The following is a 57,671-nucleotide window of genomic DNA, read 5'->3' as shown; positions in this document are numbered from 1 at the left end:
ATCACCTTTGCGGTCTCATGGATGGACGTTTCCGGCGATACCACTGCCATCTGACGATTGACCATAACTGAAACCGGCTGAAGAGAAAAAAGCACCTCATCAGAGGGGCGATCACGCTGTTGTCCAGAGGCCAAACGCCGGTGTTCAGCCTCGGCAAAATGCTCTTTGAGTGAGTAATTCTGCTCCATTACCTCATAGAGCATCGACTTCGGAATACCGTAGATCAGAGCAGGCTCAATCGCTATGACCTGATAGTCGCAATCACCCTCCCGTTCGAGCTGGCTGAATCCGAACAGATCACCACTCCCCAAACGGGCACGCAAACTCTGATCTGGATAGCGTTGTTCAAGTGCGCCAGTGCGCACAACAAACAGCCCCTTCCCTACGATGCGTTCGCCCGGCAATACCTCCCCCGCAGACCAATAAGAGATCTCAATCTGTCCGGCCAACAATTTCAACTCGGACTCTCGCAAAAGATCGAACGGATCTGTGGAGGAAAGAAAATGGCAAATATTTGGCAACAGGGATTGGTCCAACGACATGGGAATACTATCTCCAGATATCACAAACAGGGACGCCCCCTAATGAAGGGGGCGTCTGTAAAACGAACAACTCAATCCTCAGCTTCCACCACCAAAGTACGAGAAGCACCAAAAAGTTCACGACCTATGGCCCAGAAGATATAGCCCAAGGAGACAAATGCCACTAGATAGTAAAGGCCCATCAGCCATGCAGGTACGCTTTGCGCAAGGAATACATACATTGAAATGGAACCAAGCACGATGAGCACCGCAACCGGCTTGACCAAACTCCAAGGCTGAATATCCACTTGTTCGGTATACACCTCCTCATAAGCCCGTTGCGGATAAAAATGGCCGACCAACAACATGAACACCACGTTGAGCACAAACAGGATCCCCAGCAGGTGGAAGAAGTGGATATCTACCTTGATAACAAAATTGAACAAGATATAAGCTGACATCCCGAACAATAACCCCAGCTTGGCTGCAATAGCAGGAACCCTCTTGGTCAGCAGGCCCACCAATACCACACTCAGGATTGGCGCATTGAAGATCCCCTGCAGTTGTTGAATAAGATAGAAGAGTCCATCTGGCGCATTAGCAACCAATGGGGCAACGATCATTGCCACCAATGCCAAGCCAAGACCAAGATATTTACCGACGGCAACTGTTTGTGCTTCGGTAGCATCAGGCTTCAGGCTCTTTTTATAAATATTGATAGTGAATAGAGTCACAGAAGAATTGAGCCCACCACTGAAAGTGGAGAACACCGCACCTACCACCACTGCGGCAAAGAAACCAACCAACATTTCTGGCAATACCAATTGTACCAACCGAGGATATGCATGATCCGGATTATCAATCTGCCCCTGGAATATATGGAAAGCAACAATACCGGGAAGAATGATGATTGATGGGATCATCAGTTTGAAAAACGCACACAACAATACGCCCTTTTGCCCCTCAGCCAGATTTTTTGCCCCCAACGCTTTTTGCACAATCGATTGGTTGGTACACCAAAAAAACATATTAGATATAATTAGACCGGTAAATAATGTTGAAAATGGGACTAGAGAATCCTCCGCTCCGATAGAGTTAAATTTCCCCGGGTTGAACTCATATACTTCAACCAACCCGCTCCAGATATTGCCATCCCCTACATAGGCCAAGGCAAATAATGTCACCATCAATCCACCGGTAATAAGACCGACACCATTGACCGTATCAGCTACGGCTATGGCCTTGATCCCACCAAACACCGCATATATCGCGCCGAGGCCACCGACCCCCCACACCATGATCCAAAGTGCTGTCGTCTTATCAAGTTGGAAAACTTCAGATACACGAAATAAACTTTCCAAGGCTATCGCACCTGTATATAGCACAATAGGGAGCAGCGAAATAACATACATACCGAGAAATAGAATAGAGGTAATAGTTAGGGTCTGCTTGTCAAAACGCCGCTCCAAAAACTCTGGAATTGTTGAAATACCAAGCTTTAGATACTTTGGCAAAAAAAACAATGCAAACAACACTATTGTCATGGCTGCCATTACTTCCCAAGCCATCACGATAAACCCGGTCCGAAATGATAATCCATTCAAACCAACCAGATGTTCTGTCGAGAGGTTCATCAGTAGCATAGAACCACCGATATACATACCAGTCATGGACCGACCACCGAGGAAATATCCTTCCGCAGATTCGGTCAAATGTGCATTATGAGTTTTGTAGTAGGCAATAGCGGCCACCAGCAGGGTGAAGCCGATAAAAGAGGTAAAGGCTAACATGTGTGCGTTCTCCGTGTCTTCAATATCCAATTCGCTGCCTCATGTGAGAGGCAGCGTAATGTGGGGCGAAGAAATGTGAGGATTGGCGCAAGGCCTTGTTATGATTTTCTCACGGGGTCACAGCTTGACTTCACGACCGCTGCGGAGGGATTCCAGAGCCATATCGGCTAGATAGAGAGCTTGAGCGCCATCATTACCACTGCATTCTGGAGTAGCTCGCCCTGCCAGAACGTCAACAAAGTGCTGCCATTCAGCAATATAGGCGGCTGCATAGCGTTGCAGGAAGAAATGTTCCGGCTTGGCAGCAACACACCCTTCTTCACTCCATAACTCGACTGCGTTTTCATGGATATTTTTGGCCGTCAGCAATCCCTTGGATCCGTGTAACTCCAAGCGCTGATCGTAGCCATAACCTGAGCGGCGACTGTTGACAATGGTAGCCATAGCCCCGGATGGGAACTTCATCACCACAAAGGCGGTATCTATATCGCCAGCGTCACCAATAGCAGGATCAACCAGGTTACTTCCCTGGGCATAGATAGATACAGGGTCCTCTCCAATGATGAAGCGAGCCATATCGAAATCATGGATGGTCATATCACGGAACATACCACCAGACACTTTGACGTAATTGGCAGGAGGTGGTGAGGGGTCTCGTGAGGTGATCACCAAGGATTCGGCCTTGCCTATCATACCGGCCGCCAGCAGCTCTCTCACTCGGCGGAACTGGGGATCATAGCGGCGGTTAAAACCAACAAATAACGGTACCTTGCAAGCCGCTACAGTCGCGAGGCAATCACGGACGCGAGCCAAATCCAGATGAACCGGTTTCTCACAAAAAATGGTTTTCCCAGCGCGAGCCGCCTGTTCAATAAGATCGGCATGGGTATCAGTGGCTGACGCAATCAACACCCCATGGATCTGGGGATCAGCCATTGCCTCTTCACAACTTTGTACCTTGGCACCGTACTTGGCGGCCAAAGTCAAAGCCCCCTCCTGATGAGGGTCGATCACAGAATAAAGACGAGTTTCCTTATGCTCAGCGATGTTGACCGCATGAACCTGACCAATCCGACCGGCACCAAATAACGCGATATTAAACATACCAACTCCTTGATACTGTTTATCTGCACAGTGTTGTAGGTTGTAGGCGTCCTGCCGAGATGCCGGCTGCGCCTGCGAGTCCAGGCTGACCTAGTGTCGAACCACTTTTTCTTGGCACTACGGTCTGGATTAGATGAACATACCATGTGAAATTTTTATTTCAACTTAATGGCAATTGGACTTTTCGTTTTTGAGCGCGGGTTAACACTTTACAATCACACAACAACCAGACGCTCGTGGCGAAAATTAATTTTTCACTTTAAAAACAAATAATTGTGTTTTATTACATGTTAAATCCGGCCATATTTACATATTCCATTTCTAGCTTTGATGAAACACATAAAAAAGGGAGGCAATTGCCTCCCATATACAGGACCTTTGGATTAAGCCAAAACAACATCAGTATTGACGGGCGCGAGTCACCAACATGTCACGAATCGCAGCTGCTGCAGCCTCGATTTCGGGCTTGTCTGCAATCTGGGCTGTGCCGGTATGCCACCAGGCTTCATAACCATGAGTCATGGTTTTTGGCAGCACCTTGATATCGATCAGTACCGGTCCCTTGTCACGGGCAGCAGCCCCCAATGCAGCCTCCAACTCCACCTCGTCGTGCACCCGATAGCTGGTACAACCGTAACTCTCTGCATTCTTGGCAAAATCAACTCGTACCAAAGGACCATTTAAAACCCCGCTATCCGGATTTCGATATCGGTTTTCGGTACCAAAACTGCCCATCCCTTGCCCCATTTGCAGGTTATTAATGCAACCAAATCCGGCATTGTCGAACAACAAGACAACAATCTTCAGCCCCTCTTGTACGGCCGTTTGCAGTTCTGTGTGCAGCATCAGGTAGGAACCGTCACCGACAAACGCATAGACTGGCTGGGCTGGTGACGCGATACGGGCCCCGATGGCGGCCGCAATCTCATAACCCATGCAGGAGTAACCATACTCGAGGTGATAGGTATCTGGATGCCGTGGCCGCCACATACGCTGCAGATCACCAGGCAGAGAACCCGCAGCTCCCACGACAATGGCATCAGGCTCAAGCCACTTGTCCAGCAATCCCAACACCCGGGTTTGAGTCAATCGGGTCGCCAGACTATCCATATACTCCGGCAGTAAATTATCAAGTTGCCCAGCAACTTCTGGCACAAAATGCTGGTCAACCTGCACATTGGCTAACCGCTGCCACTCGCTTTCCCACTCGGTACGAGCGGAAATAATCTCATCTTTATAATTACTGCGATAATCGCGTGCCGCGAGCAGCTCGCCCAGCCCCTCCAAAGCCACCCGAGCATCGGCAACCACAGGCACGGCATCCAGCTTGTGGGCATCAAAGCTGGTGACATTGATGGTCAAGAATTGTACCTCAGGATGGCTAAATAATGACTTGGATGCGGTTGTGAAGTCGGTGAAACGGGTACCCACCCCAATGATCAAATCAGCCTCGGCAGCCAGGCGATTAGCCGCCAGACAGCCGGTAGTGCCAAGTCCCCCAACATTGAGAGGGTGCTCCGCCTCAATCGCCCCCTTACCCGCCTGGGTCTCGGCAAATGGAATATTGAAGCGCTCGACAAAGTCACGTAACGCGCCATGAGCCTCGCTATAACGTACCCCGCCTCCACATACCAATAACGGTTTACGCTTGGCCAATACAAGAGATAAGGCGTCGGCCAGCATAGCGTCACTGGGAGGCCGACGTTCAATGCGGTGTACACGTCTGGCAAAGAAAGCAGCTGGATAATCATAGGCTTCGCCTTGCACATCTTGCGGTAGACAGAGAGTGACCGCCCCGGTATCAGCAGGATCTGTGAGTACCCGCATGGCATTTATCAGGGCACTCATCAACTGTTCCGGTCGAGATATCCTGTCCCAATAACGAGATACCGGGCGAAAACAATCATTAGTGCTCAGGCTGGCATCATGGTACTGCTCCACCTGTTGCAACACGGGATCAGGCTGGCGGCTGGCAAACAGATCTCCAGGCAATAACAGTAAAGGCAGGCGATTAGCCGTGGCAGTAGCAGCCGCAGTCACCATATTGGCAGCCCCCGGCCCCACAGAAGAGGTAACAGCACAGATCCGCTTGCGTTTGTGCTGCTTGGTAAACCCGAGAGCGATATGAGCCATCCCCTGCTCATTACACCCCTGATAAACTTTCAATCCCCCCGCACCTTGCTCCAGCGCCTGACCCAATCCCAGCACATTCCCATGACCAAAGATGGTAAAGATGCCATGTATAAACTTGTGTTGGGCCCCATCAATTTCCACAAACTGCTGATCAAGAAACTTCACCAGCGCCTGGGCCATCGTCATTCTGATCCGCTGCATAGAGACTCCCTGCTATCGGTCTCCGTGTCCCCACCATGGGCCAAGTATCCTCTCTGCGAAGAATCGACACGGGCAATAGCGTTACTCTATAGAACAAATCTTCCACTTAAAGACAAAAATGAAACAAATACAATTTTTGTGATCCACTTTACGAAACGATGGTACCTTGCCCGGCGACCTCTTCACTCTTCTTGAAAGCAAGCCCCACAGCCAGCGACTGCAGCAAACATAACGTCGCAGCCTGGGAACGGAATGCCCCCACCTGGGCCTCTTTTACCACAAAGCAGACATCGCTCAGGGAAGCGAGGGGGCTTATTTGGCTATCTGTAATCACGATTTGACTGGCACCAACCTGAGCGGCTTTCTCACTCACCATCAGTGTTTCATCCGCATATGGCGTAAAACTGATAGAGATCACCACATCCCGGCTATTCATCAAAGCAGACTCCTCAGCCAGCATGCCCCCCAGACCATCGAGCAACACGGTGCGACGCTCCAAATGACCAAGTGCATAACGAAGGTAAACTGCAGCACTAAAAGAGCGACGTGAACCAATCACATAAATAGTGTCAGCCTCTTGCAACAGGGAAATGGCCTGACTCAGTTCAACGTCCGGCGTATGAAGTACCAACTGCTGCATGGACTGAGTATTTGCTCGCACAAACTCTTGCAAAATATGGTGAGGTTGCTCCACCTCAGCCCCCCCGTCCATCTCACGAAACAGACGGGCACGCTCCGTATAGCTCGCTGTCTCTTTGACCAGATCAAGACGAAAGATTTGTTTCATTTCATTGAAACCGTTGAATCCAAAGTTACTGGCAAACCGGATCAAGGTTGAAGGGGGAACACCAGCCTCCTTGGCGATCACCGCTACGGTTTGCATGGCCACTATATTTTTATTATCTATCAGATACTTGGCTACCTGCTGTAAGCGTTTGCTCAGCTCACCATAACGGGACCGGATCTGATCTTGTAATTCAGCTAGATTCTTCGCCACTGTCATTATGCTCTCCAACCTGTTGCAACCATATGTACCGAGCCGCCAACCGGCCTGTCAAAATTTCCACATCGATATCAAATAAATTGAAATGGATTAATCAGAAAACACACTCAAAAAGCCCGGCTTTATTATCTGCCACAGCATCGCACTCCCTGTCAGCAGTAATGGAACAACCATTCTTTCATATCGTGAAAAACTGTAAACCATTTCGTAACTGTTGAGGGGAGACAGGGGGTAAAGTGGAACCAACCTCTCATCTGCAGAGATGGGTCTCAACAATGTTGGATGGATCACAAAAAGGACCATTAATTTCAAATAGTATAAACGTGAAATTTATATTTCATTTAATTCCCGTGACCATCAGCCAAGAGAGAGATCGAATGGACATCGTACAGAATTACATCGGTGGCGCCATCACCGCCAGCCTCAGCAAGCGTATTGCCCCCATTTTCAATCCAGCGCTGGGCGAACCGATACGCCAGGTATTTCTGAGCTCGGCCGATGAAGTTCGCCAGGCCATTGCCGTTGCCCACACTGCCTTCCCTGCCTGGTCGCAAACACCTCCACTACGTCGAGCCAGAATCCTGTTTCAGTTCAAAGCATTGCTGGAAACCAAACGAGATGAGTTAGCCCGCCTTATCAGCGAAGAGCATGGCAAGGTATTCTCTGATGCTCAGGGTGAACTGACCCGTGGTCTAGAAGTGGTGGAGTTTGCCTGTGGCATTCCTCATCTGCAAAAAGGTGAACACTCCGCCAACGTCGGCACCGGTGTCGACAGCCACTCTCTGATGCAACCCCTCGGTGTATGCACCGGGATTACCCCATTCAACTTTCCGGCCATGGTACCCATGTGGATGTTCCCAATCGCCTTGGCTACCGGTAACACCTTCGTACTCAAGCCTTCGGAGAAGAATCCCTCATTGGCGTTACGATTAGCACAGTTGCTTCAGGAGGCAGGGCTGCCGGATGGAGTATTTAACGTTGTCAATGGTGACAAAGAGGCCGTGGATGTACTGCTGACCGACGAACGAGTCCAGGCGGTGAGCTTTGTGGGCTCTACTCCCATTGCCGAATACATATATTCAGTTGCATCCGCACATGGGAAACGCTGCCAGGCGCTGGGAGGAGCCAAAAATCACTGCATAGTGATGCCGGATGCAGATATGGAACAGACACTTTCAGCCATCATGGGCGCGGCCTACGGTGCAGCCGGTGAACGCTGCATGGCGCTGTCTGTTGCCGTCGCAGTGGGCGATGAAGTGGCTGATAACCTGGTTTCCGGACTCAAAAATCGCATCGCTCAGATGCGAGTCGGGCCAGGGATCACCGAAGGCCGGGAGAATGATATGGGTCCGGTGATTTCTGCCCAGCATAGAGCCAAGATCATTGAGTATATTGACCAGGGGGTCGAACAGGGGGCCACGCTTTGCATTGATGGCCGCCGCTTTACCGTCCCCACTCACAAACAGGGCTTCTTCGTTGGCCCAACCCTGTTTGACAGGGTCACCCCTGAGATGAGCATCTATCAGGAAGAGATTTTCGGCCCTGTTTTGTGCATAGTCCGCGCGCCTGACTACCGCACAGCTGTCACATTAATCAATCGCCACCAATATGGTAATGGTACGGCCATCTTTACCCGTGATGGCGATACTGCTCGCCAGTTTAGCGAAGAAGTCCAGGCAGGCATGGTCGGAATCAATGTGCCCATCCCTGTGCCAATGGCATTCCATAGCTTCGGTGGCTGGAAACGATCCATCTTTGGACCCTTGAATGTACATGGTAACGATGGGGTGCGGTTTTACACCCGAATGAAGACCATCACGAGCCGCTGGCCCACAAGCGTACGACTCGAACAGCACACAGGCAGCTTTACCATGCCGACGATGGGATAACGAACAATCCCACAAAAAGAGAGGGGCAGTTCGCCCCTCTCTTGAATGAGCATCGCCCAGATGATCTCACTTTTCTCTGGCTGCTTTCAGGCAACCCAGCAACCAAACCGCGGCGTTGTTGCCCAAATCGATGTGGTTTGCTGAGGTGACGGTTCTCTGCTCCCCCCTTCACGTCATCATTCATGGGCAAGGCGCGTCACCTCATCACTCACTGTCCACAATACCTGTATGTGAGCGAGATAAACAAACTGAACACCCTTGGTCTACCTGTAAGAAAATCCCAAGTACGACTGCAACCCAAGGCTGGGGCAGTGTTGTCTTGATGACTAATTCTGGAAACCACGTCTGTCAGATATAACAAAAATCACTATTAAAATATAAAATCAATATAAAAACCGCTGCCTCACCTGATAATCAGAAATGCCGAGCCGGGTATCTTCCTCAAAAATTAATTGATTATTTTGTTATTGTAATGGCTCGCCACTTAATTTTTTTTGCTTTTTATTTGCAGCCATCGCTTATCGTTCAATACAACACGGACGATAAAAAACCTCATTATAAAAACAAAAAGATCAATAACAAAAGTCACGCGACCTTTTCAATTAATCACATTTCCCGCTTCATTGAAATACCTACCACAAATGAGATTTTATTTCTTTGAAGTGTCTCAAAACATCAAAAAAAGCCCATTTTGAATCCCACTTTTTCTCTGTATAGATTTCATCCGCACCCAGGAAGGTGCGATTCATATGGAGTTGAAAAATAATGAAGCAAACATCGTTAGCACTGGCAATCACAGCACTGCTGTCGACGCTGCCCAGCGCATTCGTTCAGGCAGATCCAAATTGCCAGCCACTCACGGGTAGAGAAAGTGATATCGATATCGGCCGCAACAGCAGCGAACGCTGCCTGCCGGGCGATAATCCCCTGCAGGATCAGCAGTGGCACCTCCTCAACACCGGTCAGGATGCCTTCAGCAAACGCGGTGGTAAGTCAGGCAACGACCTCAACCTCTGGTGGGCCCATCGTACCGGCATACTGGGCCAGGGTATCAATGTGGCGGTAGTGGATGATGGGCTGGCTATCCACCACCCAAATCTTAAGGAAAATATTCGCGAGGGCTCATATAACTTTGTGGACGGCTCCAACGATCCCACCCCAACCTATTGGAAGGATGCGCACGGCACTTCTGTCGGTGGTATCATTGCTTCCGCCGATAATGGGATAGGCACCTTGGGCATTGCGCCAAAGGCAAGACTACAAGGTTACAACTACCTTGCGGTACAGACGCAAGATACTTTTCTTAAATCCCATGGTGTTGATAAATATCCCAGCCATGATAACCGTATCTTCAACCAAAGCTATGGTCTTAGCCTTTTATATCCAACATCCATCAACTTGGCCCCTTCGCCCAACGACTCAAATGCGATGCATATGCTACAACGCGAAGAGTTGTTAGAGCGAAACACCCTCCAGGGGAAGGCAGCCTATATCAAGGCAGCCGGAAACGGCTTCAGACAAATAAAAGTGAGGGGATATACTTACTACCGTAATGACCCTAAGCCCACACTGCCATTTGAAAATAGTAACTTAGACTCATCCAATACCAACTTCTGGAATCTGGTGGTCAGTGCCATCAATGCAGACGGCAAGCGCTCCTCCTACTCCAGTGTCGGCAGCAATGTGTTTATCAGCGCCCCGGGTGGTGAATACGGTACCGACTCCCCCGCTATAGTCACGACGGATCTGCCTGGTTGCGATATGGGCTACAACAGTGTTTTGTGGCCAAGCCCTAATCGGTTACATCAAAATGACAAGCTGGATAAAGAGTGCAACTACAACGGTAGGATGAACGGCACCTCCGCCGCCACCCCCAACACCTCGGGGGCCATGGCCCTGCTGATGTCCGCCTACCCGGACCTGTCAGTACGGGATCTGCGCGATCTGCTGGCTCGCAGCGCTACCCGGATCGATGCCGATCAGCAGCCAGTGATGGTCAGCTATACCACCAACAGCGGCAGAGAGCGGCAAGTCAAAGGGCTGGAGGGATGGGAGCGCAACGCTGCTGGCATGTGGTTTAGCCCTACCTACGGTTTTGGTCTGATCGATGTCAATAAAGCACTCAAGATGGCAGCAAACCATATTCCACTGCCCCCGCTGGTACAATTGCCATGGCAGAAGACCTACGTCCACGAAGAGGAAGCAGAGATACCCGATGTGGGCGCCCAACCAACCAGCTCGACCACGAATATTGCAGCCCCTTTGCAGGTGGAAGCGGTGCAAGTCATGGTTAATCTGGAGCACCAGCGACTATCCGATCTGCTGATTGAACTGGTCTCCCCCTCTGGTACCCGCAGCATACTGCTCAACCCCTTCAACAGTCTGATCGGGCAATCACTTGATATGAAAACGCTGGGCTTTACAAACACCAAAGGGTTGAACGACATGCGTTTGCTCAGCAACAAGTTTTACGGAGAGCAGGCTCAGGGAGAGTGGAGATTGGAAGTCACTGATGTATCTAACTCGGCACATCAGGTAGGGCGGTTTGTTAAAACCTCCGCTCTACCTCTCCTCAATCTGGTTGAGTTTAACAACCGTAAACCGGGAAAATTGCTCAATTGGTCTTTACGGGTCCTGGGTCACGACGAAAACGGCAACTAACAAGCTAGGAGTATTACCATGAAAAAACCTGTTACCTTGCTGCTGGCAACCCTGTTGCTCCCTCTCTCCGGAGCACTGTGCGCCGCAGAGTCCGTGACCATGGATGGCGAGCAGTACAAGACGATCGAGGTGAACGGCAAGACTTACCTCACACCCGACAATGGCCGCCAGAATCGGGTCGCTCGAAGCGGGGACAGTGTGGATGGCAACATCCCGGCGCAGCCCCTGCACCGCGGCGATGTGCTGCTAGAGGGGGCCGCCAGCCCCGAACTGACTGTTAGCGGCACCCTGCTGGTAAAGGCTGACGATGCCAAGGCCCACGCTCTGGCAACTAGCCATGGCTTGCGCTTCAACCAGAGCAGTGGCGGTATTGCCTTGCTGGAGGCCAAGCCGGGCACCGATCTCAACGCCATCGCTCAGCAGCTCAAGCAGCAAGGGATAATTGTAGAGATCGAGCTGACTGGCGACCTGATGCAGCCCAAGTGAGATATTATCGATATCACTGTCGTCATGGGTGAGGCCAAACAAGCCAACCTCAGATGGCCAGCCTGGTGATACGCAGATACGAAAAAGCCCAAGCGATTGAATCGCTTGGGCTTTCTCTTAATATGGCGGAGGAGGTGGGATTTGAACCCACGGATGGTCGCCCATCGCCGGTTTTCAAGACCGGTGCATTCAGCCGCTCTGCCACCCCTCCGAACGGCGTGCATACTACGTCAATGGCCCGTTCATATGCAATACATATTTCCTGTGGGATAGTGTGCGGGAGCAAAATGGCAGGTGGCTTGAAATTGTTCCTCGTCATCCCTATTTGTTCTACATACAATGCCTATTACATGCAGTAACAAACAGCGATCACGAGGCGGCCGCTCGCCGTCTCACCCGGACCTCAAGAGGACACCAAAGATGGATACCCGTTCTATCTACACTGGCACCCAAAGTGCCGTACGCGACACCAACAAGGTGCTGCGTAACACCTATATGCTGCTCTCCCTCACTCTGGGCTTCTCTGCCGTGGTGGCAGGGGTCGCTACCGTGATGAACATGCCGCCGCTGCACTGGGCCGTGTTCCTGATCGGCGTCTACGGTCTGATGTTCCTGACTCAGAAAAATCAGAATAACGGCATGGGGCTGGTCTTCACCTTCGCCCTGACCGGTCTGCTGGGCTATAGCCTGGGCCCCATCATCAACATGTATATGAACAATGGTGGTGGCGAGATCGTGATGACCGCCCTTGGCGGCACCGCGCTCACCTTCTTCGGTCTGTCGGCTTATGCCCTGACCACCAAGCGTGACCTCTCCTTCATCGGCGGCATGCTGTTCGTCGGTTTCTGGGTACTGCTGGTGGCCATGGTGGCCAACATCTTCCTGCAGATGAGCGCCCTGAGCCTGGCTCTGTCCGCCATGTTCATGCTGTTCTCCTCCGGTGCCATCCTGCTGACTACCCAGCAGATCGTGCGCGGCGGCGAGACCAACTACATCTCTGCCACCGTCACCCTGTATGTCTCCATCTACAACATCTTCCTGAGCTTGCTGAGCCTGCTTGGCGGCAACCGCAACTAATCAGAAACCCCGCTTCGGCGGGGTTTTTATTGGCGCTGTTTTTTGTCACGATAAGTTGTAAATCAAGGATATGAAGCGAAGTGGCCCTGATTTGGATCAGGGCCACTTCGCGCTTGGCGGGTTACTATCTCGCTCTCGTTTCGATCAAGGGTTTCACCTGTCTCATGCCGATGGATCTCTCTGGCCTGCTGCGCCGACTGCTGACCGATAGTCACATCTACTTCGCACTCAAGGTGCTGCTGGCCATTCTCGGTCTGCTCGCCTTCACCCTGGTCACCGGCAATATCCAGCTCACCGTACTGCTCTCCCTCGGGGTGGTGGCGGGCGCCATCGCCGAGACCGACGACAGCCTGTGGGGGCGGCTCAAAAACCTCGCCATGACGCTCATCTGCTTCATGTTTGCGTCCCTGTGCGTGCAGTATCTCTACCCCACCCCCTGGTTATTTGCCATCGGGCTGGCCAGCTCCACCTTTATCTTCGTGATGGTAGGGGCACTCGGTGCCCGCTACGCCACCATCAGCTTCGGCTCGCTGCTGATCGCCATCTACACCATGCTGGGAGCCGCCAAGGCGCCGGATCTCTTCTACCAACCGCTGGCGCTCGGGGCTGGCGCCCTCTGGTACGGGCTGGTCTCTTTCATCTGGCTCTGGCTGCTGCCCTACAAAACCCTGCACGAGCAGCTGGCCCAGAGCTACTTCGCCCTTGGTCGCTACCTGCTGGAAAAGTCCCGCTTCTTCCCGGCGGACGAGCACGGCGCCCAGGCCATTCGCCACAATCTGGCCCAGCTCAATATCAATCTGGTGAGCGCGCTGACCCTCACCAAGTCGGCCCTCAACGCCCGTCTGAGCCGCCGCCATCCGGCCAGCCCCGAGCTTGCCAGTCTGCTGCGTCTCTACCTGCTGGCGCTGGAAATTCACGAGCGCGCCACCTCCAGCCACTACCCCTACAGCCGACTGGAAGCGGAGCTCAAGCAGGGCATCGTGCTGGAAGGATTTCAGGAGGTGTTCCTGCAGCTCTCCGAGGCGTGCCAGCGGCTCGGTTACGCCATTCTGGTGCACAAGCCCTACGCCCATAACAAGCGCATCCACTGGACGCTGGAGGCCCTCGGCGATCAGCTGGAGTTCACCCACCTCAAGCAGCACTACCCGAAAACCCTGCTGACGCCGATGAAGTTCCTGCGCCGCAATCTGGCCAGCATCAACCAGCTGCTGGGTAGCGCCGAGGGGCTGCAAAACCCCGAGCAGGCGCCGCAAAACCTGCCCGCGCTGGCCCGCCCACCCCGCTTGCCGCTGCTGACCCAGCTCAAGCAGCACCTCACCTTGCACTCCATGGTGTTTCGCCATGCGCTGCGCTTATCACTCGGACTGGTGATTGGCTACGGCATACTGCAAGCCTTTGATCTGGAAAAGGGTTACTGGATTTTGCTGACCGTGCTGTTTGTCTGCCAACCCAGCTACAGCGCCACCCGCCGCCGACTGGTACAGCGGATGCTCGGCACCTTTGTCGGGATACTGGTCGGCATTCCGGTGCTCTGGCTCTTCCCCGAGCTGCACGTCCAGCTGGTGGTGATGGGGCTGGCTGGCTTCCTCTTCTTCACCCAGGTGCGCAACAACTACAGCGCCGCGGTCTGCTTTATCACCCTCTATGTGCTGATGGCGTTCAACCTGCTCGATGGCATCGGCTTTGCCATTCTGGGGCCGCGGCTGCTCGATACCCTGCTCGGCTGCCTCATCTCCTACGGACTGGTGGCCTGGCTCTGGCCGGACTGGCAGTACAAGCGGCTGCCGACCCTGATCGCCAACTCCCTGTCAGCCAACGCCCGCTACCTCTCGGCGGTACTGGGCAGCCTCACCCAGCAGCGGGATGAGTCCATCGACTATCGGGTGGCGCGCAAGAGCGCCCATCTGGCCGACAGCGAGCTGGCCACCGCCTGGCAGAGCATGCTGGTGGAGCCGCAAAAGCGTCGCCGCTTCCTCGATCTCTGCTTTACCCTCACCTGGCGCAACCACGCCCTGCTCTCCTACATCTCGGCGCTGGGAGCCCATCGCGACAAGCTGGAGGCGGTGAACGGGCTGGATGAGCTGCGCCACCATATCTGCCACACCCTGGAGCAGGCCGCCGGTCATCTGGCGGGCAACCCCTCCAGCTCCCTCGGCAGCAAGAACCTGCTGATCACCCCCGATGATGACCAGGAGAGCAGCGAGGAGCAGCTGATGCTGACCCAGCAGCTCAACCTCATCAGCGAGCTGGCGGATCAGTTGCTGCATCTGGCCAACGAGAGCCGGTTGCTCACCGGGGATCAAGGCGCTACCATGCCCGCCCAATCCTGATAGCCCCATTAGCGAGGAGCCCCATGTCTGCGTCCGAAAAACATCAGCTGGAATTCAACGGCCAACTCATCGAGACCGATGCCAAGGGCTACCTGCTCAACAGCAACGACTGGAGCGAGGAGCTGGCGCTGGTGCTGGCTGCGCAGGAGGGGATCGAGCTGGAGGAGCCGCACTGGGAAGTGGTGCGCTTTGTGCGCGCCTTCTATCTGGAGTTCAACACCTCCCCCGCCATCCGCGCGCTGGTCAAGGCGATGGAGAAACAGTACGGCCCCGAGAAGGGCAACAGCCGCTACCTCTACAAGCTGTTCCCGGAAGGGCCCGCCAAGCAGGCGACCAAGATTGGCGGCCTGCCCAAGCCGGTGAAATGTATCTGATCCCGTAAAACGGGGGCCGCAACTGCGGCCCCCGTTGTGTTTGGTGCGCTACCTTCGCGCACCTCCCATTCATATATCTCAGGCTTCCAGCCAGCCTTATTCCCGCTTGTCAGCCAGCGCCACCAACTGCTCCGCCAGCCGGTGACCGTGCAGGTAGGAGGCGATCAGCTCGCTATCAGCCTTGCCGATCTCAATCTGCTGATACCAGTGCTCCAGCATGGCAGCAAAGCCGCGCTGGGCCAGCACCGGCTGCCAGTCGTTGGGGGCGAGCGTCTGCACCTGCTTGTCGCGGGCGATGATGCCGCGGGTGCAGTTCTCAAGGTGCAGGGAGAGATTGTCGCCGTAGGCATCGATGCGCTCCTCGGTGATCCCGGCGCTGCGGTTCATGCTGCCGCTGATGGCGCGATCCCCGCTCTGCCAGCTGACGCTCACCCCGGCCAGCAAGCGCTTGCCCTGGGCACTTGGCCGCAGCACCGCCTGAAAATCCCCCTGTGGCGCGCCGCCATAGAAGCAGAGGCTATCGAGCACGTGAATAAAGTCGTCGAACAGAAAATCCCGCGCCTGCCCCGGCAGGGCGAAGCGATGCTTCTGCCAGTTGAGTTCGGTGAGCGGCTGGGCACGGGCGGCATCCATGGCGGGCAGATAGCGGCGGTTGAAGCCGACAAACAGCGCACAATCCTGCGCCATGGCGAGGTTGGCAAGCTCCTCGGCCTCGGCCAGTGTGTCGCACAGCGGCTTGTCGACAAAAGTGGGGATCCCTGCGCGCAGGCACTGCTCGGCCAGCTCGCGATGCACCGCGGTGGCAGCGTGGATCATCACGGCATCGGGGCGACTTGCCAGCAGGGCTGCCACATCGGTAAAGCTCTCGGCGACCCGATACTGGCGGGCCAGCTTCTCCAACACCGATGGACTCCGGGTGCAGAGCAGCGGCGTTACCCGCTCATTGCTCGTCAGCAGCGGCAGATAGGCTTTCTGGGCGATATCCCCCAGACCAATCATGGCAATGCGCATCTCAACTCCTTTTCACTCGATAACGGGATAAGCGGATAACTGCCCGCACCATCGCAGGATTTCCCCCGCAGATCCAGCCTGCCGTTACCGCGCAGGCTGGCGGCAGCCTTTCTCTGCAAGCGGCGACTTTATCTGGGCGTAAGGGCGCTGACCGACTTAATCACCTCGGCCAGCCACTCGATGGCCAGATTTCCCTGGCTTTTCCGGTGTCTGCCGACCACCACCTCGAACTGCTGCGGCGCCCCGGCCATCGCTACGGTGCGAAAATCCCCGAGGGCGGCGATGGCCGACGGAATGCAGGCCGCCACGTCATTGACCGACATAAAGGCTTGCAGCGAGGTGTAACAGGGGAGCGTCGCCACCGCCGAGCGGGCAACCTGCTGCGGGCTCATCTGCCCTTCAAAATTGCCGACGCTGTTGGCGAACTGCACAAAGGGGATGGCCGCCATATCCTGCGGCTGGGCGCTGTCCGGAAGATATCGGGAGTCCTGGCGCAGCACGCAGCAGTAGTGGTCCCGGCGCAGGGTGGCGCGCAGCAACCCCGGGTCGATATAGGCATCAAAGCCAATCACCAGATCCGTCTCGCCGCTGGCCAGCGCATCAAGATGCAGCTCGGCCTGAAAATCCACCGCATCGAGCCGGATGGAGGGCGCCTGACGTCGCAGGGCACTCGCCAGCCTTGGAATAATGGCAAGCTGGGCATACTCGTTGGCCATCACCTTGAAGGTGCGCTCGCTGCTGGCAGGATTGAAGGGGGCAGCCACAAAGACCCCGTCGATATCGGCCAGGATCTGCTCGAACTTGTCAGCCAGCTCGCAGGCGTAATCGGTCGGCTGCAACCCGGCGCTCTGGCGGATAAACAGCTCGGCGGGAAAGAGATCGCGCAGCTTTTTCAGATGGCTGCTCACCCCCTGCTGGGAGATCTCCAGCAGCTCGGCCACCCGCGACACACTCTTGTATCTGACCAGCAGCACCAGCACCCGCATCTGCCTGATATCGATCTTCTCCACCCTCACCTCACCAATTTCAGTTGTATCACATACAAATCACCCATGATTTACATTGTATCAGTGGCTCTCTAACCTTGCAGCTCTTCCAGCAAAGCGAGGTTAACGATGAAAACTGTCATTCTGATTGGTGCTCAGGGAAAAATGGGGCAAGCCGCCCTCAGCGGTCTGGGCAAGCACAAAGTGATTACCGCCAGCCGCTCCGGCAAGGGGTGTGATTTTCAGGTGGATATCACCAGCAGAGAGTCTATCGAGCGGCTCTACCAAAACGTCGGTTCCTTCGATGCGGTGGTCAATACCGCTGGCTATTGCGAATACGCCCCCTTTGGCGAGATGAGCGACGAACAGTGGCAAACCACCATCCAGAGCAAGTTGATGGGACAGATCAATCTGGTCAATGTCGGCCTCAACTACATCAATCAGGGGGGCTCCTTCACCCTGATCTCCGGCATCCTCAATATCAAGCCGATCCCGCTGGCGATTGCCGATGCCACCACCAGCGGCGCCATCGATACCTTTGTCCAGTGCGTGGCCCACGAGCTGCCCCGCGGCATCCGCATCAATGTGGTCAACCCGACCGTACTGGAAGAGGCGTGGGACGTATATGGCGAGATGATGCCGGGCTTCCAGCCGGTGCCGGGCGCCCTGGTCGGCAAAGCGTTTGAGCGCTCCGTCGATGGCTTTATTAGCGGCCAGGTGCTCTATGTCGATGCCTGATCTTTTTCAGGTCTGACCCACTGCCTTTGTAATACCTTGTCGATGATTTTCCTCTTCCCCGAAAGCGCCTGCTCTCGGGGCTTTTTATATGGCGGGCGCCGGAGCGGCGACAGATTGTGATTTCATTTCAAACGCGGGTCACAGTCACAGCGGCCTCGTTTGGCTTACTATGGCGCTCTTATCTCTATGGCAAAGCATGGGGATCGTCTATTTCAGGCGATTCGCCGGGATTGATTGCTGCTGTCTGAAGCCATCACTGCAACCATGCAACCATATTTGGCAACAGCCATTTATGGGCGGCGGCAATGATTGCCAGTGCGCTTGCCACGCTTATAAATCGCGTTATTTATGGATATATAACGATGAAATCATCAATTACAGTGTCAGCCCTGTCTCCCTATATATTCGCAATATTGTCAATTGGGCTGCTATCCCTCGGATACACTGCCATTCCTATTTATCTCGGTCTGGCCATGATTATCTACCCCGTGCTGGTCGCTATGCTGGCGACCGTGTGGGAAAAAGAGGGACTGGTCTATCGCGAATCGACCCTGGTCGAAGTGGATGTCAATGTGCGCGGGAACATCGTAACGGAGCAGAGACGACATCTGGAGAACCTCTATTTTGTCTCGCCACAACTGATGCAGACAAAACTCACCACCCTCGCCCGCCTCAAACTGCTGCTCTGCGGCACCACGTTTGCCGGGTCGCTTTATGAACTCGCCCTGCAAGCCGAGGCACAATTTGCCCTGCCCGCCGTCAATCTGATGGATATCAATCTGCTGGATACCAATCTGCTGGATATATCCGGCCTGATGATCGGCCTTGGTGGCGCGCTGTTTCTCGGCCACTGTACGAGAAAAAGCCTCTCCCTCTATGGAGCCTGTCGCCATAAAAGCTATCTGGTGCAGTGTCATGACGAACGCGGCGTCCAGCTCTATAGCGCTGCCATGTCTGCCAAGGCGGCAAACCTGCAAGTGACCCATACCCGTATGTTCGATGCCATATTAGCGTGGTATTGAAGAAGGCACTCAGGCGGCCAAGGGGATAACCGAGCGCGGCAAGGTAGCCGCACACAACAGGCACAGCCGCGCAGACACAGCACAAGCAGGAGCAGGAGCAGGAGCATTCAGGAGTATTGCCATGATGATATTCAGCGTCTTTGGCCGACTGGTCGGCGTAAAACGGGAGGGTGAGCAGTGGCTGCTGTTTAACGTCAGCCTGCCCGAGCGCAAATACTCGCGCATCCGCGATGTGATTATTCCCGACTTTCTGACCGAGGATGAGATCCCGCGCTGGCTTGACGATATCTATCACGAAGCCGCCAGCGCCGCCCATCCCGATGTGGTGCGTATCGAATAACTCGCCCGCTTGCTGCCTTGTAGGCCATGCCATGGTTCAGATCGGCGGGGCGGCTTTCCCCTCCCCGCCCCTGTTGCCCTGCCCTCACCGCCCCTTGATTGTTCCAGCTGCGCAACAGACATTCAGTTATGCGTTGCACCAGTAAAACACTCTGAGGGGTTCCAGCACCCGGCCATGGCCGCAAGATGGCCAGCAACCAACGCCCGATCACCGTCCGGTTGGCAGCAAGGTCGCAGAGCAAGAAGAGTTTGATAGGGGTAAAAAAACGAGACGTTTCTGATAGTTACATCACTTTAAGTCTCGCGTAGACAGTTTCATTTGGCTTATCATGGCCATTCAGAACCCGTTGCTCTGCGATGGACTACTGCCAGCGCGGGTCAAGGGAGCATATTGGAAGCTGTAATCCACGGGCGGTAGCATTACCCATTGCTCAAAATGGTGGGTGTCCCTGATTTCTCCTTCCAATCAAGAAATATTACCGTGCTGGTCGCTTGGCACCATTTCCTTTGGCCGCAGGCTTGCTGCTCTGAGCCGCGGGTTTGGCAGAACCGGCGCGGGTCGGCACCTTGCCCTTATGGGCGGGCTTGCCAGTCGGTTTGACCTTACCTGCACTTGCGCGGCGGGCTTGCCGTTCCCTTTACCCAGCTTGAGCTCGGAGCCCAGCGGCTTGTCATCAAAACGGTGGGAATCCCTGATCTATTTTCTTTTGAGACCGCTCATCCCTGCCAGCACAGAGTCGTCTCGTCATCAGATGGAACAACCATTCGTAATCGATCGACAGAGTGATTTGGTGCAGAAAAATGATAAATTTCTGATGATAACCTCCATTCACGCTCACTGAAGCAGCTCCGTTTGAATTACAATGGCCATCCAGAACCTATGGAGCTGCGTTGGATTACTGCCAGCGCGGGGCAAGGTGCATATTGGAAGCTGTAATCCACGGGTGGTAGCGTGAGATTTGATGACATTACGCTTCAAACAGAAAGGTGGGTGTACCAGATTCCTCATTAATAAACCAAAGAGGATAGTTAATATGAATTATGTAGCTAAATTAGTTACGAGAAAACACTTGTTTTTACTACCGGCAATATTTACCTTTGGCTGTGCTCAAATGTTTCCAGCTCGCTCTGTAGAACTTAGTCCAGGTCATTATCAAGTAGAAACTTCAGGAAATATATTTGCCTCCACAAAATCGATGATAGATAAAGTCGATGAAAAAGCAGCATCATTATGCGGGCACTCTGGATTTAAATACATTGATGATAACAAGATGGATACATACACCTCTCCTGCATACTACAAAGGCGTAGACATAAGCATGCCCTACAATGTATTAACCCGAGAAATCGTCTGTAAATAAACTATCGTCAACAGAAATAAAGAGGCGACCATCCGGTCGCCTTTTTATTTTCTATCGCTTTCCAATCAGCAAACTCACCGAGCCGGTCGCTTGGCACCATTCCCTTTGGCCGCAGGCTTGCTGCCCTGAGCAGCGGGTTTGGCACCCGGCTTGGAGGAGCCAGCACGGGTCGGGGTTTTACCCTTGTGGGCGGGTTTACCGGTCGGTTTACTCTTACCTGCACTCTGACCTGCGCCCTGACCTGTACCTTGCGAAACGGGCTTGCCATTACCCGCCCCTTTCTGCAGCTGGGAACCCACCGGCTTGCCGCCCGTTGCCTTGTTACCTGTGCCATTACCACCATTGCCACGCTGGTGACTGATGTTGCTATGGCGAGTCAGGGCCGGTTTCATGCCCTTGCCGCTGGCGGCACGCTCGTTTCTACCCTCTGGCGGTACCAGACAGCCGGGGCCGTTGCCAATCAGGTGGCCCTTGCCCATGGCAAGCAGGGCTTCGCGGATCATCGGCCAACCGGCTGGGTCATGGTAGCGCAGCAGCGCCTTGTGCAGGCGGCGACGGCGCTCACCCTTGACCACGAACACATCGCCACCGGTGCGGCTCACCTTGTTGAGCGGGTTTTTCTCCGTGTAATACATGGTGGTGGCGTTGGCGAGCGGCGACGGGTAGAAGTTCTGCACCTGATCGAGCTTGAAGCGGTTCTCTTTCACCCACAGCGCCATATTCACCATGTCTTCATCGGTGGTGCCCGGGTGGGCGGAGATGAAGTAGGGGATCAGGTACTGCTGCTTGCCCGCCTCTTTCGAGTATTTGTCGAACAGCTCCTTGAACTGGTAGTAGCTGCCCATGCCCGGCTTCATCATCTTGGAGAGCGGGCCCTCCTCGGTGTGTTCCGGCGCAATCTTGAGGTAGCCGCCGACGTGATACTTGGCCAGCTCCTTGATATAGCGCGGATCTTCTACCGCGATGTCGTAACGCACGCCGGAGGCGATGAGGATCTTCTTGATCCCCTTGAGGTCGCGCGCCTTGCGATAGAGGTTGATGGTCGGGCTGTGGTCGGTGTCCATGTGCGGGCAGATGGTGGGCCAGACACAGGAGGCGCGACGGCAGGTCTGCTCGGCCTTGGGGCTCTTGCAGCGTAAGCGGTACATGTTGGCGGTGGGGCCGCCGAGATCCGAGATGACGCCGGTAAAGCCCGGCACCTTGTCGCGGATATCTTCGATTTCTTTGAGGATCGACTCTTCCGAGCGGCTCTGGATGATGCGCCCTTCGTGCTCGGTGATGGAGCAGAAGGAGCAGCCGCCAAAGCAGCCGCGCATGATGTTGACCGAGGTCTTGATCATCTCGAACGCCGGGATCTTCTCGTTGCCATAGGCCGGGTGCGGCACCCGCTGGTAGGGCAGGCCGAATACGCCATCCATCTCGTCGGTTTCCAGCGGGAAGGCAGGCGGGTTGACCCAGATGATGCGATCGCCGTGGGCCTGCGACAGGGCGCGGGCGCAGCCGGGGTTGGTTTCGTGGTGCAGAATGCGCGAGGCGTGGGCGTAGAGCACCTTGTCCTCTTTCACCCGCTCGAACGCTGGCAGCTTCACATAGGTTTTTTCCCACGGCTTGGGCTTTGGCGGCTGCACCAGCACCGGCTGGGCGGCTTGGGCGGCCGGAGCCGCTTCGGTGGCGTCGTCCGAGCATGGGGCCCCTTCCATATAGGGGTTCATGATGGGATCGATGCGGCCAATCTGGTCGAGCTTGCTTGAATCCACCCCTTTCCAGCCCGGCAGCGGCTCCTTGCGGATCACGGCGGTGCCGCGAATGTCCTGCATGGTGTCGATGCTCTCCCCCGCCGCGATGCGGTGGGCCACCTCGATAAGCGGCCGCTCGGCGTTGCCGTAAATCAGGATATCGGCCTTGGCATCGAGCAGGATGGAGCGGCGGATGGTCTCGGACCAGTAGTCATAGTGGGCGATGCGGCGAAGCGACGCCTCGATGCCACCGATCAGCACCGGCACCTCTTTGAACGCCTCTTTGCAGCGCTGGGTATAGACCAGGGTGGCGCGATCCGGCCGCTTGCCGCCCACATCCCCCGGGGTGTAGGCGTCGTCGTGGCGCAGCTTTTTATCGGAGGTGTAGCGGTTGATCATGGAGTCCATGTTGCCCGCGGTGACCCCGAAGAAGAGGTTCGGTTTGCCCAGGCGCATAAAGTCATCCTTCGATGACCAGTCCGGCTGGGCGATGATGCCGACCCGAAAGCCCTGGGATTCCAGCATGCGGCCAATCACCGCCATGCCGAAGCTCGGGTGATCCACATAGGCATCACCCGTCACCAGAATGACATCGCAGCTGTCCCAACCCAGCTTGTCCATCTCTTTGCGGGACATGGGCAGGAAGGGCGCCGTGCCGTAGCACTCGGCCCAATAGCGGGGATAGGAGAAAAGGTTGGGTACCGGCTGCATTTTGAACACCTGGAAAAATTCGGGTCGCGCATTATACCGGTTGCGGCCAAGGGGAGCGATGGCTTTTTGTCCCTATAGATCCCGCGGAATAAGCCAGCGCCAGTAATAGCAAGGGCGCCCGCAGGCGCCCTTGTGATGATGAAGGCTGACAACTGGCCCCGCTTGGGCTCAGGTCAGGATTGAGGCCAAGGCGCTGATCAGAGCGCCGGAGGGTGCGACTCCCCTGCCCCCTTGGCGGCCAGTGCCTCGTCTACCTGTTGATCCCGCGCGCCGGTCATGCCGGCGTGGCGCGCCAGCAGATGGTAGATGGCGGGCACCACCAGCAGAGTGACAAGGGTCGCCAGCGACAACCCGAAGAACACCACAGTCCCCACCGCCATCCGGCTCTCGTAACCCGCCCCCATGGAGAGCATCAGCGGCACCGCGCCGATAATGGCGGTCAGCGAGGTCATCAGGATCGGGCGCAGGCGGCGCACCGAACCTGCGATGATCGCCTCTTCGAACCCTTCCCCGCGCTGGCGCAGCTGGTTGATGAACTCGACGATGAGGATGCCGTTCTTGGTCACCATGCCGATCAGCATGATCATGCCGATCTGGCTGTAGATGCTCATCTCCTGCCCCGTCAGCCAGAGGCCGAGCAGGCCGCCGAAGATGCCGAGCGGCACCGTCATCATCACCACGGTCGGGGTGAGGGTGCTCTCGAACTGGGCCACCAGCACCAGATAGACCACCAGCAGGGCGAGGCCAAAGACCATCGCCATCTCCCCCTGATTGTCGCGGTAATCCTTGGAGTCACCGGCGTAATCCACCGTCATGCCGGTGGGCAGGTTGGCGTTGGCCCAGCCATCGAGAAAATCGAGGGCCTCACCCAGTGTGTGATCCGGGTGCACGTCGGCGGTCAGGGTAATCGCCTTCTGCCGCTGGTAGTGGTTGAGGCGGTTGGCGGTCGCTACCTGCTTGACGGTCGCCAGGGTCGAGAGACTGACCATCTCGCCGTTGGCGGCCTTCAGGTAGATGCGGCCGAGATCCGAGATACCGTTGAACTCGGTCTGGTTGCCGCGCAGGTAGACGTCATACTCCTCGCCTCTGTCCACATAGGTGGTCTTGCTCGTCCCGCCCAGCAGGGTCTGCAACGTGCTGGCGACGGTGGAGACCGGAATGCCGAGCTGGCTGGCGCTGTCGCGATTGATGGTCACCTGCAGCTCGGGGGTCTTCTCGGCATAGTCGAGATCCGGGCTCAGCATCAGGCCGCTGCCCTGCGCCGCCTGTTGCAGCGCCAACCCTTGCTGGTAGAGCTCGGCATAGTCGTTGCCCTGCAGCACGAACTGCACCGGCGCGGTGGAGCCGCCCCGGAAACCGGGCTGGAAGGTGCGGATCATCACATCGGGAATGCCGGAGAGCTTGGCACCCAGCGAGCGGGAGAAGTCGGTGGCAGTGACGTCGCGCTCGGCCCAGTCAGTGAGCTGGATGATCACCATACCGGTCTGATCGCCGCCACGGCCAAAGGCGGGAGTACTGAAGCTCAGCGCCTGCACCACCCCTTTGCCGAGCATCGGCATGATGGCGGACTCCACCTGCTGCATATTGCGCTTCATCCGCTCGATGCTGGTCCCCTCTGCCCCCTTGACGAAGACATAGATGACACCGCGATCCTCGGTCGGGGTGAGGCTGGTCGGCAGTTGGGTAAACAGGGCACCGATGCCGCCCAGACAGAGCAGCAGCACCAGCGGCACCCAGCGGGAGCGACGCAGCACCCACGCCAGCAGGTGGCGATAGTGCCCCTCCAGCCAGCCGAGCCCACGATCGAGCCCGGCGGTCAGCCGATTCGGCTTATCGAGCGGGCGCATCAGCCAGGAGCCCATGGCCGGGGTGAGGGTCAACGCCACCAGCGAAGAGCAGAGCACCGCCAGCGATAGCAGGATCGCAAACTCGGTAAAGAGCCGCCCCACCATGCCATCCATAAAGGCGATGGGGACGAACACCATCACCAGCACGGCGGTGGTGGCGATGACCGCAAAGCCCACCTCGCGGGTGCCGTGCCAGGCGGCCAGCAGCGGCGGTTCGCCCCGCTGCAGATGGTGGTGGATGTTCTCCACCACCACGATGGCGTCATCCACCACCAAGCCGATGGCGAGAATAAGGGCAAGCAGGGTGATGAGGTTGATGGAAAAGCCGAAATACCAGGCGCCGATAAAGGCGGAGATAAGCGATACCGGCACCGTGATGGCCGGAATGAGCGTGGTGCGCCCCTGCCCGAGGAACAGATAGAGCACCGCCACCACCAGCACGGCGCAGATGGCCAGGGTCTCGTACACCTCGTCGATGGCCTGCTTGATAAAGATGGTGGAGTCGTAATCCACCTCGAGCTTGGCCCCCTCCGGCAGGAAGCGCTGCATCTCGCCGAGCTTCTTCTCGATCCCCTGCGCCACCGCCAGCGGGTTGGCGGTGGACTGGGCGACGATACCGATACCCAGACTCTCTTTGCCGTTGCGCTGGTAGGCACTGTCTTCATTCTTGGCCCCTACCTCCACGTCAGCAATATCGGCCAGATAGACGCTCTGGCCGTTGGCGGCCGTGCGGATCTGCAACTGCTGGAAATCCTCCGCGGTGTGGTAGAGACGGGCGATCTGCACCGCCATGGTCATGCTGTTGTTGCGGATCTCGCCACCCGGCAGCTCGATGTTCTCCCGCTTGAGGGCATCCTGCACGTCGCTCACCGTGATGCCACGGGCTGCCATGTCGGCGGGCCGCAGCCGCACATACATCACCTGGGTCAGGTCACCGGAGAGCTCCACTTCGCTCACCCCGTCCACCAGACTCAGGGGGTCGACCAATACGCGGTTGGCATAGTCGGTCATGGCGGTACGGTCCATCTGGCTGCTGCTGAAATTGAGCCAGATCGCCACGTCGCCGCTGCCGCTGTCCTTGGTGACCAGCGGGTCGTCGGCATCCTCCGGCAGCTTGCGCTTGGCGCGGGTCAGGGCATCGCGCACATCGGAGACCCCCTCCACCATGTTCCAGCCAAGCTTGAACTCGACGGTGATCATCGAGCGCCCCTTGCGGGTCATGGAGTTGATGTTCTTGATGCCGCTGATGCCGGAGAGCTGATCCTCGATGGGCTTGGTGACCTGACTCTCCATCACCGAGGGGGCTGCCCCCTCATACGTGGTGGTAATGGAGACCGACGGGGTCTGCACATCGGGCATCTCCCGCACCGTCAGTTTGCTGAAGGCGACCAGACCAAACACGGTGAGCAGGGCGCTGAGCACCACCGCCACCAGCGGGCGGCGTACTGAAATATCGGAGAGCCACATCAGCCGTTCACCTCGGCCAGATCGCGCACCTGCACGCCATCACGCAGATTGACCAGCCCCTCGACCACGATGCGATCGCCGACTTTTAGCCCCTCGGTGACCCAGACGGTCTCCCCTTCGGTCTCGCCGAGTACCACCGGCACCCGCTTGACCCGGCCATCGGCCTCGAGACGGTAAACGAAGCGCTGCTCACCGGCGTACTCTACCGACTGGGCGGGGATCAGGGTGAGCTGCTGGGCAGGCAATGCCAGCTCGACATTGAGCAGCATGCCCGGACGCAGCTGGCCGTTGGAGTTGGGGAGCATCACCCGCGCCTTGATGTTCTGGGTCTCGTCGGAGACGCGACTATCGAGGGTGGTGAGGGTGCCGCTGAAGTGCTGATCCGGCCAGGCAGTGCTGGTGGCAGTGACCGTCATGCCCGGCCGCAGCAGGGAGAGGTAGCGCTCCGGCACGGCCAGATCGAGGCGCAGTTTGTCGATCTCGTCCAGATGCAGCAGGGTATCGCCACTGTTGACCAACGCCCCTTCGCTGAGATCAATCAGGCTCACGGTCCCGGCAAAGGGTGCCCGCAAGGTCCGCAGGGAGAGCTCATAGCGAGCCGCATCGAGCCGCGCCTGCACCTGTGCCACCATGGCCTCCTGCCCATCCAGCAGAGACTGGGTGACGGCGCCACGAGCGACCAGCTTGCGCATCTCGTCGAGCTTGCGATTCTCATCGCGCAGGCTGGCACTCTGCTCGGCCAGCGCAGCCTGCTGCTTGCCGGTATCCAGTGCAATCAGGGTATCGCCCTTGTTGACCTGCTGACCCGACTGCACCGCAATCTTGACGATGCGGCCGGTCACTTCGGGGCTGATCACCACCGAGTTGTTGGCAACCAGCTTGCCCACCAGCTTGAGGGTCGGCTCGGCCAGACTCTGCTTGACGGTTTGGGTACGGATATTGACCTGTCTGGCCGGGGCTTTGGCGGCGGGTTCGCTGTGACGCAGCGTCCAGACGCCCGCAGCCACAATAAGAAGAAGGCCCAAGCCGAGCCAGATACGCATTTTCATCGAACAGTCCATGAAGAGTGAGAGGGTAAATCCAGATTGGGGCCATTTTAGCCCCAGACTATGCCGTGACTATGTATAAATGTGACAAAACGTAACAGGAGCGGGACAAGCTCACCGGGTTTTGTGTAGTTCAGTTTGTTTTCACGCCACTTCGCATACACTAACCACACTTTTCTTCACAAACACAGATCTCTGCCTATGCCGATGATGTCCGACCGAACCACCTTCTCACGCCTGACCCTGTTGCTGCTGGCACTGGTCATCCTGCTGGTTGGTCTGACCCTGCGGCAAAGCCTGAAACAGATAGAACGCCTCTATCAGAGCGATACCCTCAACAGCGCCATCTACCTGCGGGATCAGTTCAAGCAGACCGAAGTATTTCTGGAGGCGATGCGCGGTCAGGCCGAGGAGCGGCTACGCAGTGACCCTCAATCGGCGCTGACCCGCCAGCTCTACCGCCATATTCAGCAGTTGCCGGAGCAGGGGCTGGCCCTCGACCAGCTGCCCGCCCAGCTGCCTGCGGGACTGGCAGGCAACCTCACCGGCGCAGGCCCGTTGCCGCCAGCGGGCAGCGAGCGTGAAGCGCACATTCATCTGGCCCTGAGCCTCTCCCCCTTGCTGGCCACCGCCAGCCAGCGCCTTGGCAACGAGATCGCCTGGGTCTACTTCACCGGCATCGAGAACTTTATCTACCTCTATCCCTGGCAACCCTCCAGCCGGTTTCGCTTCTACCCCTCCATCTACCGGAAGAGCTTCTGGCAAGATGCGTTGGCGGCCACCAACCCGGACAAGCGAACCATTCTCTCCCGCCCTTATGAGGACTTTATCGGGCTCGGCCCCATGGTCACCATGTCCCAACCCCTCTATAAGGACGGCACGCTGGTGGGGATGATCAGCATGGATGTGCTGCTCGCCCGCCTGCAGCAACAACTCGACAAGCTGACCCCGGCACTGGGGGAGTACCTGCTGCTCAATCAGTACCATCAGGTGCTGGCCAGCAGTGCACAGCAGCCCGTGCTGCCGCAAAACTCCGAGCCAACCGGCGAATATCAATGGCGACAAGGGGCATTGCAGCTGACCATGGCGATCCCCGATACCCCGTTGCGACTGGTGCACAGCGTCACCCTGCTGCCGCTGGTGTGGGCCATGCTCTGCCAGTCCGCCCCGACCCTGCTCGCCATCCTCTTTATGCTGCTGGCGGCCCTCTCCAACCTGAGATCTCACCGCCTCAATCAGCGGCTCAACTACCTCTCTTGCCACGATGCCCTCACCGGCGCCTTCAACCGCCACTATCTGGTGCAACTGGAGCAGCGCGGCACCGAGCTGGCACAGTTGCGACCGGGGATCCTGATGTTCGATGCGGATCACTTCAAACGGGTCAACGACAACTTCGGCCATGCCGTGGGCGATATGGTGCTGATCCGGCTGGTGCAGATCTGCCAGCAGCAGCTTGGGCGCTCGGATCGTCTGGTCCGCTGGGGGGGCGAGGAGTTTCTGCTGCTGATTGGCCACAGTGACGCCGCGCAACTTGGCGAACTGGCAGAGCGGCTGAGAAAGGCGGTGGCGGATCACGACTGGGCCGCCATCGAGCCCGAGCTGGTGGTCACCATCAGCCTCGGCTATCTCCCCCACCAGGAGAACCTTCCCCTGCACGAAGCAGTGCGCCGCGCCGATGTGGCGCTCTATCAGGCCAAGACCAACGGGCGCAACCGCAGCGAAAGATGGCAGGGTGACGCCTCCTGACTCTCGGAGTAAGCTGAGCCCTCAACCCCTTTTTGGAGGACAGTCGTGCCACGTAAACCCCGCGTAGGGCTCGCTCTCGGGAGCGGCGCCGCCAGAGGATGGGCCCATATCGGCGTCATCCGTGCCCTTGAACGTCTCGGCATCAAACCGGATTTGATCGCTGGCTGCTCCATCGGCAGCTTTGTTGGCGCCGCCTATGCCGCCGGAGAACTGGATCGGCTGGAGTCATGGGTGCGCGGCTTTACCCGCCTGCAGGTGGTGAGCCTGCTCGACCCGGCCCTCTCCGGCGGGCTGTTTCGCGGCGAAAAGGTGTTTGGCCTCGCCGCCAACCATCTGGGAGACCCCGATCTCGAGAGTCTGCCCATCCCCTTCGCCTGCATCGCCACCGAACTCGATACCGGCCGCGAGATCTGGCTGCAACAGGGTTCGCTGCGCCAGTCTGTGCGCGCCTCTTGCGGCATGCCGGGGATCCTCACCCCGACCCGGGTCAACGACCGCTGGCTGGTCGATGGCGCCGTGGTCAACCCGGTGCCCATCTCGCTGGCCCGCGCCATGGGGGCCGAGGTGGTGATTGCAGTCAACCTCAACACTGACATGCACCAGCCCTGGACCGACGAGCCGGACCAACCGGGCAGCGGCGGCCTGCTCAGCCAGTGGCTCAATCGCGGTGAATCCGCGCCAGCCACCCCCGGTCTGTGGAGCGTGATGAGTGGCTCCATCAACATCATGCAGGAGCGCATTACCCGCGCCCGGATGGCCGGTGACCCGCCGGAAATCCAGCTCTGTCCACGCCTTGGCAGCTTCTCCATCATGGATTTTCATCGCGCCAGCGATGCCATCAACGAGGGGGAGGCCTGTGTCGAGCGCAACCTCGAACAGCTCAAGGATGAACTGGGCCGCCTCGGGTTGCTGTGATCCCAAGTCACTCGCACCAACAAAAAGAGCGCCTTGCGGCGCTCTTTTGCTATGACAACACCCCTGGCTTAGAACAGCCCCAGCCCCTTGAGCATCACGATCAGGATCAGCAGCGGTGATACGTAACGGATGATGAAGAACAGTGGCTTGAGGATGGGCAGAGCCAGCTCGCCGCCATTGGTCAGAGCATCGCGCATCTTCTCCTCACCCCATACCCAACCCACAAACAGGCAGAGGAAGATACCGCCCAGCGGCATCAGGATGTTGGAGGAGAGGTAGTCGAACAGATCGAAGAAGGTTTTGCCCGCAATCTGCACATCCGCCATCGTGCTGTTGGAGAGCGCGCAGGTGGAACCGACCACCCCCAGCACCAGCAGGTTGATCAGGGTCGCCTTGGGACGGCTCATCTTGAAGCGCTCGGAGAGCACAGAGACCGGCACTTCCAGAATGGAGAGCATGGCGCCGGTGGCCGCGATGGCCGACAGCACGAAGAAGAGCACCATGAACAGATGACCAAACGGGATGCTGGCAAACACCGCCGGAATGGTGATGAACAGCAGCGACGGACCGGCGGTCGGCTCGAACCCGAAGGCAAACACCGCCGGGAAGATGGCGATACCGGCCAGCATGGAGACAAACAGGTCGGCGCACATCACCCGGAATGCGGTGACCGGAATGTTCTGGTCATCACGGAAGTAGCTGCCGTAAGTCATCATGCAGCCCATCCCGATGGAGAGCTTGAAGAAGGCCAGCCCCATGGCGGTCAACACCACGGCGGAGGTGATCTTGGAAAAATCGGGCGAGAAGAGGAAGGAGAGACCTTCGCTCGCGCCGGGCAGCGTCAGACTGCGGATACCGATCACCAGCAGCAGGATAAAGAGCACCGGCATCAGCTTCTTGGTGACCGCTTCGATCCCCTTGGAGACCCCCATCAGCAGGATGCCGCCCATCAGGGCCAGTACCAGCCACTGCCACAGCAGGCTCTGCAGCGGGTTGCTGATCAGCGCACCAAACGCCGCACCGGTCACCTTGGGATCGGTGGAGAGAATGGAACCGTCGATCGCCTTGAAGATATAGGCAAACACCCAGGCCGCCACTTCCGAGTAGAAGGACATGATCAGGAAGGCCGCCAGCACCCCCATCACCGCAATCAGCCACCAGGGCTGGCCTTTCGGAGCCAGCTTGCTCAGGGTGGTGACCGCATCAGTTTTGCTTTTGCGGCCCAGCATGATCTCGGAAATCATCACCGGCAAACCGACCAGCAGGGTCGCGATCACGTAGACCAGCAGAAAACCTGCGCCACCGTTCTCACCGGTCAGGTAGGGAAATTTCCAGATATTGCCGAGGCCGACAGCTGAACCAAGGGTAGCGGCAAGTACGCCGAATTTACTGGTAAAGCCGTCGCGGGCCTTGGGGGGTGTTTGACTCATGCTTGTCTCACTTATTTCGCATCATGCGAGATGAACCGGGTTTTGAGGGTCGGAATTTTCTGAGGTTTATGGTGGTTTGCCAAGATGTTTTGAGCAAAAGCCCTATATAGAGCACAGATAAGAAAAAAGCGGAGAGCAGGACTCTGATTTGCAGGCAAAAAAATACCGCCCGAAGGCGGCATTTCTATTCACATTGATGATCACGCCTTGGCGAGGTCATCCGGTCCAATCTGGCCAATTTCGGCGACTTTTTTGTCCGCCAGCAGCCAGAGGGTGAACTTGTGCAGATCCGGGTGGTGCGCCAGGGCAACCAGGAAGGCGCCCCCAACTTCACGGTAGCCCAGCTCGTAGTTTTTCAGCGTGGTGGGAGGAACACCCAGCAAATCTGCAAACTTCGGACGGCTCAAACCGACCGCTTCACGGATCTGACGGATCTTCTTGCCAACAGTGACGATATTTGAATTCATAATGTTCCATACTCCGTTTGACGGATTAAATCCGCCTTTTTTTTTCGCGACGACTCGTAGTCAAGTGTATCAGTTTTGTACGGACTCGTTATGGTCGAGTCTCTATCTTTATAAGCGCCTTTCGGCGACAACCCTTGCCTTCATGGGGGATGGTAATCGCTCAGCCGCTTCAGGTAAACAGTCTCGAAAAGAAACCTATATTGTTGCCACCCGAATAACTCGTATAATCCGCCAGCTACCCATAAAGAGGAATAAGTATGGCGTTTCCCGGCATTATCTCTCGCCTGCACCCCGTTTCAAACACAGAAGAACTGGCACAACAGCGCCTGCAAGGTGAACAATATCGCGCCGAAGCATTCTGGCTTCCGGCCTTGATGTCCAGCCATGCCAGTGAGCTGCTGGCCGCCCTGCCGGACCGCTGCAGCCTGTTTCTTGAACAGGCATGCCCGGACCTTGCCCTGCGCAGCCACGACGGCACCCTGCATAACAATGAGCAACTCATCACGGTAAATGGTCAGGCTATTGCTCTGGCAACCACCCCGGGCGATGGTGGTCTGGTACCCGAATCCGGCATGTGCGAGATGGCTGACTGGCTGGAAGCGGGACACCGCCATTTTCTCTGTTCAGCAGCGGTTCAGCCTGTGGCGCGAGCCATCCTCAATATCTGGCCACTGGACCCCTATTTGGCACGTCATTTTCTGACCAGCTTTACACCACTTTTGCACAGTGCAACCGAGCAAGATTACCGCGCGGTCTTTGCCGCCAGAGAATCTTCGGCCAACCCGCATCCCGACTGGGTTCAGGCCTATATGAAACTTGAAAAGAAATTGCACAGGGCCTATCTGGATCACTAATTAATCTGGATAAACAGCCAGTTAACGACACGACACAATTTGCCACAAGTCTCATTTGTGAGCTTGATCATGTTTTAAATTCGGCATAGAGTGCGCCTCGTCATCGGAATGACATCAGTTGCTTGGCAGTGGTTTCTCACGCATTGCGTGCCATGCCAGAGCACTCGACACACCAGGAGAGTGTGCAACCCGGTACTGCCGGGTCATCTGCCAGACTCGACGCCAGCCGTACGGCGGAGCCTGCAGCTTACATAAATTACAAAGTGCGAAGCACGTGAACAACGTGCGATCTCAACGAGGATTTTTTTATGATGAAAATGGCTCCTTCCATGATCGCCATCGCTATGGCTGCTCTGGGTGCTACTGCTGCTCACGCTGCTGACGACATCTACTTCGGTGCCGGTGTTGGTGCTGCTCACTTCAACGGTCTGAACAAGATCAACGGTGGTGGTTACGAAGGTACTGAAGATGCAGCCGCTGCAAACGCATTCGTAGGCTACAACTTCACCGAAAACTTCGGTACCGAGTTTGGCTACCAGTACGCTGGTCGTGGCAACATCGAAGGTGAGCGTTACGAGAACCAGGGTGCCACCCTGTCTGGTATCGCCCGTCTGCCGGTTGGCAACGACTTCTCCCTGTTTGCCGAAGCAGGTGCCTACTGGGCTCACACCGACGGTCTGACCGTGAGCGACACTAAAGTTTCTCCGCTGGCTGGCGCTGGTGTGACTTACAAAGTAAACGACGCGCTGGATCTGCAAGCTCGTTACCGCTACATGTGGGACGTGGCTGATCTGCAGCCGGTTGAAGGCGTACGTTACAAGTCCAACCAGAGCGTTGCTACTCTGGAAGCCGTATACCACCCGTTCCGTACTTCCTACGTAGCTCCGGTAGCTGCTCCGGTTGTTGTAGAAGCGCCGGCTCCGGCTCCGCAAGTTGTAGAGAAGAACTTCGCTCTGAACTCTGACGTACTGTTTGCCTTTGGCAAAGATAGCCTGAAGCCGGAAGGCGTTGCAGCCCTGAACGGTCTGTATCAGCAAATCGTTGAGTTCCAGCCGAAAGATGGCAACGCTGTTGTTGTTGGTTACACCGACCGTATCGGTTCCGACGCTTACAACCAGAAGCTGTCTGAAGCCCGTGCCCGTACCGTTGCCAACTTCCTGGTGAGCAAAGGTATGGCTGCCAGCAAGGTTGCTATCGAAGGTCGTGGCGAAGCCAACCCGGTTACCGGCACCAAGTGCAACGGCGTAACCGCTAAAGCTCAACTGATCTCTTGCCTGGCTCCGGATCGTCGCGTAGAAGTTCGCGTATCTGGCGTACAAGAAGTTCAAAAGTAATCTGACCTGATTCAGATACTGCGAAAAGGGGATGCTGTTGCATCCCCTTTTGTTTATCTATGATCCCCTGTTGCCAGCGGTCCCATTCCCTCCCCTATCTTGCCTGTCCCCCCCCAAAGGAATACAGTAGTTGCGCCTGTAAGGTATTGGATAAGCATTAAAAAGCGCTTCTTGTCCGGCCTGTTGTCCATGACGCCAACGCATCATGAGTGTCCAAAAGCTTTCCGCTATCCGCTTTGTTGACGAATTTTCGCAGCAATAAAAAAAGTGCACTGAATGCCCGACTCGGGCTCACGCAACGAGGATAAAACGATGAAAATCAAGATGGCACCCACCCTGATCGCGCTGGCGCTAGCCGCAGCAGGGACCACGGCACAGGCTGCCGATGACTGGTATACCGGTATCGGTGCAGGTTGGGCATATGCTCACAACCTGGATGATGTTCATGGCCTGGATACAGATAAAGACGCCACCGCGCTGAGCCTGTTCGGCGGCTACAACTTCAACGACTACTATGCGGCGGAACTGGGCTACCTCTACGCCGGTAAAGCGGGCGTTGACGGAACCGACTTCAAAACCCAGGGCGCGACCCTCTCCGGCATTGCACGCCTGCCACTGAACGACATCTTCTCGGTGTTCGCTGAAGGCGGCGCCTACTTCAATCACGTCAATGGCAATGGCAACAGCGACAACGGTACCGCACCGCTGGCCGGTCTGGGGCTGACTGCCAAGCTCTCTGATCTTATCGATGTGCAAGCCCGCTATCGCTATCTGTGGAATCTGGGCAGCGAGCAGAAGACCTGGGAGAGCGACATGAGTGTCGCGACCCTGGAGCTGGTGTTGCACCCCAACCGCACCTCCTATGTCGCACCGGTTGCCGCCCCCGCGCCTGAGCCCGTCCCCGAGCCGGTCGTGGTCGACAAAAACTTCGCCCTGAGCTCTGATGTGCTGTTTGCCTTTGGCAAATCCACCCTCAAGCCAGAAGGTGTCGCAGCGCTGAATACGCTGTATCAACAGATCGTTGAGGTGCAGCCGAAAGATGGCAGCGCGGTGGTCGTCGGTTACACCGACCGAATCGGTTCTGACGCTTACAACCTGAAGCTCTCCGAAGCCCGCGCTCGTACCGTCGCCGACTTCCTGGTAGGTAAAGGCCTGCCTGCTGGCAAAGTCGCCATCGAAGGTCGCGGTGAAGCCAATCCGGTCACCGGTACCCAGTGCAACAGCGTCAAAGCCAAAGCCCAGCTGATCTCTTGCCTGGCGCCGGATCGTCGCGTAGAAGTGCGCGTCACCGGTGTCCAACAAGTGACCCAATAATCCCGTACTGAAAACAGTGTGACACCAGAGGCCCGACGGGCCTCTTTTTTTGACGACACCACACCACGTTCAGAAAGAGATGCCTGAGCGTCACCACCTTATATAACAATGAGGGAGGCATCAGCCTCCCTCGTTTCATCTCACTTTTTACGCGACCTGACGGGCTTAGAACGACGTCCGGCGGTAGCGACGATATTCCGGATGCCAGAAGTTGGCATCGATGGCCTGATCGATCACCTCGTCCGGGGTCTGCACCGCCTTGCCCTGCAGCATGGCGGTCTTGGCCACCATCTTGGCGATGTAACGGGAGACCTGATGGATATCCGCCAGATCCGGCAGCAGGGAGCCCTCCTCCCCTTTCACCAGCGGCGAACACTCCGCCAGCGCGCGGCTGGCCGACATCAGCATGGCGTCGGTCACCCGGGTGGCGCCGGAGGCGATGACGCCAAGGCCAATCCCCGGGAAGATAAAGGAGTTGTTGCACTGGGCGATGACATAGCGCTTGCCCTTGTGCTCCACCGGCGCAAACGGACTACCGGTTGCCACCAGCGCCTGACCGTCGGTCCAGCGGATCAAATCAGCAGGCGTCGCCTCGACCCGGGAGGTGGGGTTGGAGAGCGGGAAGATGATGGGACGGGCACAGTGCTTGTGCATGGTCTTGACCACCTCTTCGGTGAACAGCCCCGGCTGGCCGGAGACCCCGATCAGGATGTCCGGGCGACCGTGCTCCATCACCTCCAGCAGGGAGATGTTGTCCCCCACCGGCCACTCTTTGATCCGCTCCACCGGTTGGGAGAGGCGGCGCTGGAAGTCGAGCTGGTTGGGGATCTTGTCGGTGATAAGACCAAAACGGTCCACCATAAAGACTCGGCCACGGGCCTGCGCATCGGTCAGCCCCTCGGCCTTCATCTGCGCCACGATCTGCTCGGCAATACCGCAACCCGCGCTGCCTGCCCCGAGGAAGGCAACCCGCTTCTCGGAGAGCTTGGCACCGGAGGCCTTGCAAGCGGCGATCAGGCTGCCCAGCGTCACCGCTGCAGTGCCCTGAATATCGTCGTTGAAGCAGCAGAGCTCATTCTTGTAGCGGTTGAGCAGCGGCATGGCGTTGTTCTGGGCGAAATCCTCGAACTGCAGCAGGATGTCTGGCCAGCGGCGCTTGACCGCCTGAATGAAGGCATCGACGAACTCGGCATACTCTTCACCGGAGATGCGCGGATTGCGCCAGCCCATATAGAAGGGGTCGTTCAGCAGTTGCTGGTTGTTGGTGCCCACATCCAGCACCACCGGCAGGCAGTAGGCGGGCGAAATGCCGCCACAGGCGGTGTAGAGCGACAGCTTGCCGATGGGAATGCCCATGCCGCCAATGCCCTGATCGCCGAGACCCAGGATCCGCTCGCCATCGGTGACCACGATCACCTTGACGTTCTGCTTGGTGGCGTTTTGCAGCATGTCATCGATCCGGTCCATATCCGGATAGGAGATGAATAGGCCACGGGCACGGCGATAGATGTTGGAGAACTCCTCACACGCCTTGCCCACGGTCGGGGTATAGATGATCGGCAGCATCTCGGTCAGGTGGTTGTGCAACAGACGGTAGAAGAGCGTCTCGTTGGTATCCTGGATGTTGCGCAGATAGATGTGCTTGTCCATGTCGTTGCCAAACGCCATGAACTGGCGATAGGCGCGCTCGGCCTGCTCTTCGATGGTCTCGATATTTTGGGGCAACAGACCTTCGAGGTTGAAGTTGCTGCGCTCTTCGCTGGTGAAGGCGCTGCCCTTGTTAAGCAAGGGGGTCTCCAGCAGGGCGGGACCGGCGTAGGGAATGTAGAGGGGACGTTTCTGGTTATTATCTTCAAACATGGATCTTGGTACCTAAACGGTTAGCTAGACGCAGGAACCCGCCGATCCTAGGGGCTTGTGTCATTAATTTCAAAGAGTTTGCACATCCGTTGCAAAAGGTTTGCGACCCAGTCGACGAAAGGCGCCGGGGGTCTGCCCGGTCAGACGACGGAAACGGTTGGCAAAGTTAGCCCCATCGCTGTAACCAACCCGGGCCGCCAGCTCGCCGAGTGGCCAGTTGGTATAGAGCAGCAACTGGCGCGCCTTGTTCATTCTGAGCTCGGTCACCCTTGCCATCGGCCCCATGCCGAACACCTGCTGGCAGAGGCGATGCAGATGGGGCACAGAGCAGGCCATCTGTTGGGCCAATAGGGCGACACTCCAGGGTTCATCAAGGCGCGCCTCCACCCGGCGAAACAGCGCCTGTAACCGCAGCTCCGGGGTGCCGCGCACCTCCCCTTGCAGGGTTCGCTCCAGCAGCGCCAACAACAGGCTGAGCAGTTGAGGTTGCAGCGGGGAGCGGACCCCCTCCCCCTGCATCAGACTAAGCAGATGGTAGAGCTGATCGCCGCCATCCCCCTGCCAGATGCGATGACCCAGCCGGTGCAGGTGCTGCCAGCGCGGCACGTCATCGAGCAAAATCCAGCTGATCTGCCAGCGCTCCCCAATCAGCTTGAGACCGCCGGGCACGGCGGCGGGCAGGAAAATCAAAGACCCGGCCGGAATGGGCTGCTCCCCCTCGTCGGTGAGCAGCGCTCCCCCCTCATCGTGACTCACCATCAGGATGTGGAACTCGGGGCGATTGCGGCGAATGAGATAGTGATCCCGCACCTGGGAGAGGCCGGTCAGAAAGATCCCCGCCTCGCCGAGCAGGGGCAGCCCTTCACGCCCCAACATCCGCTCTTCACAGGCTGGCGCTATCTCCAGACATTCACTGATAAATGGCATAACACCTCAACAGGATAGTTTTACACAATAAAACCGAGAGCTACTCACAGTGAGCCCATGCCAATAAGACCCTATCATACCCCTGACAAACCTTGCTTTTCTCAAACCCGGTTAACAACGATGAATTATTGGCAAGCGATTTTAAAACAAACCACCGATCGCGAGTTCATGACCCGACTGTGGCGACTGGCCCTGCCTGTCTCGCTACAGTCCATGATGTTCTCCCTGCTCGGCCTCATCGATATCATGATGGTGAGCCAGCTTGGCACCACGGCTGTGGCGGCGGTCGGCTTGGGTAACCGGGTCTTCTTTTTCAATCTGCTGGTGATAGCGGGCCTCGCGGGCGGGGTCTCGGTATTGGCAGCACAATACTTCGGACGCGGCGAGATGGCCGGGGTACGCCGCTCCCTGGCACTGGCCATGGTGGGCGCCCTGTTGGTCACCCTGCCCTTTGCCTTCATCTATGTGTTATCACCGGGCAGCGTGCTGGGCTTTGCCAGTCAGGATCCGGCGCTGCGTTTGCTGGCCGACCAGTTTCTGATGATCACCGGTGCCACCATCCTCTGCACCGCCATCGTAGTGCCGCTGGAATCAGCGCTGCGCTCGGTGGGCAATGCCGCCGCCCCGACCCGCATCGGCATTATCGCCATCATCGCCAACGTCATCCTCAACTACACCCTCATCTTCGGTCACTTCGGCTTCGAGGCGATGGGGGTCGCCGGGTCGGCCTGGGGCACGACCATTTCGCGCCTGCTGCAAACGGCCTTGCTGCTGATCTACGTGAAGCGTTATGAGGCACGGCTGATCCCGCGCGCACCAGACTGGCTGGCCGCCTTCAAACGCAAGGAGGTGGTGCGCTTTACCCTGATCGCCCTGCCGCTGCTGTTCCATGACGGGCTCTGGGCGTTCGGCATGCTGATTTACGGCTTTCTCTACGCCCATCTTGGCACCGATTCGCTGGCCATCATGACCACCCTCGGCACCCTTGAGAGCATCCTTATCTCCCTCTTCTTCGGGATGGCGGTGGCCTGCTCGACCCTGCTCGGCCACCGACTCGGGGCCGAGGAGTACGACATCGCCTGGCAACACTCCCAACTGTTCCTGCTGCTGGCACCGATTGGCGCGCTGCTGGTGGGGATCATCGTCTGGCTGCTGCAAGCCAACCTGCTGCAATGGGTCGGCAACCTGCCCCCCGAGCTGATGACAGAGGCGGGACAAGTGCTCGGCATCATGTGTCTGGGCATGTTGCTCAAGGTGTTCAACATGGTGGGTGTGATCGGGGTACTGCGCTCGGGTGGCGATGTGAATTACACCATCTTCATCGATATCGTCGGCATGTGGTGTATCGGCATCCCGCTCGCCTGGGTCACTGTCACTCTGCTGGGCTGGCCGCTCTCCTGGGTGGTCGCGGTTGTTTTGCTGGAGGAGCTCAGCAAGGTGCTGCTGGTACAGCACCGGATCCGCCAGCGCCGCTGGTTGAAGAATCTGGTGATGGGGTAAGGCACAAGCGGGAAAAAACGGGGTCATATCAATGACAGAAAAACCCTGTTTGCAGTATGCTGGGCGCCTCTTCAATCAGAGGCAGGGATCCACGATTTCCCTGTCCAGTAGTCGTTTAAGGAGACGAGCATGCAACCACAGAAAGAGCTGATCACCGAGACTGCCCTGCTGGAGATGGCCAACAAGATCATCAAAGAGCATGAAGACTTCATCCACGGCATGCGCGCCGACTCGGTGGAGCAGAAGGGGGATATTCTGGTGTTCAAGGGGGAGTTTTTCCTGGCCGAAGATGGCACCCCGACCGGCAAGACCATGGCGGTATTCAACATGTTCAAGCTGCTGGCCCAGCAGCTCTCCGGCAAGTACAAGCTGAGCTGATCTCGCCAGCATAAGGCCAACACGATGCCGCCCTCAGGCGGCATCTGTTTTTTCGCCCTGCTGGCGCTCGGCCACCACGCAGTTGCGTCCCGCCATCTTGGCCTGATAGAGACACTCATCGGCACGGTTGATCAGAATATCGATGGTGTCATCGGTACGCGCCATGGCTATCCCGATACTCACCGTCACCTCCAGCAATTCGTCAGAGGTGGGGCTCTTCACCAACCGCGCCTCGACGGCAATACGCAGCCGCTCGGCCATCTTGCTCGCCTGCGCCAGATCTGCACAGTTGTGCAGCAGGATGGCAAACTCTTCGCCACCATAGCGCCCCAGCACCATGTCAGGCTCCAGCTGCTCGCCCAAGGTGGTAGCTACCTCCTTGAGTACCGCATCCCCCGCCAGATGGCCGTAGATATCGTTGATCCGCTTGAAGCGATCGAGATCCAGCAGCATCACCGCAAAGGGCTTCTTCTTGAGTTGCAACCGGACTCTGGCCTGCTCCAGCTGCTTCATCAGCAAGCGGCGATTCATCATGCCGGTCAGCTCATCGGTGGTCGATTCCCGATAGAGCCGCAGCAACATGTTGAGTTGACCGCACTGCACCCAGCAACTGGCCATGGTGAACATGCCGAGCACCCACACCTGATTCAGGGTGGCCTGACTCCAGATGGTCTGGCCCACCAACAGCCAGTGGCCCAGCAGCATGGTCACCAGCACCACCCCCGCCAGTTGCAGCCCGAGGGAGAGCGGGATGGGGAAGATGGCAAACAGGGTGATCAGCAGATAGGGGAAGGCTACGTAGCCCGCTTGCAGCTCCTGCTCGGTGCCAAAACTGTGCAGGCAGAAGAGGGAGAAAAGCATCATCACCGCCATCAGATAGCCAAGGGCCAGCTTCATTCGCTCCCGGCGAAAGTGGATGAGATAAGAGAGCGGGATGAGAGGAGAGAGTGCCAGGGTGCAAAAAATCCGGGCCTGGAACAACTGCTCGAAATGGATCGCGGGCAAGGTCACCCAATCCACCACAGCCCAGGCGGGCAGCCCCACCATCAACAGACCGGTGAGCAGGCGTAAACGCACCGTCATAAAACCCATACGGGTACGAGTAAAGTCTTCGGAGTGAACCTTGGCACTCCAGAACTCCGCCAATTTCAGCACCAGGATCTCCACACAACTACAAAGGGCTCATTCTACACCGATGTAGGGGGGGGCAAGGGAAAATTAAACAGTGACAAGGATCACACAAACCGACAGATGATAATCGCAGCGCGCAAACGTTTCAACCCATCAAAAAATAAACCTTTTTTCGCATAATTAGCGCTGGTCAGCGCCATTTCAATCACTAAAATAGCGCCCAATTTTCTCCCCCTCCCCACACAATTCGAGGTACTTATGGAACAGGCTGCTGCCACACGCATCACCCCAGAGGCACATCCCCCCAGGCGAGCCCATAGCGAACTGGTCTACGGCATAGACGATGTACCACCCCTGCCCCAGACACTGTTCGCCGCCCTGCAGCATATGCTCGCCATGTTTGTCGCCATCATTACCCCGCCCCTGATTATCGCCAATGCCCTCGGCCTCCCTGCCGCCGACACCCGTTATATCGTCTCCATGTCGCTGGTCATGTCCGGCATCGCCTCCTTCATTCAAACTCGCCGCTTCGGCCCCATCGGTTCCGGCCTCCTCTCGGTACAGGGCACCAGCTTCAACTTCCTCGGCCCCATCATCGCCTCCGGTCTCGCCCTCAAACAGGCCGCCATGCCCACCGAAGACCTGCTGGGCACCCTGTTCGGTACCATGCTGGCGGCCGCCCTCACCATTGTGGTGATGAGCCGCTTCCTCCATCTGGTGAAACGGATCATCACCCCGCTGGTGACCGGTATCGTGGTGCTGCTGATCGGCCTGACCCTGATCAAGGTGGGTCTCATCAGCATGGGCGGCGGTTATGCCGCCCTCTCTGATGGCAGCTTTGCCAGCCACACCAACCTCTTCCTCTCCCTGCTGGTGCTCGGCCTTATCGTGCTGCTGCAGCGCAGTCGTAACCCCTGGCTGCGCCTCTCCGCCATCATGATCGCCATGCTGGCAGGCTATGCCGTGGCGCTGCTGCTGGGCAAAGTGAGCGCCCCCACCTTTGATGGTCCGCTGGTGATGGTGCCCATTCCGCTCCACTACGGCCTCGGCTTTGATTGGCAGCTGTTCGTGCCGCTCGCCATCATCTTCGTGGTGACAGCGCTCGAAGCGATCGGCGACATGACCGCCACTTCGGATATCTCCGGCGAGCCGCTGGAAGGGCCTGTCTATATGGAGCGGATCAAGGGGGGCGTACTGGCTGATGGTGCCAACTCCATGCTGGCGGCGGTTTTCTCCACCTTCCCCATGTCCACCTTCGCCCAGAACAACGGCGTTATTCAGCTGACCGGGGTGGCCAGCCGCCATGTGGGCCTCTTTATCGCCGCCATGCTGGCGCTGCTCGGCCTGTTCCCGGCGGTCGCCAGTCTGGTACAGCAGATCCCCGAGCCCGTGCTGGGCGGCGCCACCATAGTGATGTTCGGCACCATCGCCGCCGCCGGGGTGCGCATCATCGCCCGCGAGGAGCTGGATCGCCGCGCCCTGATGATCCTGGCGGTATCGCTCGCCATGGGGCTGGGTGTGGCGCAGGTGCCGGAAGTGCTGCAACACCTGCCGGAGCTGGCCAGAAGCGTGCTCTCCTACGGCGTCGCCACCGGCGGCATCACCGCCATCGTGATGAACCTGCTGCTGCCAAAGCGCGAACCGCGTCACTCCTGAGACATCGCCCACCGATAGCAAACCAAAGCCCCGCACTGCGGGGCTTTACCTTGCCAGTCGCCACGGGTAGTGTGCTGGGCAGCCTTTTTTGAGGATGCCGCCATGCCCTATCGCCTGCTCTCTCCCCTCCCCGCCACAACTTCCCCCGCACAGATTCTGGAGCAAGAGCAGCGCTGGCTGCGCGACTGTGCCCATGACGGTCAGCCCCGCGCGCACCTCTGGCAGGCGCCCCAATGCCTGATTGTCACCCGCAAGGATACCCGCTTCCCCCATTACGCAGCCGCCTGCCAGCAACTTGCAGATGAAGGGTGGCCGGTACATGTGCGCGACAGCGGCGGCACCGCCGTGCCTCACGGGGCGGGTATTCTCAACCTATCCTTGCTGCTGCCCCGCACCACCACAGATCTCGCCCACTACTACCGGCTGCTGGGCGCGCCGCTGCTGACCCTGCTGGCAGAGTACGGCCTTGCGGGAAGTTACGACTTCGTGCCCGGATCCTTTTGCGATGGTCAGTACAATCTGGTGATCGGTGCACGCAAGATCACCGGCACCGCCCAGCGCTGGCTGGCGCCGGGGCAGGATCACCAGGGCGCCGTGCTGGCGCAAGCCATGCTGCTGGTTGCTGGCGATGTGGATGAGGGAACCAGGATGGCGAGCCGCTTCTACGAGTTGGCGGGCGGCGAACTGCGCTTTATGACGGGAACCTCCACCACGCTGGCAAGCTGCATCGATTGGCGCGGTAGCGATCAGGCACTGGTAGAGAAAGTGCGAGCACGTCTGGATAGCCTGCTGAGCGAGGGGCTATTCCCCTCACCCTGATCCTCCTCTCCCGGAGGGTGAGGGAACACGCCCGTCCATGGCATAGCGCACAAAAAAGCCACGACCCGAGTCGTGGCTTGTTCATTTCAAGGGGAACGTGAAACGCTCTGAGGCGTTCAGGCCGTCTGCGGCTCCGGTTCAGCTTCGCTATCCAGATCCCGGCTAAAGTAGGCGCGGGTCTCGGCGATCACCACATGGCGCAGGCCAATCAGGCCGATGAGGTTGGGCACCGCCATCAGACCGTTAACGATGTCGGCCAACAGCCAAATCATATCCAGATGGAGGAAAGCACCGCTCGCCACCAGCGCCAGATAGACCAGACGATAGGGCTTGATCGCCTTAACCCCAAACAGGTATTCGGTGCAGCGCTCGCCGTAGTAGTTCCAGCCAAGGATGGTGGTAAAAGCGAAGAACAGGAGGCCAATGCTCACCAGATACTGGCCGACATGGGCATCAAGCCCCTGGGCAAAAGCCAGACTGGTCATGGCCGCGCCGCTTGCATCGCCGCTCCACACTCCGGTCACCACCAGGGTCAGGCCGGTCATGGTGCAGATGATGATGGTGTCGATGAAGGTACCGGTCATGGAGACCAGCCCCTGTTCCACGCACGAATCGGTCTTGGCCGCCGCCGCCGCGATGGGTGCAGAGCCCAGCCCCGACTCGTTGGAGAAGACCCCGCGCGCCACCCCAGACTGAATGGCCAGCATGATGCTGGCACCGACGAAGCCGCCGGTCGCCGCATGGCCGGTGAAGGCACTCTCGATCACCAGCATAACGGCATCGGGCAGGGCGCTGGCGTTGTTCACCAGCACGCCCAGACAGGCGACGATGTAGAAGATGGCCATGAAGGGCACCACCTTGCTCGACACGCTGGATATGGACTTGATCCCTCCCAGGGTCACCAGCGCCACGATCAGGGTCAGCACTACGGCGGTCGCTTCACGGGGCACCGAGAAGGAGAGGCTCATGGCGTCGGAGATGGCATTGACCTGCGGGAAGGTACCGATCCCGAAGAAGGCGACACCGATGCCAAACAGGGCAAACAGCTTGGCGAGCGGCTTAGAGCCGAGCCCCTTCTCCAGATAGTACATGGGGCCGCCCGCCATCTGGCCGTTGGCATCATGCTCGCGATATTTAACCGCCAGCAGACACTCGGCGTACTTGGTGGCCATACCGAACAGCGCCGCCATCCACATCCAGAACAGGGCTCCGGGGCCCCCCAGTTTGATGGCGGTGGCCACCCCGACGATGTTGCCGGTGCCAATGGTGGCAGAGAGAGCAGTACAGAGAGCGCCGAAGCTGGAGACATCCCCCTGCTTGCCCTGCCCCTGATCGCGGCCAAAGACCAGTCGCAGAGCGAGCGGCAAGCGCACGACCTGAAGCAGACCCAGACGCAGGGTGAGATAGATACCGGTCCCGACCAGCAGGATCAGCAGGGGCGGACCCCAAATAAAGCTATCGATGGCGGTTAACGCCGATTGAATTGATGACATGCATCCTCCTTAAGAAACAGAAATTAAGGAGGAGAAGGATGATCTTCCCATAGGTGTCACGATCAGCCAGAGGCGATCGGATGCGGGCCAAGAACGTGTTCACACTCTTACTGCGAGGCCGTGATCAAGGCTCATGTGCAGCTCGCTTATGTGGGACCGAGAGGCTCATGTATTTACATACACTCCGGTTCCTGCGCTGCTCTTTACCTTGCTGACGACCTCTCGTTACAGATCGTGAACAGTTCCAAGCTCAGGTACAACCATCCCATCCCCTCTGTCCTTTTGCCTGAGAGTTTCCGGCGCCAGCCTGCCCTTGCGGGTAGTCATGGTGCCTTGCTCCTTCGGCGCCCGATTTAACGGGTCTCTCCAGAGTATCGTCCAGTAGCAGTCCACACCGGTTGCCCGGTACCTGAAAGATTCACTTCTTCGGTGGATGGTTGCCCATCACTCTCCTGCTACCTTCATCCGAACTAGTTTGGATTAGGAAGCGGGCATGTTAATCCAAAAAATGTGAGCTGTCTCGCACTTGAAATCCGACCGCCGCACTTTTTTGCCCTCCGGGCAAAACCTCACCACCTTGTTAAATGTTGGTTAACTATCAACAAGTTAGGCACTAACGACTGAAATGCGACCCGAACGGGAAAAGTGCCGGATAGAGAACAGGGCTCTCTCTCGTTTCGTTAAGAAAAACTTGCCGACATATCCAATCAAAATGCTTGCACACAGAATCAATAAGCCGATAATCCGGCGCATAACCAAGCACTTTGCCATCAATTTATGCACTGTGTTCGGTTGGTCCCACCGGACCGCTCGCCTGACCCGGCCGTCGCCGGTTCAATCGCATATGGCTTGGGCATATCACGCCCCCTAAGGATGACCAAAAGAGAATGAACGAGACCCTGGTTGCAAAAGATGTGGTCGCACAAGATTACCGTCAGCTGGTTGAACAATTCGGCTCCCCCCTGCTGCTGCTCGACAAGGCAGCCGTCCGCAAACAGTATCGGGCGCTGGCCGCCGCCCTGCCCGATGTACGATTGCACTATGCACTCAAACCCCTGCCCCACGAGGCGGTGGTCTCTGTCTTGAAGGAAGAGGGGGCCTGTTTCGATCTGGCCACCAATGGCGAAGTGGATCTGGTGCGCAGTCAGGGGGTTCGCCCGGGACGTTGCATTCATACCCATCCCATCAAGCGCGACAGCGATATCCGTTATGCGCTGGAGTACGGCTGCACCGTGTTTGTCTACGACAACCCGCTGGAGCTGGAGAAGTTCATTCCCTACAAGGACGAAGTGAAACTGCTGCTGCGGGTCAGCTTCCCGAACCCCGAGACCAAGGTCGATCTCTCCAAGAAGTTCGGCTGTACCCCGGAGCAGGCGCTGCCGCTGCTGCAACTGGCGCACGCCAAGGGTCTCAAGGTGATGGGGCTGTCGTTCCACGTCGGCTCGCAGGTCCCCCACTCACGGCGCCATGTGCAAGCCATCGACGCCTGCCGCGAGATCATGGAACAGGCCTGGGCGCTCGGGCTCAAACCCTGGGTGCTGGATATCGGCGGTGGTTTCCCGGTCGACTATGAAGGGGGCGAGTTCGATATCGACGGCTTCTGCGCCCCGATCCGCGAAGCGCTGGCCAAGCTGCCTGCCACCGTGCAGAAGATTGCCGAGCCGGGCCGCTTTATCAGCGCGCCAGCCATGACCTCGGTCTCCAGCGTGATGGGCAAGGCCCACCGCGGCGACAAGATCTGGTACTACCTGGATGACGGCCTCTACGGCAGCTACAACGGCCAGCTCTATGACCACGTCACCTATCCGGTGAGCACCCCCTATGCCAGCGGCGAGCAGCACAACTCGGTGCTCTCCGGCCCCACCTGCGACAGCGTGGATGTGATCCGCGATGGCATCATGCTGCCGGATCTGGCTATCGGCGAGCTGGTGGTGGGTAAGGTGATGGGCGCCTACACCTGGGCATCGGCCTCCACCTTCAACTTCTTCCCCAAGGCGAGCATCCTGATTCTGGACAGCAGCCAAAAGGGGCAGAAGCTGGTGGCGGTTGCCTGAGCACACCGCTCGCTCGCCAACAGGTTCACTGGGCAAAAACAAGAGGGGGAAGCTTGAGCTTCCCCCTCTCTCATTGCACCGGCACCAATCAGATAAACTGGCTGGTCAGCAGCCAACCGGTATAGGCGACAAAGCACGTCAGCAGCACGCCCCCCTCCAGCCGGTTGATCCGCCCCTGTCCCTTGCGGCCCAGACACATCATCAGCAGCAACAGGGTCAGCCCCATCATGATGCTCCAGTCACGGGTAAGCACTTCCGGCGCCACATCGAGCGGGTGAATACCCGCCGCAATCCCCACCACCGCCAGGGTATTGAACAGGTTGGAGCCCAGCACGTTGCCAAGGGCCAGATCATGCTCGTTCTTGCGAATGGCGATCAGCGATGAGGCCAGCTCCGGCAGCGAAGTACCAATAGCGACGATGGTGAGACCAATCACCAGATCGCTGATACCGAGCGCCTGAGCGATGGTGACCGCCCCCCAGACCAGCAAACGGGACGCACCGATCAGCAGCACCAGCCCGACAACCAGCCAGAGAATGGCGCTCTTGAGGGACATCCCCTCGCTCTCGATATCCTCGGCAGTCTCCGCATCCAGTGCATCCCCCTTGCCATTCATGCCAGCCCAAATGGACCACCCCATCAGAACGACGAAGACGACTCCCAGAATGGCGGCATCCATCCGGCCCAGATGGCCATCGATCAGCAGGGCGCCGGAGAGCAGGGTAATACCGAGCAGGATCGGGATCTCCTTGCGCACTACCTGAGAGGCCACCGCGATGGGGCTGATCAGTGCCGTCAGACCCAGGATCAGCGCGATATTGGTGATGTTGGAGCCATAGGCATTGCCGAGCGCCAACCCGGGATTGCCCTGCGAGGCGGCCAGTGCCGAGACCACCATCTCCGGGGCCGAGGTGCCAAAACCGATGATCACCATACCGATCAGCAGCGGCGGCATCCCCGCATAACGGGCGGTGGCGGCTGCGCCATCAACAAATTTGTCTGCACTCCAGACCAGCAGCGCCAGTCCGGCAATCAGGGCAACAAAAGCCAGGGTCATAATCTCTCCATCCCATCGCCAGCAAACAGCAGAGCCAGGCTCGGGGCCTGGCTCCTGCCACAAAGGTGGCCCAGTGTAACTGGCCGACCTCCCATTTCAAGGGAAAATCAAACGGCGATTAACATTTCACAGTGCGGCCAGCAGACTCGCGGCATCGGAGACCTCGAACTTGCCGGGCGCCTCCACAAACAGCTGCTCAACCACGCCATCATTGGCGATCAACGCAAAGCGCTGGGCACGCACGCCGCCAAAGGCGCCGGTATCCTTGGCAAGGCCCAACGCCAGGGTCCAGCTGCCGTCGCCATCCGCCAGCATGGTGATCGCCTCGGCGTTCTGGGCAGTCTGCCATGCCTTCATCACGAAGGCGTCGTTGACCGAGAGACAACAGATGGCATCCACCCCTTTGGCCATGAACTGGTCGGCCAGCACCACGTAACCCGGCAGATGGGCATTGGAACAGGTGGGGGTAAAGGCGCCGGGCACCGCAAACAGCACTACTTTTTTACTGGCAAACAGCGTGTGGCTATCCCGCAGTTGCTTGCCCTCGGCGGTGATAAAGGTAAATTCGCCCGCAGGCAGGGGTTGTCCTACAGCAATCATGGCTTCTCATCCTGAGTCGTAGTGGAAAGTGGCCAGTTTATCCCAGAGTCATGACGCAGCCTAACCGGAGCCCGGAGCTGGGCTACGGATGACGGCAGGCATTTTACCCTCGAGCAGACTACTCTTGAGCAGGTTTCACGGCGCCAGGAGGCCCCATGCAACACTATTACGATGGTCTGGAAATTCGTCCCACTGCCATGCGCGAACAGCAGCAACTGGACCAGCTCAATCATCAGCTGACCCATGTCAGTCAGTACTGCGCCGGTTACTCCAGCGCCTATCGCCAGTGTCACCTCGAGGATCTGGCAGAACTGGCCACCCTTCCCTTGCTGGACAGCACCGAGCTGTTTGCTGCCCAGCAGGCTCACCCCCCCTTTGCCGGTCTCACTGGCCGTCCCGCCAGTCAGGCACTGCGGGTCTTCTCCTGTCCGGGCCAGCTGGCCATCCCCGAATATGCCGGGGCGGACTGGTGGGGCGCCGCCCGGGCGCTGTTTGCCGCCGGCTTCAAGGCGGGGGAAGTGATGCTCAACGGCCACGACTACCACGCCGGCCCCACCGCCTTTATCTTCGATAACGGCGCCCGTCAGCTGGGTGCCCCCGTGGTACCTTGCGGGCCCCACGATACCCAGCGCCAGCTGGAGGCACTGCTGCGCTATCAACCCACCGGCTATGTCGGCCCGCTGGTGACCCTGCTCGACCTGCTGGAGGCTGCCGAGGCGGCAGAGATCCCGAGCGACTCGCTGCGCCGTGCCCTACTGTGCGAAGCAACCCATCCCGAAACGGCACCGCTGCGCGCCATTCACGGCATTGCGGCCCTCAACTGTCTGGTGTGGCAGGATGTGGGGGTGGTGGCCTACGAGAGTCAGCCCGGTCAGGGCTTCATCGTCAACGAGAGCTGCATCGTCGAGATCATCGATCCCGCCAGCGGCAACCCCGTGAGTGGCGACGAGACTGGCCAGTTGGTGGTGACAAGGCTCGATCTGGAGTATCCCCTGCTACGACTGGCCACCGACTGGCAAGGGCACTGGCTCGCCAAGCCGAGCGCTTGCGGGCGCACCAACCGGCGCCTCAAGCTGGTGTAGCAACTAAAACAGATGCACAAATGCAAACGGGCAGCCATCAGGCTGCCCGTCTTGTCTCTGGCGAGGAGAATGTCTGACGCTTGTCAGCGCCTCGCCTGCCAGGTGGCGATGGCGAGCAGGGAGTCAGGGGTAAACTCGCTGGCGCGCTCGGCAATTTCGGCCAGGCTCATCCAGTGCACCGCGCTCACCTCTTCGGCCTGCAGCTGCAACGGCCCCTGATAGCGGCAACTGAAGAGGCCACCCCAGACCCGGTAGCCCTCCCCTTCGGCATAGAAGCTACCAAATCCTTGCAAAGGCACATCCGCGATACCCAGCTCTTCGGCCAGCTCGCGCCGGGCGGAGAGCTCCATCTCCTCACCGGTCGTGACCACGCCACCGGCGCAGGCATCCAGCATGCCGGGGCAGAAATCCTTGCTGAGGGTGCGCCGCTGCACCAGGATCCGATCCGCGTCGTCGAGCACCAGAATATAGCTGGCACGATGGCAGAGATTCTCCCGCCGCACCTTGGCTCGCTCGGCCACGCCAATCACCCGGTTATTCCCGTCCACCACATCAACCCATTCCACGCGCAGGCCCTTTCGTTCGTTCCATTCGACTGCCCGCAGTATATCGGTGCGGTGGTTTGCCATGGCACAACTTTTTCGATGACGCCGTCAATTTGCCGAGCCCATCAGCAAAATAAGGATTCATGCAAATCTTTACAAACCGTCATCTCAGTGTCATCGACCGACACCATAGTGTGCCCTGTCCAGGCAATCAGGAACCTTGTGATGAAGATGTTCAAGCAGTTATCCCCACGGCAGATCGCTCGCTACATCAAGAGCTTTCACCGAGGCTATTTTGCCATCGAGTCGCTGGGGACATTTGAATTCAACGCGGGCAGGATCAGCCTCCATGGCCTGACCTGCCGCCAGCGGCTAAGACTGGCTCGCCAGATCAATCAAGCCGTCAGCCAGCTTCGTCACAGCGCGCCTTTGCCGGACATGTGAGTCAAAGGGTCTTGCCCTACTGTCTGTGGTGTATCCATGCTTTGCCCGCCGGCTACTCGCCGCGCGGGCCGTTTTCGATGTCGGTAATGATGCCGTTGCGCACCGTCACGAAGCGCATGAACTCGTTCTTGCCGAAGTTGTAGGTCCAGCGTTCGCCATATTTGACCTGCACCATGTTGCCAAACTGGTTCTCCTCGTTGCGGTTGAGCTCTTCGCGCAACATCGGCTCACCGCACTTGAGCAGCATCTCGGCGGTGGTGTCTCCCTCGGTGATCAGGGCGTTCTTGCAGCGCATGGCATCGGCACTGGCCGGAATGCTCAACAGCAACAGGGCCAGCCCCGCTACCTTCTTCATCTTCTTGCTCATCGGGTTCTCCTTTCCTGTCGAATGAGTCGCAGTATGCCTGTTCCCGTTTCTGAAAAAACCAGTCAATGGCGCAAAAGAGCCGCCATTTTCTGCTCTCCAGCCCGCTGGTTGCGACAAATGCTGTCTATCACCAAGCCCCAAAAACAAACGGCGACCCGAGGGTCGCCGTTTGCATCAAGCCAGCAGGATCACAGGATGTCCAGCAGCTCGACTTCAAATACCAGTGCAGAGTAGGGCGGGATGGAACCGGCACCACGGGCACCGTAGGCCAGGTCGTGGGGGATGTAGAGCTTCCACTTGGAACCAACCGGCATCAGCTGCAGCGCTTCAACCCAGCCAGCGATCACGCCGGTCACCGGGAATTCAGCCGGCTGGCCGCGGGCGACGGAGCTGTCGAATACGCCACCGTGGGTGAAGGTACCGTGGTAGTGCACGCGAACGGACTGACCGGCTACCGGAACGGCACCGTTGCCTTCTACCAGCACTTCGTACTGCAGACCGGAGTCGGTCACGTTCACTTCAGCGCGCTTGGCGTTGTCAGCCAGGAAGGCTTCGCCGTCAGCAGCGGCGGCCTTGGCAACGGCTTCCTGCTCTTCTTGCATGCGTGCAGTGATCACCTGGAAGGCATCATTGATATCGTCACGGCTGACCGCGAACTCCAGACCATTCAGGGCATCTGCCAGACCTTGTTGCAGGGCCGGGATATCCAGACCGGCGAAGGCTTGCTGCGCCAGCTGATCACCCATGTTGCGGCCGATGCCATAGCTGGCCTTCTGTTCGATAGAGTCGTATTGGGACATTGAGATGTTGCTCCAGATCCATGTAGTAAAGAGGCGGGATAATATCAGACTTTTAGTCGGGGTGCTGCCGGGGCCGCCCCTGATTTCCCCGTCAGTGGGAGGAACTTCACACAAGAAGCGGATGAACGCCGCCCAACGGCGGCGATCGGCTTAACCGCGATCCAGCAAGGCTCTCACCGCCGCCACCTTGGCGCCGTCGGTGATATTGACCCGGCCGTCATCCGAGGTGCCCATGTTCACTCCGTGCGGCACCATGCCACCGCGCCAACCCATGCCGGACATATGCACTTCGCTCACTCCGGTGAACTCGATGATGGTACGCACGTTGTCGGCATTGACCCCGGCCCCCGGCATCAGACTGGCACGACCCGCCAGCGCCTGCTGCATCGCTTGCAGGGTCTCGAGCCCCGCCAGCGCGGTCGGCGCATGGCCAGAGCTGAGAATGCGCTCGCAACCGGCAGCGACAATGGTTTCCAGATCGAGGCGCCAGTCGGAGGAGAGGTCGATGGCACGATGGAAGGTGACACCCAACGGACCAGCGGCATCCACCAGCTGTTGGAGTTTGGCGGCTGGTACCCGCCCCTCCTCATCCAGCAAACCGACCACCACCCCTTGCAGGCCAGCAGCGCGCGCGGCCGCGATATCCAGCAGCATCATTTCGAACTCGCCGTCGTTGAAGCAAAAATCCCCGGCGCGCGGGCGGATCATGGCGTACACCGGCACGGTAGCGTGGCGGGCAGCCAGTTGCATAAAGCCGTAGGAGGGGGTCAGGCCACCCAGACCCAGCGCAGAGCAGAGCTCGATGCGATCCGCCCCGGATTGCTGGGCGGTAAACAGGGATTCCAGGTTGTCGATACAGATTTCAAGACGGGTCATGAGGACTCCTTTTTCGGGGAGATCAGACCCCACATCTGATCTCATAGATTGAGCAAGGCTGCACCGCGCACACCACCGGCGCCGCCGAAGCGGGCCTGGCGGATCTCGGGCAGGGCGACCCCGGGCAGCAAGTGACCGGGCAGGCGCAGCGGCAACTGTTCGTAGAGGGCGGGCAATTCACTCAGACCGCCCCCCAGCACCACCACCTCGGGATCAATCACCGAAATGGCGGTGGCAAGCCCGGCGGCCATGATCTCCAGCCAGCAGTCGACCGTCTCGACCGCATGGGGTTCATGGGCCTCGAAGCGTCCCACAATCTGGTGACCCGTGGCGCGCTGGCCATGGAAATGGTGATAGAGACGCTCCAGACCGGTGCCGGATGCATAGGTTTCAAAACAGACCAGACGGCCGCAGCCGCAACGGGGACGGGGCAACTCGGGGTACTTCATCAGCATGGTCGCGGGCAAGGGGTAGTGACCGATTTCGCCAGCCAGCCAGTTACGGCCCTGGATCAGCTTGCCCGCCAGATAGACGGCGCCGCCGATACCGGTGCCGATGGTGACACCGAGCGCACTGCCTGCGCCGTCGGCCGCCCCCTGATGCACTTCGGACCAGAGGAAGCAGTTGGCATCGTTATCCACCTTGACCGGCCGTTCCAGCAGCTCGGCCAGATCGGCGCCCAGATGACGACCATTGATGGAGGGCAGGTTGGCCGCCACTATGCTGTGATCGTGGCTGTTGATGACGCCGGGGAAACCGATGCCGACCGAACCCCGCGCGCCGAAGCGGGCATCCGCCTGCTCGACCCGGGTGCGGATCAGCTGCTGCAACCCTTCGTAATCATTGCCCGGGGTGCTCATGCGCTCCTCATGGCAGAGGTTCAATGCACCGTCATAGACCGCGAAGGCAATCTTGGTTCCACCGATATCAAAGCCGTAATACATGTCCGCACTCCCTTGTCAGCCCGTGTTTATCCAACTCTGTTCTGGGGGGACATTGTATTAATTCGCAAAAAAAATAAAGTGACCGGGGGCGAAAAACAGGAGAGTGATCAGAGCAAACGACTCATTTGTCGCTGCAGGCAGGGCTGCCCGAGGCTTAGCAGGGTGCGCTCCTGACCATCGAAACTAAAGCCACGGCGCAGGTAGAAACCCTCGCCAATGTGGTTGCCATCGAGCAGCCACAATTTGACGCAACTGCAACCGGCGCGGCGCATCTGCATCGCCACCGCCTGCCACAGCCGCTTGCCATAGCCTTGCCGCCAGTGATCGGGATGGAGGTAAAAGGCGCGGATCAGGGCGCAGCTCTGCCCCTCTTCCTGCAGTGGTTGCCAGTAGAGCAGGCCGATCACCACCTCATCGAGACAGAGCAGCATGGGCCTTGGGCCCGGCTCGGCCAGACGGCTTTGCCAGATCTGCAGGTGGGCGGTCACATCAAGCTGCTCCAGCAGATCCGGTCCCAGCACCTGACCATAGGCAGCGAGCCAGCTGGCCCGCTGCATCACCGTCATGGCGGCGGCATCGTCGCTACGCGCCATGCGCAGGCTTATGCCTTGCATTGGGGCTCCAGACCCGATGCGCGAGCCTGTTGATAGAGCGGCAACACGTCAGCTTGCTGTGCCTGCAACTCGGCGATCCGGTTCTCGTTGCTCGGGTGGGTGGAGAGCAACTGGGGCGGGGCTTTGCCACCGGCAGCGGCACTCATGTTCTGCCACAGGGGAATGGCTTCCGCCGGATTGAAACCGGCGCGGGCCATCAGCTCCAGCCCCAGCCGATCCGCTTCGCTCTCCTGAGAACGGCCATAAGGGAGCATGACCCCCACTTCCATCCCCAAGCCCAGTGCAGCCATGGTGGCGCCGCGATACTCGCTGGTGCCCATGGCGATGTCGGCTGCCGCCAGACCGATACCGGCCAACTGGCTGCGCGAGAGCCGCTCGTTGGAGTGTTGGGCCAGCACGTGAGTCAGCTCGTGGCCGATGACGGTGGCCAGCTGATCCTGATTCTTGGCCACCTTGAGCAGGCCGCTGTAGACCCCAATCTTGCCACCGGGCAGGGCGAAAGCGTTGACCTGCTTGGAGTCAAACACCACCACTTCCCAACTGGTGATGCCATAGCTGGCTGGCACCTGGGCGGTCACCGCCTTGGCAACACAGGAGACATAGGCGTTGAGTTTGGCATCCTTGCTCACCTTCTCCTGCTTCTTCATCTGCTCGAAGGAGTCGGCACCCAGCTGACTCATCTGCTGGGGGGAGTAGAGCAGCATCTGGCTGCGGCCAGTCGGCGACTGGGCACAGGCGACCAACAGGGAACTACAGAGGGCTACCAGGCCAAACTTGGTGAGGGACGCAATCATGAAGGGATCCTTTGCCATAACGTTGCCCTATTCTCGGAAATGCCGCACCGCTACGCAAGGGAGCCAGCTCCGGCTGGCGGAAAAATATCCATCCAGCGCGATTAACAGAACTGACAGCCACCCAAAACAAAACGAGCCCGCAGGGGCTCGTTTTCACACCTTATGCTGACTGCAAGCCGTTACATGATACCCAGCTTTTTCAGGTCAGCCTCTACCACCTTGGCCGGCACCGGCACGTAGCCATCTTTGGCCACGATGCTTTGGCCCGCTTTGGAGAGCATCATCTTGACGAACTCTTGCTCCATCGGGGAGAGCGGCTTGTTCGGATGCTTGTTCACGTAAACGTAGAGGAAGCGGGAGAGCGGATACTTGCCAGTGATGGCGTTGTCAGCATTGGCTTCGATAAAGGTCTTGCCATCCTTGGAGAGCGGAACAGCACGCACGCCGGAGGTAACATAACCGATACCGGAGTAGCCGATGCCGTTCAGGGAGGCAGAGACAGACTGCACCACGGAGGCAGAACCCGGCTGCTCGTTTACGCCGCTCTTGAAGTCGCCGTTACACAGGGCGTGCTCCTTGAAGTAGCCGTAGGTACCGGATACCGAGTTGCGACCGAACAGTTGCAGATCCTTGCTGGACCAGTTGCCGTCCAGACCCAGATCAGACCACTTGGTGGCGGCCTTGGCTTCGCCGCACTTGAGGGTGCTGGAGAAGATGGCGTCGATCTGCGGCATGGTCAGCCCCTTGATGGGGTTGTCCTTGTTGACGAACACCGCCAGCGCATCGACCGCGACGCGGATGGCGGTCGGCTTGTAGCCGTAACGCTTCTCGAATGATTCCTCTTCACCGGCCTTCATGGCGCGGCTCATCGGGCCAAACTGGGCAACACCTTCGGTCAGGGCGGTCGGCGCGGTAGAAGAACCGGCGGCCTGGATCTGCACATTGACGTTGGGGTACATGCGCTTAAATTCTTCGGCCCACAGGGTCATCATGTTGGCCAGGGTATCCGAGCCGACAGAGGACAGGTTGCCCGAGATGCCGCTGGTCGGGGTGTAATCCGGCAGATTCTTGTCAAGGCCATAAGCCAGGGTGCTGGCAGAAAACAGAGTCGCTGCGGTAAATCCGATTACACCAGCCAGTTTGTTGAGTTTCATCCAATCTCTCCAAAGTTACAAAAGGCGATTACCTTGAGTTTCATTCTGTCTCCTCTCTCCAAGGTGACAGAAGGCTATTGCCAATACATGGCGCCGATTAACACTCTCTTGCGGTAGTCAATTCGACTGAGTCAGCGGTGAGTTCCATTCCGACTCACTCTCCAAAGTTACAGAAGGTCCGTTCTTAAGACGGCGCCAGTATCTGACCTGGCAGTGACAAATTTATGGATTTAATGTGACACTTTAATGACATGGCGACAGATTTGAACCAATGAAAAGAGGGCCCGTTCCGAGGCCCTCTTGTTGCAGCTAACCCATTGCCATAAAAGACTATTTAATCACCACCATGCGGTTTGGGATGAGAAAGCTGAAGCGACTGCCAAGGCCGACCCGGCTCTCGATATCGAGCTGACAGTCATGATGACTGAGGGCGTGCTTGACGATAGCAAGGCCCAAGCCCGAGCCACCGGTATGGCGCGAACGGGCTCGATCCACCCGATAGAAACGCTCGGTCAGTCGGGCCAGATGCTCGGGTGCGATCCCCTCCCCCTCATCACTGACGGCAAACAGTGCCATCGCCCCCTGCCTGCGCCACTCCACGCTGATCTTGCGTCCCGCCGGGGTGTAGTGGATGGCGTTGTAGACCAGATTGGAGACGGCGCTGCGCAGCTGCTCCTGATCCC

Annotated in this window: 49 protein-coding genes, 1 tRNA gene, 1 pseudogene and 1 riboswitch (1 of these 52 running past the window's edge); of the genes and pseudogenes, 22 read left to right on the top strand and 29 right to left on the bottom strand. The window is 58.0% G+C overall.

Annotation, left to right across the window (positions count from 1 at the left end):
• The 5 genes from LD28_RS0100970 to LD28_RS0100950 form a co-directional block, all read right to left on the bottom strand.
• On the bottom strand, window positions 1-542 hold the 5' end (the start) of the coding sequence (locus LD28_RS0100970) for a DUF294 nucleotidyltransferase-like domain-containing protein (protein ID WP_206538731.1). Its footprint begins 1,330 nt before the window's first position; only the first 542 of its 1,872 coding nucleotides appear in the window; it begins with the start codon at window positions 540-542; the stop codon falls past the left edge of the window.
• 71 nt (window positions 543-613) lie between these two features.
• On the bottom strand, window positions 614-2,311 hold the full coding sequence (locus tag LD28_RS0100965; RefSeq protein WP_033135223.1) for a solute:sodium symporter family transporter: 1,698 nt from the start codon (window positions 2,309-2,311) through the stop codon (window positions 614-616).
• Between the two features lie 117 nt (window positions 2,312-2,428).
• Complete coding sequence (gene iolG / locus LD28_RS0100960; protein WP_033135166.1) at window positions 2,429-3,415, bottom strand: inositol 2-dehydrogenase; 987 nt, start codon at window positions 3,413-3,415, stop codon at window positions 2,429-2,431.
• Window positions 3,416-3,814: 399 nt separating this feature from the next.
• On the bottom strand, window positions 3,815-5,749 hold the full coding sequence (iolD, locus tag LD28_RS0100955; RefSeq protein WP_033135165.1) for a 3D-(3,5/4)-trihydroxycyclohexane-1,2-dione acylhydrolase (decyclizing): 1,935 nt from the start codon (window positions 5,747-5,749) through the stop codon (window positions 3,815-3,817).
• A 148-nt stretch (window positions 5,750-5,897) separates the two neighbouring features.
• A complete protein-coding gene (locus LD28_RS0100950) occupies window positions 5,898-6,752 on the bottom strand; it encodes a MurR/RpiR family transcriptional regulator (RefSeq protein WP_033135164.1) in 855 nt (284 codons plus the stop codon).
• Window positions 6,753-7,129: 377 nt separating this feature from the next.
• On the opposite strand from LD28_RS0100950, the gene LD28_RS0100945 reads away from it, so the two are divergent.
• From LD28_RS0100945 to LD28_RS0100935, 3 genes are all read left to right on the top strand, one after another.
• Window positions 7,130-8,641, top strand: coding sequence for a CoA-acylating methylmalonate-semialdehyde dehydrogenase (locus tag LD28_RS0100945; RefSeq protein ID WP_033135163.1), 1,512 nt, complete (start codon window positions 7,130-7,132; stop codon window positions 8,639-8,641).
• A gap of 765 nt (window positions 8,642-9,406) precedes the next feature.
• Window positions 9,407-11,302 carry a serine protease Asp gene (asp, locus tag LD28_RS0100940; protein WP_033135162.1) on the top strand — a complete coding sequence of 632 codons (1,896 nt, stop codon included), beginning with the start codon at window positions 9,407-9,409 and terminating at the stop codon, window positions 11,300-11,302.
• 18 nt (window positions 11,303-11,320) lie between these two features.
• Entirely contained in the window at window positions 11,321-11,788 is a 468-nt protein-coding gene (locus LD28_RS0100935) for a serine protease chaperone (RefSeq protein WP_033135161.1), read from the top strand.
• Between the two features lie 123 nt (window positions 11,789-11,911).
• Here LD28_RS0100935 and LD28_RS0100930 read toward each other — a convergent pair.
• Window positions 11,912-11,999 (bottom strand) — tRNA-Ser (locus tag LD28_RS0100930).
• 209 nt (window positions 12,000-12,208) lie between these two features.
• On the opposite strand from LD28_RS0100930, the gene LD28_RS0100925 reads away from it, so the two are divergent.
• The 3 genes from LD28_RS0100925 (at window position 12,209) to LD28_RS0100915 (ending at window position 15,569) form a co-directional block, all read left to right on the top strand.
• On the top strand, window positions 12,209-12,865 hold the full coding sequence (locus LD28_RS0100925) for a Bax inhibitor-1/YccA family protein (protein WP_033135160.1): 657 nt from the start codon (window positions 12,209-12,211) through the stop codon (window positions 12,863-12,865).
• A gap of 164 nt (window positions 12,866-13,029) precedes the next feature.
• Window positions 13,030-15,195, top strand: a complete 2,166-nt coding sequence (gene yccS, locus LD28_RS0100920) for a YccS family putative transporter (protein WP_033135222.1) — start codon at window positions 13,030-13,032, stop codon at window positions 15,193-15,195.
• Between the two features lie 23 nt (window positions 15,196-15,218).
• On the top strand, window positions 15,219-15,569 hold the full coding sequence (locus LD28_RS0100915) for a TusE/DsrC/DsvC family sulfur relay protein (protein WP_005347582.1): 351 nt from the start codon (window positions 15,219-15,221) through the stop codon (window positions 15,567-15,569).
• A 96-nt stretch (window positions 15,570-15,665) separates the two neighbouring features.
• On the opposite strand, the gene LD28_RS0100910 is transcribed toward LD28_RS0100915, so the two are convergent.
• Both LD28_RS0100910 and LD28_RS0100905 read right to left on the bottom strand, forming a co-directional pair.
• Window positions 15,666-16,580 carry a Gfo/Idh/MocA family protein gene (locus tag LD28_RS0100910; protein ID WP_033135159.1) on the bottom strand — a complete coding sequence of 305 codons (915 nt, stop codon included), beginning with the start codon at window positions 16,578-16,580 and terminating at the stop codon, window positions 15,666-15,668.
• A 128-nt stretch (window positions 16,581-16,708) separates the two neighbouring features.
• Complete coding sequence (locus LD28_RS0100905) at window positions 16,709-17,590, bottom strand: LysR family transcriptional regulator (RefSeq protein WP_033135158.1); 882 nt, start codon at window positions 17,588-17,590, stop codon at window positions 16,709-16,711.
• Window positions 17,591-17,695: 105 nt separating this feature from the next.
• On the opposite strand from LD28_RS0100905, the gene LD28_RS0100900 reads away from it, so the two are divergent.
• From LD28_RS0100900 to LD28_RS0100890, 3 genes are all read left to right on the top strand, one after another.
• Window positions 17,696-18,304, top strand: a complete 609-nt coding sequence (locus tag LD28_RS0100900) for a short chain dehydrogenase (RefSeq protein ID WP_033135157.1) — start codon at window positions 17,696-17,698, stop codon at window positions 18,302-18,304.
• A gap of 473 nt (window positions 18,305-18,777) precedes the next feature.
• A complete protein-coding gene (locus LD28_RS0100895) occupies window positions 18,778-19,326 on the top strand; it encodes a hypothetical protein (protein ID WP_241462246.1) in 549 nt (182 codons plus the stop codon).
• A gap of 121 nt (window positions 19,327-19,447) precedes the next feature.
• The gene (locus LD28_RS0100890; protein ID WP_033135155.1) at window positions 19,448-19,666 is read left to right on the top strand and encodes a DUF7661 family protein; all 219 of its coding nucleotides are present in this window, start codon (window positions 19,448-19,450) and stop codon (window positions 19,664-19,666) included.
• Window positions 19,667-20,141: 475 nt separating this feature from the next.
• On the opposite strand, the pseudogene LD28_RS23995 reads toward LD28_RS0100890, so the two are convergent.
• Window positions 20,142-20,335: pseudogene (locus LD28_RS23995) on the bottom strand (hypothetical protein); the annotation flags it as partial.
• Between the two features lie 364 nt (window positions 20,336-20,699).
• On the opposite strand from LD28_RS23995, the gene LD28_RS22785 reads away from it, so the two are divergent.
• A complete protein-coding gene (locus LD28_RS22785; RefSeq protein ID WP_156120064.1) occupies window positions 20,700-21,026 on the top strand; it encodes a hypothetical protein in 327 nt (108 codons plus the stop codon).
• 74 nt (window positions 21,027-21,100) lie between these two features.
• Here LD28_RS22785 and LD28_RS0100885 read toward each other — a convergent pair whose 3' ends face one another.
• The 3 genes from LD28_RS0100885 to LD28_RS0100875 all read right to left on the bottom strand — a co-directional run bounded on the left by LD28_RS0100885 (window position 21,101) and on the right by LD28_RS0100875 (window position 27,836).
• Complete coding sequence (locus LD28_RS0100885) at window positions 21,101-23,473, bottom strand: YgiQ family radical SAM protein (RefSeq protein WP_033135154.1); 2,373 nt, start codon at window positions 23,471-23,473, stop codon at window positions 21,101-21,103.
• A gap of 197 nt (window positions 23,474-23,670) precedes the next feature.
• Window positions 23,671-26,787: an efflux RND transporter permease subunit gene (locus LD28_RS0100880; protein WP_033135153.1), complete on the bottom strand. Its 3,117-nt coding sequence runs from the start codon at window positions 26,785-26,787 to the stop codon at window positions 23,671-23,673.
• Window positions 26,787-27,836 (bottom strand): efflux RND transporter periplasmic adaptor subunit, encoded by a 1,050-nt coding sequence (locus tag LD28_RS0100875; protein WP_033135152.1) that lies wholly within the window; start codon window positions 27,834-27,836, stop codon window positions 26,787-26,789. Before LD28_RS0100875 ends, LD28_RS0100880 begins: the two co-directional genes overlap by 1 nt.
• Window positions 27,837-28,034: 198 nt before the next feature.
• Here LD28_RS0100875 and LD28_RS0100870 point away from each other — a divergent pair, with 198 nt between their 5' ends.
• Complete coding sequence (locus LD28_RS0100870; RefSeq protein WP_033135151.1) at window positions 28,035-29,579, top strand: sensor domain-containing diguanylate cyclase; 1,545 nt, start codon at window positions 28,035-28,037, stop codon at window positions 29,577-29,579.
• A 45-nt stretch (window positions 29,580-29,624) separates the two neighbouring features.
• Window positions 29,625-30,494, top strand: coding sequence for a patatin-like phospholipase family protein (locus tag LD28_RS0100865; protein ID WP_033135150.1), 870 nt, complete (start codon window positions 29,625-29,627; stop codon window positions 30,492-30,494).
• 68 nt (window positions 30,495-30,562) lie between these two features.
• Here the strand turns inward: LD28_RS0100865 and LD28_RS0100860 are convergent, their stop codons facing one another.
• Together LD28_RS0100860 and LD28_RS0100855 are read right to left on the bottom strand one after the other, a co-directional pair.
• Window positions 30,563-31,924 carry a sodium-dependent transporter gene (locus LD28_RS0100860; protein ID WP_033135149.1) on the bottom strand — a complete coding sequence of 454 codons (1,362 nt, stop codon included), beginning with the start codon at window positions 31,922-31,924 and terminating at the stop codon, window positions 30,563-30,565.
• A gap of 200 nt (window positions 31,925-32,124) precedes the next feature.
• Window positions 32,125-32,391 carry a helix-turn-helix domain-containing protein gene (locus tag LD28_RS0100855; RefSeq protein ID WP_005338367.1) on the bottom strand — a complete coding sequence of 89 codons (267 nt, stop codon included), beginning with the start codon at window positions 32,389-32,391 and terminating at the stop codon, window positions 32,125-32,127.
• A gap of 257 nt (window positions 32,392-32,648) precedes the next feature.
• Here LD28_RS0100855 and LD28_RS0100850 point away from each other — a divergent pair, with 257 nt between their 5' ends.
• The 3 genes from LD28_RS0100850 (at window position 32,649) to ompA (ending at window position 35,893) form a co-directional block, all read left to right on the top strand.
• Window positions 32,649-33,245: a hypothetical protein gene (locus LD28_RS0100850; RefSeq protein WP_033135148.1), complete on the top strand. Its 597-nt coding sequence runs from the start codon at window positions 32,649-32,651 to the stop codon at window positions 33,243-33,245.
• A 308-nt stretch (window positions 33,246-33,553) separates the two neighbouring features.
• Complete coding sequence (locus LD28_RS0100845) at window positions 33,554-34,579, top strand: porin OmpA (protein WP_033135147.1); 1,026 nt, start codon at window positions 33,554-33,556, stop codon at window positions 34,577-34,579.
• A gap of 312 nt (window positions 34,580-34,891) precedes the next feature.
• Window positions 34,892-35,893 (top strand): porin OmpA, encoded by a 1,002-nt coding sequence (ompA, locus tag LD28_RS0100840; RefSeq protein ID WP_033135146.1) that lies wholly within the window; start codon window positions 34,892-34,894, stop codon window positions 35,891-35,893.
• A 165-nt stretch (window positions 35,894-36,058) separates the two neighbouring features.
• Here ompA and LD28_RS0100835 read toward each other — a convergent pair whose 3' ends face one another.
• Window positions 36,059-37,753 carry an NAD-dependent malic enzyme gene (locus LD28_RS0100835; RefSeq protein ID WP_033135145.1) on the bottom strand — a complete coding sequence of 565 codons (1,695 nt, stop codon included), beginning with the start codon at window positions 37,751-37,753 and terminating at the stop codon, window positions 36,059-36,061.
• A 69-nt stretch (window positions 37,754-37,822) separates the two neighbouring features.
• The gene (locus LD28_RS0100830; protein ID WP_033135144.1) at window positions 37,823-38,680 is read right to left on the bottom strand and encodes a helix-turn-helix transcriptional regulator; all 858 of its coding nucleotides are present in this window, start codon (window positions 38,678-38,680) and stop codon (window positions 37,823-37,825) included.
• Window positions 38,681-38,800: 120 nt separating this feature from the next.
• Between LD28_RS0100830 and LD28_RS0100825 the strand changes: the two genes are divergently transcribed.
• Window positions 38,801-40,180 (top strand): MATE family efflux transporter, encoded by a 1,380-nt coding sequence (locus LD28_RS0100825; protein WP_033135143.1) that lies wholly within the window; start codon window positions 38,801-38,803, stop codon window positions 40,178-40,180.
• A 129-nt stretch (window positions 40,181-40,309) separates the two neighbouring features.
• Window positions 40,310-40,558 (top strand): YciN family protein, encoded by a 249-nt coding sequence (locus tag LD28_RS0100820; RefSeq protein WP_033115738.1) that lies wholly within the window; start codon window positions 40,310-40,312, stop codon window positions 40,556-40,558.
• A gap of 33 nt (window positions 40,559-40,591) precedes the next feature.
• On the opposite strand, the gene LD28_RS0100815 is transcribed toward LD28_RS0100820, so the two are convergent.
• Window positions 40,592-41,713 (bottom strand): GGDEF domain-containing protein, encoded by a 1,122-nt coding sequence (locus LD28_RS0100815; RefSeq protein ID WP_033135221.1) that lies wholly within the window; start codon window positions 41,711-41,713, stop codon window positions 40,592-40,594.
• Window positions 41,714-41,947: 234 nt separating this feature from the next.
• On the opposite strand from LD28_RS0100815, the gene LD28_RS0100810 reads away from it, so the two are divergent.
• Window positions 41,948-43,345, top strand: a complete 1,398-nt coding sequence (locus tag LD28_RS0100810) for a nucleobase:cation symporter-2 family protein (RefSeq protein WP_033135142.1) — start codon at window positions 41,948-41,950, stop codon at window positions 43,343-43,345.
• Between the two features lie 102 nt (window positions 43,346-43,447).
• Window positions 43,448-44,164 carry a lipoyl protein ligase domain-containing protein gene (locus tag LD28_RS0100805; RefSeq protein ID WP_033135141.1) on the top strand — a complete coding sequence of 239 codons (717 nt, stop codon included), beginning with the start codon at window positions 43,448-43,450 and terminating at the stop codon, window positions 44,162-44,164.
• Window positions 44,165-44,280: 116 nt separating this feature from the next.
• Here the strand turns inward: LD28_RS0100805 and LD28_RS0100800 are convergent, their stop codons facing one another.
• On the bottom strand, window positions 44,281-45,657 hold the full coding sequence (locus LD28_RS0100800; RefSeq protein ID WP_033135140.1) for an alanine/glycine:cation symporter family protein: 1,377 nt from the start codon (window positions 45,655-45,657) through the stop codon (window positions 44,281-44,283).
• A 264-nt stretch (window positions 45,658-45,921) separates the two neighbouring features.
• A riboswitch (glycine riboswitch) is annotated at window positions 45,922-46,037 on the bottom strand.
• A gap of 507 nt (window positions 46,038-46,544) precedes the next feature.
• Between LD28_RS0100800 and LD28_RS0100795 the strand changes: the two genes are divergently transcribed.
• Entirely contained in the window at window positions 46,545-47,711 is a 1,167-nt protein-coding gene (locus tag LD28_RS0100795) for a type III PLP-dependent enzyme (RefSeq protein WP_033135139.1), read from the top strand.
• A gap of 88 nt (window positions 47,712-47,799) precedes the next feature.
• On the opposite strand, the gene LD28_RS0100790 is transcribed toward LD28_RS0100795, so the two are convergent.
• A complete protein-coding gene (locus LD28_RS0100790; protein WP_033135138.1) occupies window positions 47,800-48,768 on the bottom strand; it encodes a calcium/sodium antiporter in 969 nt (322 codons plus the stop codon).
• 126 nt (window positions 48,769-48,894) lie between these two features.
• A complete protein-coding gene (locus LD28_RS0100785) occupies window positions 48,895-49,368 on the bottom strand; it encodes a peroxiredoxin (protein ID WP_033135137.1) in 474 nt (157 codons plus the stop codon).
• 155 nt (window positions 49,369-49,523) lie between these two features.
• On the opposite strand from LD28_RS0100785, the gene LD28_RS0100780 reads away from it, so the two are divergent.
• Window positions 49,524-50,450, top strand: coding sequence for a phenylacetate--CoA ligase family protein (locus LD28_RS0100780; protein WP_033135136.1), 927 nt, complete (start codon window positions 49,524-49,526; stop codon window positions 50,448-50,450).
• A gap of 83 nt (window positions 50,451-50,533) precedes the next feature.
• Here LD28_RS0100780 and yfcD read toward each other — a convergent pair whose 3' ends face one another.
• Complete coding sequence (yfcD, locus tag LD28_RS0100775) at window positions 50,534-51,016, bottom strand: NUDIX hydrolase YfcD (protein WP_033135220.1); 483 nt, start codon at window positions 51,014-51,016, stop codon at window positions 50,534-50,536.
• 204 nt (window positions 51,017-51,220) lie between these two features.
• On the opposite strand from yfcD, the gene LD28_RS0100770 reads away from it, so the two are divergent.
• On the top strand, window positions 51,221-51,439 hold the full coding sequence (locus tag LD28_RS0100770; RefSeq protein WP_033135135.1) for a DUF1107 family protein: 219 nt from the start codon (window positions 51,221-51,223) through the stop codon (window positions 51,437-51,439).
• 52 nt (window positions 51,440-51,491) lie between these two features.
• Here the strand turns inward: LD28_RS0100770 and LD28_RS0100765 are convergent, their stop codons facing one another.
• The 8 genes from LD28_RS0100765 to LD28_RS0100730 form a co-directional block, all read right to left on the bottom strand.
• A complete protein-coding gene (locus tag LD28_RS0100765) occupies window positions 51,492-51,806 on the bottom strand; it encodes a DUF2845 domain-containing protein (protein WP_033135134.1) in 315 nt (104 codons plus the stop codon).
• A 188-nt stretch (window positions 51,807-51,994) separates the two neighbouring features.
• Complete coding sequence (locus LD28_RS0100760; protein ID WP_033135133.1) at window positions 51,995-52,606, bottom strand: BamJ family beta-barrel-assembly machinery protein; 612 nt, start codon at window positions 52,604-52,606, stop codon at window positions 51,995-51,997.
• Window positions 52,607-52,756: 150 nt separating this feature from the next.
• Window positions 52,757-53,482, bottom strand: coding sequence for a copper homeostasis protein CutC (locus tag LD28_RS0100755; protein WP_033135132.1), 726 nt, complete (start codon window positions 53,480-53,482; stop codon window positions 52,757-52,759).
• 41 nt (window positions 53,483-53,523) lie between these two features.
• Window positions 53,524-54,426 carry an ROK family protein gene (locus LD28_RS0100750; RefSeq protein ID WP_033135131.1) on the bottom strand — a complete coding sequence of 301 codons (903 nt, stop codon included), beginning with the start codon at window positions 54,424-54,426 and terminating at the stop codon, window positions 53,524-53,526.
• Between the two features lie 107 nt (window positions 54,427-54,533).
• The gene (locus LD28_RS0100745; protein ID WP_033135130.1) at window positions 54,534-55,040 is read right to left on the bottom strand and encodes a GNAT family N-acetyltransferase; all 507 of its coding nucleotides are present in this window, start codon (window positions 55,038-55,040) and stop codon (window positions 54,534-54,536) included.
• Window positions 55,028-55,834 (bottom strand): M48 family metallopeptidase, encoded by an 807-nt coding sequence (locus tag LD28_RS0100740; protein ID WP_033135129.1) that lies wholly within the window; start codon window positions 55,832-55,834, stop codon window positions 55,028-55,030. Before LD28_RS0100740 ends, LD28_RS0100745 begins: the two co-directional genes overlap by 13 nt.
• Window positions 55,835-56,013: 179 nt before the next feature.
• Window positions 56,014-56,988 (bottom strand): PstS family phosphate ABC transporter substrate-binding protein, encoded by a 975-nt coding sequence (locus LD28_RS0100735; RefSeq protein WP_033135128.1) that lies wholly within the window; start codon window positions 56,986-56,988, stop codon window positions 56,014-56,016.
• A 330-nt stretch (window positions 56,989-57,318) separates the two neighbouring features.
• A partial coding sequence (locus LD28_RS0100730) for an ATP-binding protein (RefSeq protein ID WP_033135127.1) occupies window positions 57,319-57,671 on the bottom strand: 353 nt, incomplete at its 5' end.

Source organism: Aeromonas finlandensis (assembly GCF_000764645.1).
Lineage (GTDB): Bacteria > Pseudomonadota > Gammaproteobacteria > Enterobacterales > Aeromonadaceae > Aeromonas > Aeromonas finlandensis.
Note: the sequence above shows the minus strand (reverse complement) of the source record. Positions and strands in the feature narration are given on the sequence as shown.

Excerpts from the sequence above, each read along its gene's own strand:
- LD28_RS0100965 (WP_033135223.1), bottom strand. The coding sequence starts at position 2,311 with ATGTTAGCCTTTACCTCTTTTATCGGCTTCACCCTGCTGGTGGCCGCT.
- iolG (WP_033135166.1), bottom strand. The coding sequence starts at position 3,415 with ATGTTTAATATCGCGTTATTTGGTGCCGGTCGGATTGGTCAGGTTCAT.
- iolD (WP_033135165.1), bottom strand. The coding sequence starts at position 5,749 with ATGCAGCGGATCAGAATGACGATGGCCCAGGCGCTGGTGAAGTTTCTT.
- LD28_RS0100950 (WP_033135164.1), bottom strand. The coding sequence starts at position 6,752 with ATGACAGTGGCGAAGAATCTAGCTGAATTACAAGATCAGATCCGGTCC.
- LD28_RS0100945 (WP_033135163.1), top strand. The coding sequence starts at position 7,130 with ATGGACATCGTACAGAATTACATCGGTGGCGCCATCACCGCCAGCCTC.
- asp (WP_033135162.1), top strand. The coding sequence starts at position 9,407 with ATGAAGCAAACATCGTTAGCACTGGCAATCACAGCACTGCTGTCGACG.
- LD28_RS0100935 (WP_033135161.1), top strand. The coding sequence starts at position 11,321 with ATGAAAAAACCTGTTACCTTGCTGCTGGCAACCCTGTTGCTCCCTCTC.
- LD28_RS0100925 (WP_033135160.1), top strand. The coding sequence starts at position 12,209 with ATGGATACCCGTTCTATCTACACTGGCACCCAAAGTGCCGTACGCGAC.
- yccS (WP_033135222.1), top strand. The coding sequence starts at position 13,030 with ATGCCGATGGATCTCTCTGGCCTGCTGCGCCGACTGCTGACCGATAGT.
- LD28_RS0100915 (WP_005347582.1), top strand. The coding sequence starts at position 15,219 with ATGTCTGCGTCCGAAAAACATCAGCTGGAATTCAACGGCCAACTCATC.
- LD28_RS0100910 (WP_033135159.1), bottom strand. The coding sequence starts at position 16,580 with ATGCGCATTGCCATGATTGGTCTGGGGGATATCGCCCAGAAAGCCTAT.
- LD28_RS0100900 (WP_033135157.1), top strand. The coding sequence starts at position 17,696 with ATGAAAACTGTCATTCTGATTGGTGCTCAGGGAAAAATGGGGCAAGCC.
- LD28_RS0100895 (WP_241462246.1), top strand. The coding sequence starts at position 18,778 with ATGATTATCTACCCCGTGCTGGTCGCTATGCTGGCGACCGTGTGGGAA.
- LD28_RS0100890 (WP_033135155.1), top strand. The coding sequence starts at position 19,448 with ATGATGATATTCAGCGTCTTTGGCCGACTGGTCGGCGTAAAACGGGAG.
- LD28_RS22785 (WP_156120064.1), top strand. The coding sequence starts at position 20,700 with ATGAATTATGTAGCTAAATTAGTTACGAGAAAACACTTGTTTTTACTA.
- LD28_RS0100885 (WP_033135154.1), bottom strand. The coding sequence starts at position 23,473 with ATGCAGCCGGTACCCAACCTTTTCTCCTATCCCCGCTATTGGGCCGAG.
- LD28_RS0100880 (WP_033135153.1), bottom strand. The coding sequence starts at position 26,787 with ATGTGGCTCTCCGATATTTCAGTACGCCGCCCGCTGGTGGCGGTGGTG.
- LD28_RS0100875 (WP_033135152.1), bottom strand. The coding sequence starts at position 27,836 with ATGAAAATGCGTATCTGGCTCGGCTTGGGCCTTCTTCTTATTGTGGCT.
- LD28_RS0100870 (WP_033135151.1), top strand. The coding sequence starts at position 28,035 with ATGCCGATGATGTCCGACCGAACCACCTTCTCACGCCTGACCCTGTTG.
- LD28_RS0100860 (WP_033135149.1), bottom strand. The coding sequence starts at position 31,924 with ATGAGTCAAACACCCCCCAAGGCCCGCGACGGCTTTACCAGTAAATTC.
- LD28_RS0100855 (WP_005338367.1), bottom strand. The coding sequence starts at position 32,391 with ATGAATTCAAATATCGTCACTGTTGGCAAGAAGATCCGTCAGATCCGT.
- LD28_RS0100850 (WP_033135148.1), top strand. The coding sequence starts at position 32,649 with ATGGCGTTTCCCGGCATTATCTCTCGCCTGCACCCCGTTTCAAACACA.
- LD28_RS0100845 (WP_033135147.1), top strand. The coding sequence starts at position 33,554 with ATGATGAAAATGGCTCCTTCCATGATCGCCATCGCTATGGCTGCTCTG.
- ompA (WP_033135146.1), top strand. The coding sequence starts at position 34,892 with ATGAAAATCAAGATGGCACCCACCCTGATCGCGCTGGCGCTAGCCGCA.
- LD28_RS0100835 (WP_033135145.1), bottom strand. The coding sequence starts at position 37,753 with ATGTTTGAAGATAATAACCAGAAACGTCCCCTCTACATTCCCTACGCC.
- LD28_RS0100830 (WP_033135144.1), bottom strand. The coding sequence starts at position 38,680 with ATGCCATTTATCAGTGAATGTCTGGAGATAGCGCCAGCCTGTGAAGAG.
- LD28_RS0100825 (WP_033135143.1), top strand. The coding sequence starts at position 38,801 with ATGAATTATTGGCAAGCGATTTTAAAACAAACCACCGATCGCGAGTTC.
- LD28_RS0100820 (WP_033115738.1), top strand. The coding sequence starts at position 40,310 with ATGCAACCACAGAAAGAGCTGATCACCGAGACTGCCCTGCTGGAGATG.
- LD28_RS0100810 (WP_033135142.1), top strand. The coding sequence starts at position 41,948 with ATGGAACAGGCTGCTGCCACACGCATCACCCCAGAGGCACATCCCCCC.
- LD28_RS0100805 (WP_033135141.1), top strand. The coding sequence starts at position 43,448 with ATGCCCTATCGCCTGCTCTCTCCCCTCCCCGCCACAACTTCCCCCGCA.
- LD28_RS0100800 (WP_033135140.1), bottom strand. The coding sequence starts at position 45,657 with ATGTCATCAATTCAATCGGCGTTAACCGCCATCGATAGCTTTATTTGG.
- LD28_RS0100795 (WP_033135139.1), top strand. The coding sequence starts at position 46,545 with ATGAACGAGACCCTGGTTGCAAAAGATGTGGTCGCACAAGATTACCGT.
- LD28_RS0100790 (WP_033135138.1), bottom strand. The coding sequence starts at position 48,768 with ATGACCCTGGCTTTTGTTGCCCTGATTGCCGGACTGGCGCTGCTGGTC.
- LD28_RS0100785 (WP_033135137.1), bottom strand. The coding sequence starts at position 49,368 with ATGATTGCTGTAGGACAACCCCTGCCTGCGGGCGAATTTACCTTTATC.
- LD28_RS0100780 (WP_033135136.1), top strand. The coding sequence starts at position 49,524 with ATGCAACACTATTACGATGGTCTGGAAATTCGTCCCACTGCCATGCGC.
- LD28_RS0100770 (WP_033135135.1), top strand. The coding sequence starts at position 51,221 with ATGAAGATGTTCAAGCAGTTATCCCCACGGCAGATCGCTCGCTACATC.
- LD28_RS0100765 (WP_033135134.1), bottom strand. The coding sequence starts at position 51,806 with ATGAGCAAGAAGATGAAGAAGGTAGCGGGGCTGGCCCTGTTGCTGTTG.
- LD28_RS0100760 (WP_033135133.1), bottom strand. The coding sequence starts at position 52,606 with ATGTCCCAATACGACTCTATCGAACAGAAGGCCAGCTATGGCATCGGC.
- LD28_RS0100755 (WP_033135132.1), bottom strand. The coding sequence starts at position 53,482 with ATGACCCGTCTTGAAATCTGTATCGACAACCTGGAATCCCTGTTTACC.
- LD28_RS0100750 (WP_033135131.1), bottom strand. The coding sequence starts at position 54,426 with ATGTATTACGGCTTTGATATCGGTGGAACCAAGATTGCCTTCGCGGTC.
- LD28_RS0100745 (WP_033135130.1), bottom strand. The coding sequence starts at position 55,040 with ATGCAAGGCATAAGCCTGCGCATGGCGCGTAGCGACGATGCCGCCGCC.
- LD28_RS0100740 (WP_033135129.1), bottom strand. The coding sequence starts at position 55,834 with ATGATTGCGTCCCTCACCAAGTTTGGCCTGGTAGCCCTCTGTAGTTCC.
- LD28_RS0100735 (WP_033135128.1), bottom strand. The coding sequence starts at position 56,988 with ATGAAACTCAACAAACTGGCTGGTGTAATCGGATTTACCGCAGCGACT.